The 57671-nt window shown below is 31.0% G+C and carries 48 protein-coding genes (2 of these 48 running past the window's edge); 9 read left to right on the top strand and 39 right to left on the bottom strand.

Annotated features, from left to right (window positions below):
- Both Q0776_RS06645 and Q0776_RS06640 read right to left on the bottom strand, forming a co-directional pair.
- Window positions 1–509, bottom strand: the 5' portion of a protein-coding gene (locus tag Q0776_RS06645) for a YitT family protein (RefSeq protein WP_298366250.1). Its footprint begins 457 nt before the window's first position; only the first 509 of its 966 coding nucleotides appear in the window; its start codon is at window positions 507–509; its stop codon lies beyond the left edge, outside the window.
- A gap of 26 nt (window positions 510–535) precedes the next feature.
- A complete protein-coding gene (locus Q0776_RS06640) occupies window positions 536–1333 on the bottom strand; it encodes a DUF2797 domain-containing protein (RefSeq protein ID WP_298366248.1) in 798 nt (265 codons plus the stop codon).
- A 46-nt stretch (window positions 1334–1379) separates the two neighbouring features.
- Here Q0776_RS06640 and Q0776_RS06635 point away from each other — a divergent pair, with 46 nt between their 5' ends.
- A complete protein-coding gene (locus tag Q0776_RS06635; RefSeq protein WP_298366246.1) occupies window positions 1380–2909 on the top strand; it encodes a GH3 auxin-responsive promoter family protein in 1530 nt (509 codons plus the stop codon).
- A 45-nt stretch (window positions 2910–2954) separates the two neighbouring features.
- Entirely contained in the window at window positions 2955–4136 is a 1182-nt protein-coding gene (locus Q0776_RS06630) for a carboxypeptidase-like regulatory domain-containing protein (protein ID WP_298366244.1), read from the top strand.
- Between the two features lie 18 nt (window positions 4137–4154).
- On the opposite strand, the gene Q0776_RS06625 is transcribed toward Q0776_RS06630, so the two are convergent.
- The 5 genes from Q0776_RS06625 to Q0776_RS06605 all read right to left on the bottom strand — a co-directional run bounded on the left by Q0776_RS06625 (window position 4155) and on the right by Q0776_RS06605 (window position 9309).
- Window positions 4155–5132, bottom strand: a complete 978-nt coding sequence (locus tag Q0776_RS06625; protein ID WP_298366242.1) for a polyprenyl synthetase family protein — start codon at window positions 5130–5132, stop codon at window positions 4155–4157.
- 248 nt (window positions 5133–5380) lie between these two features.
- Entirely contained in the window at window positions 5381–6457 is a 1077-nt protein-coding gene (locus Q0776_RS06620; RefSeq protein ID WP_298366240.1) for a bifunctional 3-deoxy-7-phosphoheptulonate synthase/chorismate mutase type II, read from the bottom strand.
- Window positions 6458–6474: 17 nt separating this feature from the next.
- Window positions 6475–7332 (bottom strand): prephenate dehydrogenase, encoded by an 858-nt coding sequence (locus Q0776_RS06615; RefSeq protein WP_298366238.1) that lies wholly within the window; start codon window positions 7330–7332, stop codon window positions 6475–6477.
- Window positions 7333–7336: 4 nt separating this feature from the next.
- Window positions 7337–8491 (bottom strand): aminotransferase class I/II-fold pyridoxal phosphate-dependent enzyme, encoded by a 1155-nt coding sequence (locus Q0776_RS06610; protein WP_298366236.1) that lies wholly within the window; start codon window positions 8489–8491, stop codon window positions 7337–7339.
- Window positions 8491–9309 carry a prephenate dehydratase gene (locus Q0776_RS06605; protein WP_298366234.1) on the bottom strand — a complete coding sequence of 273 codons (819 nt, stop codon included), beginning with the start codon at window positions 9307–9309 and terminating at the stop codon, window positions 8491–8493. Before Q0776_RS06605 ends, Q0776_RS06610 begins: the two co-directional genes overlap by 1 nt.
- A gap of 396 nt (window positions 9310–9705) precedes the next feature.
- Between Q0776_RS06605 and Q0776_RS06600 the strand changes: the two genes are divergently transcribed.
- Together Q0776_RS06600 and Q0776_RS06595 are read left to right on the top strand one after the other, a co-directional pair.
- Window positions 9706–11073, top strand: a complete 1368-nt coding sequence (locus Q0776_RS06600) for a capsule assembly Wzi family protein (RefSeq protein ID WP_298366232.1) — start codon at window positions 9706–9708, stop codon at window positions 11071–11073.
- 4 nt (window positions 11074–11077) lie between these two features.
- Window positions 11078–11818: a CpsB/CapC family capsule biosynthesis tyrosine phosphatase gene (locus tag Q0776_RS06595; protein ID WP_298366230.1), complete on the top strand. Its 741-nt coding sequence runs from the start codon at window positions 11078–11080 to the stop codon at window positions 11816–11818.
- Between the two features lie 375 nt (window positions 11819–12193).
- On the opposite strand, the gene Q0776_RS06590 is transcribed toward Q0776_RS06595, so the two are convergent.
- The 18 genes from Q0776_RS06590 to Q0776_RS06505 form a co-directional block, all read right to left on the bottom strand.
- A complete protein-coding gene (locus Q0776_RS06590) occupies window positions 12194–14539 on the bottom strand; it encodes a polysaccharide biosynthesis tyrosine autokinase (protein ID WP_298366227.1) in 2346 nt (781 codons plus the stop codon).
- Between the two features lie 4 nt (window positions 14540–14543).
- Window positions 14544–15296, bottom strand: a complete 753-nt coding sequence (locus Q0776_RS06585) for a polysaccharide biosynthesis/export family protein (RefSeq protein WP_298366225.1) — start codon at window positions 15294–15296, stop codon at window positions 14544–14546.
- Between the two features lie 22 nt (window positions 15297–15318).
- Window positions 15319–17220 (bottom strand): nucleoside-diphosphate sugar epimerase/dehydratase, encoded by a 1902-nt coding sequence (locus Q0776_RS06580; protein WP_298366223.1) that lies wholly within the window; start codon window positions 17218–17220, stop codon window positions 15319–15321.
- Window position 17221: 1 nt separating this feature from the next.
- Window positions 17222–18334, bottom strand: coding sequence for a DegT/DnrJ/EryC1/StrS family aminotransferase (locus Q0776_RS06575; RefSeq protein WP_298366221.1), 1113 nt, complete (start codon window positions 18332–18334; stop codon window positions 17222–17224).
- Between the two features lie 551 nt (window positions 18335–18885).
- Window positions 18886–19482, bottom strand: a complete 597-nt coding sequence (locus Q0776_RS06570; RefSeq protein WP_298366218.1) for an acetyltransferase — start codon at window positions 19480–19482, stop codon at window positions 18886–18888.
- Window positions 19483–19485: 3 nt separating this feature from the next.
- On the bottom strand, window positions 19486–20091 hold the full coding sequence (locus Q0776_RS06565) for a sugar transferase (RefSeq protein WP_298366216.1): 606 nt from the start codon (window positions 20089–20091) through the stop codon (window positions 19486–19488).
- 742 nt (window positions 20092–20833) lie between these two features.
- Window positions 20834–21988, bottom strand: a complete 1155-nt coding sequence (locus Q0776_RS06560) for a glycosyltransferase family 4 protein (RefSeq protein WP_298366214.1) — start codon at window positions 21986–21988, stop codon at window positions 20834–20836.
- Window positions 21989–22067: 79 nt separating this feature from the next.
- A complete protein-coding gene (locus tag Q0776_RS06555; RefSeq protein ID WP_298366212.1) occupies window positions 22068–23441 on the bottom strand; it encodes a phenylacetate--CoA ligase family protein in 1374 nt (457 codons plus the stop codon).
- Window positions 23442–23447: 6 nt separating this feature from the next.
- Window positions 23448–24551 (bottom strand): glycosyltransferase family 1 protein, encoded by a 1104-nt coding sequence (locus Q0776_RS06550; protein WP_298366210.1) that lies wholly within the window; start codon window positions 24549–24551, stop codon window positions 23448–23450.
- Between the two features lie 4 nt (window positions 24552–24555).
- The gene (locus Q0776_RS06545) at window positions 24556–25458 is read right to left on the bottom strand and encodes a glycosyltransferase family 2 protein (RefSeq protein ID WP_298366209.1); all 903 of its coding nucleotides are present in this window, start codon (window positions 25456–25458) and stop codon (window positions 24556–24558) included.
- A gap of 3 nt (window positions 25459–25461) precedes the next feature.
- Complete coding sequence (locus tag Q0776_RS06540; protein WP_298366207.1) at window positions 25462–26511, bottom strand: EpsG family protein; 1050 nt, start codon at window positions 26509–26511, stop codon at window positions 25462–25464.
- A gap of 38 nt (window positions 26512–26549) precedes the next feature.
- Window positions 26550–27686 (bottom strand): glycosyltransferase family 4 protein, encoded by a 1137-nt coding sequence (locus Q0776_RS06535; RefSeq protein WP_298366204.1) that lies wholly within the window; start codon window positions 27684–27686, stop codon window positions 26550–26552.
- A 3-nt stretch (window positions 27687–27689) separates the two neighbouring features.
- Window positions 27690–28412, bottom strand: a complete 723-nt coding sequence (locus tag Q0776_RS06530; protein WP_298366202.1) for a glycosyltransferase — start codon at window positions 28410–28412, stop codon at window positions 27690–27692.
- A complete protein-coding gene (wecB, locus tag Q0776_RS06525) occupies window positions 28409–29533 on the bottom strand; it encodes a UDP-N-acetylglucosamine 2-epimerase (non-hydrolyzing) (protein ID WP_298366200.1) in 1125 nt (374 codons plus the stop codon). Before wecB ends, Q0776_RS06530 begins: the two co-directional genes overlap by 4 nt.
- Window positions 29534–29647: 114 nt before the next feature.
- A complete protein-coding gene (locus Q0776_RS06520; protein WP_298366199.1) occupies window positions 29648–30622 on the bottom strand; it encodes a polysaccharide pyruvyl transferase family protein in 975 nt (324 codons plus the stop codon).
- Window positions 30619–31899, bottom strand: coding sequence for a hypothetical protein (locus Q0776_RS06515; protein ID WP_298366197.1), 1281 nt, complete (start codon window positions 31897–31899; stop codon window positions 30619–30621). Before Q0776_RS06515 ends, Q0776_RS06520 begins: the two co-directional genes overlap by 4 nt.
- Entirely contained in the window at window positions 31886–33403 is a 1518-nt protein-coding gene (locus tag Q0776_RS06510; RefSeq protein ID WP_298366195.1) for an oligosaccharide flippase family protein, read from the bottom strand. Before Q0776_RS06510 ends, Q0776_RS06515 begins: the two co-directional genes overlap by 14 nt.
- A gap of 68 nt (window positions 33404–33471) precedes the next feature.
- A complete protein-coding gene (locus Q0776_RS06505) occupies window positions 33472–34479 on the bottom strand; it encodes an SDR family oxidoreductase (protein WP_298366193.1) in 1008 nt (335 codons plus the stop codon).
- Window positions 34480–35720: 1241 nt separating this feature from the next.
- Between Q0776_RS06505 and Q0776_RS06500 the strand changes: the two genes are divergently transcribed.
- Together Q0776_RS06500 and Q0776_RS06495 are read left to right on the top strand one after the other, a co-directional pair.
- A complete protein-coding gene (locus Q0776_RS06500) occupies window positions 35721–36101 on the top strand; it encodes an HU family DNA-binding protein (RefSeq protein WP_298366191.1) in 381 nt (126 codons plus the stop codon).
- Between the two features lie 487 nt (window positions 36102–36588).
- Complete coding sequence (locus Q0776_RS06495; RefSeq protein WP_298366189.1) at window positions 36589–36873, top strand: GIY-YIG nuclease family protein; 285 nt, start codon at window positions 36589–36591, stop codon at window positions 36871–36873.
- A 181-nt stretch (window positions 36874–37054) separates the two neighbouring features.
- On the opposite strand, the gene Q0776_RS06490 is transcribed toward Q0776_RS06495, so the two are convergent.
- The 8 genes from Q0776_RS06490 to rfbA all read right to left on the bottom strand — a co-directional run bounded on the left by Q0776_RS06490 (window position 37055) and on the right by rfbA (window position 45716).
- Window positions 37055–38023, bottom strand: coding sequence for a Gfo/Idh/MocA family oxidoreductase (locus Q0776_RS06490; protein WP_298366187.1), 969 nt, complete (start codon window positions 38021–38023; stop codon window positions 37055–37057).
- 65 nt (window positions 38024–38088) lie between these two features.
- The gene (locus Q0776_RS06485) at window positions 38089–38436 is read right to left on the bottom strand and encodes a four helix bundle protein (protein ID WP_298366185.1); all 348 of its coding nucleotides are present in this window, start codon (window positions 38434–38436) and stop codon (window positions 38089–38091) included.
- 211 nt (window positions 38437–38647) lie between these two features.
- Window positions 38648–39973, bottom strand: coding sequence for a UDP-glucose/GDP-mannose dehydrogenase family protein (locus Q0776_RS06480; RefSeq protein WP_298366183.1), 1326 nt, complete (start codon window positions 39971–39973; stop codon window positions 38648–38650).
- A gap of 1059 nt (window positions 39974–41032) precedes the next feature.
- Complete coding sequence (locus Q0776_RS06475; protein ID WP_298366180.1) at window positions 41033–42316, bottom strand: nucleotide sugar dehydrogenase; 1284 nt, start codon at window positions 42314–42316, stop codon at window positions 41033–41035.
- Between the two features lie 83 nt (window positions 42317–42399).
- Window positions 42400–43410, bottom strand: a complete 1011-nt coding sequence (gene rfbB / locus Q0776_RS06470) for a dTDP-glucose 4,6-dehydratase (RefSeq protein ID WP_298366178.1) — start codon at window positions 43408–43410, stop codon at window positions 42400–42402.
- The gene (gene rfbD / locus Q0776_RS06465) at window positions 43407–44273 is read right to left on the bottom strand and encodes a dTDP-4-dehydrorhamnose reductase (protein ID WP_298366176.1); all 867 of its coding nucleotides are present in this window, start codon (window positions 44271–44273) and stop codon (window positions 43407–43409) included. The genes rfbB and rfbD overlap by 4 nt, the downstream gene beginning before the upstream one ends.
- Window positions 44270–44836 (bottom strand): dTDP-4-dehydrorhamnose 3,5-epimerase, encoded by a 567-nt coding sequence (gene rfbC, locus Q0776_RS06460; RefSeq protein ID WP_298366174.1) that lies wholly within the window; start codon window positions 44834–44836, stop codon window positions 44270–44272. Before rfbC ends, rfbD begins: the two co-directional genes overlap by 4 nt.
- A gap of 1 nt (window position 44837) precedes the next feature.
- Window positions 44838–45716 (bottom strand): glucose-1-phosphate thymidylyltransferase RfbA, encoded by an 879-nt coding sequence (rfbA, locus tag Q0776_RS06455; protein ID WP_298366172.1) that lies wholly within the window; start codon window positions 45714–45716, stop codon window positions 44838–44840.
- 272 nt (window positions 45717–45988) lie between these two features.
- On the opposite strand from rfbA, the gene Q0776_RS06450 reads away from it, so the two are divergent.
- On the top strand, window positions 45989–46138 hold the full coding sequence (locus Q0776_RS06450) for a hypothetical protein (RefSeq protein ID WP_298366170.1): 150 nt from the start codon (window positions 45989–45991) through the stop codon (window positions 46136–46138).
- Window positions 46139–46233: 95 nt separating this feature from the next.
- Here Q0776_RS06450 and Q0776_RS06445 read toward each other — a convergent pair whose 3' ends face one another.
- From Q0776_RS06445 to Q0776_RS06425, 5 genes are all read right to left on the bottom strand, one after another.
- A complete protein-coding gene (locus Q0776_RS06445; protein ID WP_298366168.1) occupies window positions 46234–47208 on the bottom strand; it encodes a type I phosphomannose isomerase catalytic subunit in 975 nt (324 codons plus the stop codon).
- Window positions 47209–47211: 3 nt separating this feature from the next.
- Window positions 47212–48348 carry a glycerate kinase gene (locus tag Q0776_RS06440; RefSeq protein WP_298366166.1) on the bottom strand — a complete coding sequence of 379 codons (1137 nt, stop codon included), beginning with the start codon at window positions 48346–48348 and terminating at the stop codon, window positions 47212–47214.
- A gap of 18 nt (window positions 48349–48366) precedes the next feature.
- A complete protein-coding gene (locus Q0776_RS06435; RefSeq protein WP_298366164.1) occupies window positions 48367–49986 on the bottom strand; it encodes a sodium/solute symporter in 1620 nt (539 codons plus the stop codon).
- Window positions 49987–50008: 22 nt separating this feature from the next.
- Window positions 50009–51319 (bottom strand): trehalase family glycosidase, encoded by a 1311-nt coding sequence (locus Q0776_RS06430; RefSeq protein ID WP_298366161.1) that lies wholly within the window; start codon window positions 51317–51319, stop codon window positions 50009–50011.
- Window positions 51320–51400: 81 nt separating this feature from the next.
- Entirely contained in the window at window positions 51401–53989 is a 2589-nt protein-coding gene (locus tag Q0776_RS06425) for a TonB-dependent receptor (protein ID WP_298366158.1), read from the bottom strand.
- Window positions 53990–54119: 130 nt separating this feature from the next.
- Between Q0776_RS06425 and Q0776_RS06420 the strand changes: the two genes are divergently transcribed.
- Together Q0776_RS06420 and Q0776_RS06415 are read left to right on the top strand one after the other, a co-directional pair.
- On the top strand, window positions 54120–55181 hold the full coding sequence (locus tag Q0776_RS06420; protein ID WP_366138963.1) for a LacI family DNA-binding transcriptional regulator: 1062 nt from the start codon (window positions 54120–54122) through the stop codon (window positions 55179–55181).
- Between the two features lie 109 nt (window positions 55182–55290).
- Window positions 55291–57483, top strand: coding sequence for an amino acid permease (locus Q0776_RS06415; protein WP_298366156.1), 2193 nt, complete (start codon window positions 55291–55293; stop codon window positions 57481–57483).
- A 25-nt stretch (window positions 57484–57508) separates the two neighbouring features.
- On the opposite strand, the gene Q0776_RS06410 is transcribed toward Q0776_RS06415, so the two are convergent.
- Window positions 57509–57671 carry the end of an alpha/beta hydrolase-fold protein gene (locus tag Q0776_RS06410; protein WP_298366153.1) on the bottom strand. It continues 566 nt past the right edge of the window, so the window shows 163 of its 729 coding nt (coding positions 567–729); its start codon lies beyond the right edge, outside the window; it ends in the stop codon at window positions 57509–57511.

Below are 57671 nucleotides of genomic sequence, written 5' to 3'. Positions count from 1 at the left end.
AACACTTCAGTTCCATCAATAACTGCACCACCTCTAATAGCTAATCCAATTCCTCCTCCCAAGAAAAAACCACCAAAAACAGCAATTAATAACTTATCAGAAGTTATTAAAGGATATGGTATAAAATGAACTGATAATGCCAATGCAATTATTGCTAAAACACTCTTTAAAGCAAACCCCTTTCCTAAACTTGAATAACCTAAAATTATAAAGGGTAAATTAACAATTATTATAAGTAAAGAAAGGGAAAAACCGGAGATTTCCGAAATTAACAAGGAAATTCCCATTGCACCACCATCAATAAATGAATTTGGTAATAAAAATCCTTTAAGCCCAAAACCTGCTGAAACAACTCCAATAAAAATAAAAAATAATTCACTTAAGGTATGTGATATTCCAACTTCTAAAATTTTAACCTCTTCAGCTAATTCTTTTTGATGTTTAGACTCCTCATTCCTCAGTCTTTTTTTAACCGTATTAACAATAATGTTATGGATAAATGTTATCATTTATATTTTTATTTTATTAAAATTAATTAGTTAATAGTAATTATCACTTTATAACCTTCATTATTACGCACATTAAAAACCGTGTTATCTTCAAATAATAAATATTGCCCTTTTACTCCAACTAATTTTCCAGAGTAAACATGAGACTTTTCTAAATTTAAGGTTTTAATTTTAGAAGGGTATTTTAAAACCGGATAATTAATTTCTACAACCTTTCCATTATTTTCTAAAAAATATTCTTTAGCTTCATTTGGTATAAATTGTTTGAGTTTTTCTTTTTCTTCAAATAAATCATCTTCAGAAATTTGATTTTTTAACATTTTTTGCCAGCTTGTTTTATCGGCAACATGGTTTTTTAGTGCTACCTCTGTAATTCCGGCTAAATACCTATTAGGAACCTCAACAATTTCAACTGCTTTTGTAGCACCTTGATCAATCCAACGAGTTGGGACTTGTGTTTTTCTAGTTACCCCAACTTTTACATTACTGGATAATGCTAAATAAACAACATGTGGTTGTAGCTGCACCTTTTTTTCGTATTCTAAATCTCTATCTTCAATACCTTTATGTGCGGTACTTAATTCTGGTCGCATTATCCAATCTCCAACCGAAGCACTCTCATAAAAGCATTCATAACAAAACCCTTGTCTAAATATTTTTTTTTCTTTTCCACAACATAAACATTGATAACCTTCAAAACTAATTTCTATTTCGCGGTTTAAAAGCTGATTTAAATTTAGAAAATCTCCTTTCACATCTAAATAGTATTGAACCTCGTCATTTAATTCGGTCATCATTTTTTTTAAAACTGTTTGATATTGCATAAAGAATTTTTATTAAATTTAACTCGCTAAATATACTTAATATAATATGCCCTTTCAAATAGTTAATTCAATAATTTCTTGGTTCTTAAAAAAAAGAAAACATCAAATGGAATTGTTCCTAAAATACCCAATTGATGTTCAAAAAGAACTGTTATTCAAATTATTAGTTAAGGCACAACATACTGAAGTTGGCAAAAAATACGATTTTAAAAACATAAAATCGTACAAAGAATTTGCTTCAAAAATTCCAATTCAACAATATGAATCTATTGAACCACTTATTGAACGCACCCGAAAAGGCGAGCAAAATGTTTTTTGGCCAACTCCAATAAAATGGTTTGCAAAATCTAGCGGAACCACTAATTCAAAAAGCAAATTCATTCCTGTTAGTGATGAAGCCTTAGAAGATTGCCATTTTAAAGCTGGAAAAGATATGTTGTGTTTATATTTTAATAATAACGAGGAGGCTCAACTTTTTACAGGAAAAGGTTTACGCTTGGGTGGAAGTAGCGCTGTTTATGAAGACAACGACACCTATTTTGGAGATTTATCGGCTATTATAATTGAAAACATGCCATTTTGGGCGGATTTTAGCAGTGCGCCAAAGCAAGAGACAGCTCTTATGGGCGAATGGGAAACCAAAATGCATGCTATTGTTGAAGAAACAATAAAAGAGGATATTACTAGTTTGGTTGGCGTTCCATCTTGGATGTTAGTTTTACTTCACAAAGTTTTAGAACGTACTGGCAAGAAGCATATTTTAGAAGTTTGGCCAAACCTTGAAGTTTATTTTCACGGCGGAGTTAATTTTAACCCATACAGAGAACAATTCAAGAAATTAATTCCAAAAAAGGATTTTAAATACTACGAAACTTATAATGCTTCCGAAGGTTTTTTTGCAATTCAGGATGTAAATAATTCTACAGAAATGCTCCTTATGCTAGACTATGGAATTTTTTATGAATTTATTCCAATGGATACTTTTGATGGAGAACATTCTATTGCCATTTCTCTTGAAGATGTAAAACTTCATACAAATTACGCTTTGGTAATTACAACCAACGGCGGGCTGTGGCGTTATTTAATTGGCGACACAATAAAATTTACTTCATTAAACCCTCACCGAATTAAAATTACCGGTAGAACTAAACATTTTATAAATGTTTTTGGAGAAGAACTAATTATTGAAAATGCAGAAGAAGCTTTAAAACAGGCTTGTTTAAAAACAAATGCTGAAATTATTGAATATTCAGCAGCTCCTATTTTTATGAACAAAAATAAAAGCGGTGGACATGAATGGATGATTGAATTTAAAAAACAACCCGAAAATATTAATTACTTTTCTGAATTATTAGACAATGCTCTAAAATCTATAAACTCTGATTATGAAGCCAAACGTTATAATAACATGACTTTAGCAATGCCAATAATTCATATAGCTCCAAAAGGTTTATTTTATGAATGGTTAAAAAAGAACGGTAAATTAGGAGGGCAACATAAAGTACCTCGACTTTCCAATGGAAGAAACATAATGGACGAATTATTAATTTTAAGCAAAAAAGAAACTGTAGTTTAACCAACCAGACAAAATTATTATATTTAAAAAAAAATATTTTTCTGAATGAATCTTACGTTTATAAGCCGCAAAAAGTACATTTTAATTTCCTTATTAGGAATATTTATTTCCTTATTTCAATTAACCGCACAAACTAAAAAAATAGAACTGAAAGGAGTTATTATCGATGAAGGTGGAATTACAATTCCTTATGCATCAGTTAGTATTGTTTCTAAAAGTAGAGGAACTTCTAGTACAGAAGAAGGTGAGTTTTCACTCCACGTTTCAAATGATGAATTAAAAGACACTTTAACTATTTCATCATTAGGATTTAATTCGGCAAAAATTCAAATAGAAAAATTTCTAAATCTAAAAGAGAAGAAAATTATTCTAAAAGAAAGTGCTATAATGATGGATGAAGTTCAATTATTAAGCGCTAAAACCTATGTTATAAACGCACTAAAACTGCTAAAAGACAACACCTTAAGTAGTCCTCATGTTTTGGAAATGCTTTACAGAAGAGCAACAACTGAAGGTGGAACTTCGAAATTTTTTGTAGAAAATTATTTAAAATATTTAGATAAAGGCCCTGCTTATGGTTTGGGCAGATTACAAGTTACTGAAGCCAGAAAATCAGCCGATTATAGAGTTTGGAAATCAAAGGATTGGGTTCACTGGGTAAATTATATGGCACAATTAAACCCGCTAAGACCAGTTGATTCTCAACATAGAAGAAATTTAAAAAAGTTTAGTTGGAAAAGAACTGGAAACTCTTCGTATGAAGGTGAAGACGTTTTAATTGTAACAGGTCAAAATCCTAAAATTGATTGGGAAAGAATTACTTTTTATATTGGAATAGATACACATAAAATATACAAAATAGAAAGAGGAAGAACTTTATATTTATATAAGAATCATAAAAGTGGAAAATTAGTATTGAATTACTTTAAACATGAATGGGTGTTACAAGATGAAAGAATCCCTAAAGAGTATAGAAATACAATTGCCAAAAGAACTTCATACAAAGTAGAAGGTTCGGTATATAATGTACACACTGAAAAAGATAAAAGAAGAATTAAGGATTACGGTTTAGATTTAGATATGGGACTTTTAGATTTACCATACAATGCCGAGTTTTGGAATAATTTAAGTTTGCCACCCGACACAAAATTTTATAAGAAAATTAAGTCTGAAATTGAAGGGCTTTATGGAGTTCCACTAGAAACTCAGTTTAAATTGGTTAATTAAAAAACGGTAGATAGTTTTTTATATTTTACGATCAACAACATAGTTAACCATAGTCACTAAGGATTCTTTGTATTTAGAATCTGGGTAACTATTTAATATCTCAAATGCTTGTGATTGATAGTTTTTCATTTGTTCTGTGGTATATTCAATTCCTCCACTTGCTTTAACAAATTCAATAACTTCTTTTACCCTTTGTTTATTTTTATTATGATTCTTAACCGAGTTAATCAACCATTTTTTTTCTTTATCCGAGCAATTATTTAGAGCGTAAATTAAAGGTAACGTCATTTTTTGCTCTTTAATATCTATACCTGTAGGTTTTCCTATGTGCGCATCTGTATAATCAAACAAATCATCTTTTATTTGAAAAGCCAAACCTATCAACTCTCCAAATTTACGCATCTTTTCAATTTCTTCGGCAGAGCTCTCCACTGATGCAGCACCAATTCCACAACAAGCAGCAATGAGCGTAGCTGTTTTTTGACGTATAATTTCAAAATAAATATCCTCAGTAATATCTAAACGCCTGGCTTTTTCAATTTGTAACAATTCGCCTTCGCTCATCTCGCGTACCGCAACCGAAATCAATTTTAAAATATCAAAATCATTATTATCAATAGATAATAATAAGCCTTTCGAAAGTAAAAAATCACCAACAAGCACTGCAATTTTATTTTTCCATAAAGCATTAACCGAGAAAAAACCTCTTCTTCTGTTGCTATCATCCACTACATCATCATGAACTAAAGTTGCAGTATGAATTAATTCTATTATTGAAGCCCCTCTATAAGTGCGTTCCTCAAACCTTCCGCCAGAAACCATTTTTGCAACCAAAAACACAAACATTGGTCGCATTTGTTTTCCTTTTCTTCTAACAATATAATGTGTAATCCTATTTAATAAAGGAACCTTAGTTATCATGGATTCTTTGAATTTACTTTCAAAGAGTTCCATTTCTTTAAGTATCGGTTGTTTAATTAATTCTACAGGTTTCATTCAATAACAAAAATAGCAGATTATTTTAAATGACATTACTTTTATTATAGATTTCTTAATCTAAAAAACCTCGAAATTAACTTTGATTTTAGATATAAGAAAACTGTCTAAAAAGTTTGAAAGTTGTCATTCTAAATTTATTCCAAAATCTCAACGAATTATTACTAATAACAATGAGAGCCTTAAAATAGGTTTAGGTTGCTGTAAACTTTACTTTTTAGACAGTTTCTTTTCTTTAAGTGCTAAATTTATTTAGCTCTGTGTTGAATATTTATTGATTCTACATGAATTGCTTTAAATACTTCTTCCACAAATTCTTTACTTAAACCTCTTTCTATTCCTAATTCTATCATATGCGATAAAATATCAGACCAACGTCCACTTTGTAAAATAGCTACGTTTTCTTGGTGTTTTAGTTTTCCAATATTCTCTGCAATGGTCATTCTATCGCTTAAAATATCAATAATATTATTGTCAATTAAATCTAATTCTTTACGGTATAAATTTAATTTACTTTGGAAGCTTTCCTTTGAACTACTTTTTTGACGAATTTTTAAATCCTGAGTAATTTGATCTAATTGAGCTGGTGTAATTTGCTGAGCAGCATCACTCCACGCATTATCTGGATCAATATGAGTTTCAATCATAAATCCATCAAAGTTTAAATCCAAAGCTGTTTGAGAAACATCTAAAATTGTATCTCTACGACCACAAATATGTGATGGATCTAAAATTAATGGTAAATCTGGAAATTCTTTCTTTAATTCAATAGCAATATGCCATTTTGGTTTATTTCTGTAATGACCTGTATTGTATGCAGAAAATCCACGGTGAATAACACCTAATTGAGAAATTCCGTTCGCTTGAAAACGCTCAACACCACCTAACCATAAAGGTAAATCTGGATTTACTGGGTTTTTAACTAACACCGGTTTATCAACACCTTTTAATGCATCTGCAATTTCTTGAACTGCAAATGGATTTACTGTTGTACGAGCACCAATCCATAAAATATCTACATCAGCTTTTAATGCTAACTCAACGTGATTTGCATTACCTACTTCTGTAGTAATTTTCATTCCAGTTTCTTCACGTACTCTTTGTAACCAAGGTAAACCAACAGCTCCAACACCTTCAAAACCACCTGGTCTTGTTCTTGGTTTCCAAATCCCTGCTCTAAATACATTCGTATCTGTATCTTTTAATAAATGTGCTGTCTTTAATACTTGCTCTTCAGTTTCCGCACTACATGGTCCTGCAATTACAATTGGGTGAGATAAACCCATATTGTCTAACCATTTTCTGTTTTCTTTAGTAATTTCCATCTTCGTTTAATTCTTATTTAGTTGCTTTCTTTAATTCCGTTTAATATACTTTTAATATAATTTGTACCATTCATTGATTCGTTCAATGCTTCGGCATTATTGTTTTTTATCAATTCTTTAAATTCGTTCAAGTTTTTGATATACTCGTCTAACGACTTTATAATGTTTTCTTTATTTTCTAAAAAAATAGGTGTCCAAGTATTTGCTGAACTTTTAGCCAAACGAACTGTTGAAGCAAAACCAGTGCTTGCCATATCAAAAATAGCTTGTTCATTTTTTTCAATTTCCAACACCGTTTTTCCTAACATAAAAGAACTTACGTGCGATAAATGTGAAACATATGCAATGTGCCTATCGTGCTCCACAGGATTCATCATTTTTATACGCATATTCAATAGTTTAAATAAACTAATAGCATTATCTAAAATCCTCCAATCCGTTTTATCTGCTTCACAAATGATGTTTACTTTTTCATCAAATAAATCATAAATAGCCGCTTCGGGTCCCGAAAATTCAGTTCCAGCTAAAGGATGTGCAGCCACAAAATTCTTTCTTTTTGAATGACTTGAAATTTCTTTACATATTTCATTTTTTACTGAACCAACATCAAAAACCAACGTTGTATCTGAAATAATATCCAGTACTTTCAAGGTTAAACCTGCTACTACATTAACCGGCACAGCAATTATAATTACATCTGCATTTGTTATATCGGCAAATGAAATTTCTTCATCAATTACACCAAGTTCAATAGATTTTTTAATATGAGCTGGATTTTGATCCATACCATACACTTTAAAATTGCCTCGTTTTTTCAAGTCCAACGCCAACGATCCACCAATTAATCCTAAACCTATTACAACTAATTTTTTCATAACCTTAATTTTCAGTTGTTAATCTGTCTAAAACTTCGTTCAAAACCGTTTCTTCAACACATAATGAAGCCCTTATATATCCTGCTCCATTTGAGCCAAATATGGTTCCAGGTGTAATAAATACATTTTTAGTGTACAATAATTCGTCTGTAATTTCTTCAGAAGTTATTCCTTCAGGTAACTTAGCCCAAACAAATAATCCTCCAATAGTTTTATCATAGGTGCAATTTAACGCATCAAATATTTTCCAAACTATTGCTCTTCTATTTCTGTATATCTCATTCTGACTTTCAAACCAATCATTATTCAATTTAAAAGCTTCCACTGCTCCTTTTTGAATTCCTAAAAACATTCCAGAATCCATATTGCTTTTTACTTGTAATATGGTTTTAATTATTGAAGCATCTCCAACTACCATTCCAACACGCCAACCAGCCATATTAAAGGTTTTGCTTAAAGAATTTAATTCAATAGCCACTTCTTTACCTCCTTCAACTTCTAAAATACTAATTGGATTTTTATGCAATATAAAACTGTAAGGGTTGTCGTTTACAATTAAAATATCGTGTTTTTTTGCAAATGCAATTAATTGTTTAAAATTTTCTTTGCTTGCAACGGCTCCTGTAGGCATATGAGGGTAATTAACCCACATAATTTTAACATTGGTTAAATCTTCTTTTTCTAACTCCTCAAAATTTGGTAACCAATTAGAAGCTTCATTTAAATCATAATTGATTGCTTCAGCTTGCACTAAATTTGTTACTGAAGCATAGGTAGGATAACCCGGATTTGGAATTAAAACCTTATCTCCTTTATTTAAAAATGCCATTGAAATATGCATAATACCTTCCTTGGACCCCATTAGTGGAAGCACCTCGGTATTCATATTTAATGAAACATTGTATTTTTCTTTGTAAAAATTGCAAATTCCTTCGCGCAATTCAGGTATTCCCTGGTAACTTTGATATTGGTGCGCGTTTGGTAGTTCAACCGCATTTTGGAGCGCTTGAATTACACTTGCAGGTGGTTGTAAATCTGGACTTCCAATAGCTATATTAATTATTGGTTTCCCTTCATTTCTTAAAGCTGCCACTTCTCTTAATTTTTTAGAAAAGTAGTATTCTTTAACATCACTTAGTCTGTCAGCTTTTTGTATCATTATCTTTTTCCTTTGTTGTATTCTCCTAAAATTTCCAATGCTTCAACTTTATCTTTTACTTCTTCAATTGCATTAAAATAATCGGCATAACTTTTAAATATAAAATCCGCAAAAAATGCATATTTCCAAGGAGTTTCAATAACTGGCATCGATTGTATTTTAGATAAATTTAAATCGTGTTTTGCTAAAATAGTTAATACTTCTGCCAAACTTCCCGAACTATGACTTGTAGTAAACTTAATTGAAGCCTTATTAGCCGAAACACTACTTTTATCTTTATTATTAGTAATAATAAAAAATCGAGTTTGATTCTCTTTTATTGTTTGAATTTCTGCAGCCAAAATAGTTAAATCATAGGTCTCGGCCGCCAAAACACTTGCAATTGCTCCAACACCTTTTAAGTTATTATCGCGAATTCTTTTAGCTACCGATGCAGTATCTTTGTCTTCAATTAATTTAATATGCGGATAGTCTTTAAAAAATTTATGGCACTGTAATAGTGCCATAGGATGTGAATATACTTCTTTAATATCTTCTATCGATTGCCCATTTAAAGCCATTAAATTATGCTGAATAGGTAAATGAAATTCACCACAAATTGTTAATTGATGATCATCAATAAGTGCATAATTAGGTAAAATTGCACCAGCAATAGAGTTTTCTATTGCCATAATAAGTACATCTGCCTCTTTATTTTTTAACAGATCGGGCATTTCAGAAAAAGACAAACACTCTAACAAGTCTATATTTTTTCCAAAATATTTCTCCGCCACAATATGGTGAAAAGATCCTTTTATTCCTTGAATTGCTACTTTCATTAGTTGGTATATTGTCAAAAAAAAATCCCGAAATAATTTCGAGACTTTATAATTTATATTTTGTAACTAACACATACAAAGCCTCATCTCTTATTGTTAAAATAAAAGTAAAAATAGAAGCTATTCCAAGTGTTGTTTGTTAACATAATTCCTTAAATATGAGCACAAATCTATACATAAAAATTAAAACACCAATCATTTTTATAAAAAATATTCACCCCACATATAAAATTTAGAAAAAAAACACTTAAATCGGTTTTTCATAATGAAAACTATAAATTTAAACCATAAATTTTAAACAATATACATTTATAAATGTCGTTTGAAACAATAAAAAGCCCCAAAAATCATTGATTTAAATTAATTAACTTTGTTTTTATTTGGTAATTTATATTTATGAAAATATCACTGTTTAAAAGGCTATTTAATCTAAGTATTATTTTATGCGTTATATCTCAATTACAAGCACAAAATTATTCGATTGAACTAAATTCGAACGTCTCAGCTAAAGAGTCTTTACCTTTTTTTTTAAGAGCCAATAAATTTGGAGCTATTCCTAATAGCAATAACATTTTATTAAATACCGCTATTTTCTCAGATTTTAAAAACTCGGGACAATTGATTGATTTCTCCTATAAAGCTTCTATTACTGGTTATGTTGCCGACAAAAATGATGTATTTATTAATGAATTATATGGTAGTTTCTTAATCAACAACATTCAAGTAGATTTGGGAAGCAAAAACGACAACATTCAATTTGAAGGTTTATCAGTTTCCAACGGAAACATTATTAAATCTATAAATGCCAGAACTTACCCAGGAATAAACATCAAAACTAAGAATTATATAACACTCCCATTCGCAAAAAAATGGCTGAGTGCCAAAGTAAATTATGCTGAATATTTTTTAAACGACAAACGGGTTGTTGATAATGCTGGGCTACATCATAAAAGTTTGTATTTAAAATCCGTCTTAAATTCTAAATTAGAGTTGATTATAGGTTTAGATCATTATGTGCAATGGCGAGGAACTTCGGAAGAATTTGGCAAACAACCTTCTAGCTTTAAAGATTATCTAAAAATTATTTCGGGAAGTGAGGGAGGCGAATCTTCAAATTCTGGAGAGCAAGTGAATGCTTTAGGAAATCATGTGGGTAATTATTTGGTGCAATTAAATCATATGGGAAAACAACTAAATTGGAACTTTTACTTGTCGCATCCTTTTGAAGACGCAAGCGGTAGAGAATTATCTAATTATCCGGATGCCTTGTATGGTTTGTTTTTTGATTTAAAAAAACCAAATAGTATTATTTCCCATGTACTTTTTGAATATCAACATACGAAGCATCAAGGAAGAGCGACTTCACCCAATAAGCTCTCTGATAATTATTTTAACAATACTATTTATCAAAGTGGTTGGACTTATTTTGGAAATACAATAGGCTCACCTTTTTTTGTTCCTAAAGATCCCGTTAATGGAATTACAAATGGAATTGCCCAAAGTAGATTTAGTTCATTTAATTTGGGATTAAAGGGAGTTCTTACTACAAACATACAGTACAAAACATCTATTACTTTTACGAATTACGTAGGTTGGTTTAATGAAGATTTTAGTGAAAATCAGTTTTCGCCATATCTCGAACTGTTTTACAAAAACAATAAAATTCCTTTCGATATTTCAGTTGGTACTGCTGCAGACTTTGGCGACTTTCTACCTACTAACGTTGGTGGATTTATTAAATTAACTAAAACAGGCGCTTTTTAAAACTATGCTTTCTCTTTTCAAAAAAAATAAAACACCTTTAATTGCATTGTTTAACAATTCATTTATTGATATACATTCCCATTTACTGCCTGCTATTGATGATGGATCAAAAAGCTTTGAACAATCTCTTGCTCTTATAAAAAGAATGCAGCAATTTGGAATCAATAATTTTGTAGCAACACCACATATTATGGATGGTGTTTGGAATAACACTTCAGCCAGTATCAACCAAAAATTATATGAATTAAAAGATTACTTAAGTAAACACAGTGCTCATCCCCTACAATTGAGAGCCGCTGCCGAATATTTACTAGATTCTAATTTTGAAAAATTACTAGAAACCGAAAAGTTACTTTGCATAAAAGATGATTATATTTTAGTGGAATTGTCTTATTTAAATCCACCTATTAACCTTAAAGAGATATTATTTAAAATTCAAATTGCGGGATACAAACCCATATTAGCACATCCTGAACGGTATTTGTTTTATCACACAAATTTTTCCGAATATTTAAAATTAAAAGAAGCTGGGTGCTCGTTTCAACTAAACTTATTATCCTTATCGACCTATTATGGAAAAGGTGTTCAAAATATTGCTAAAAAATTATTGAAAGATGGACTAGTAGATTTCGTTGGCACTGACACCCATAGCAACAGGCATTTGGACTTTTTAGAGTCAATAAATGATCAAAAATTAGTAAAACTTGTACAGCCGGTTATTGAGAATAATTCATTGTTATTGTAAATTGAAAAATAAACAATCTATCATTAAATGGTTATGAAAGTATTTTATACTGAACCTTGTTTCAGTAGCTACTAATTAGGAGTTACAAATAAAATGGGTAGTTACAAGCATGAGATCCTGAACCAAGTTCAGGATGACGGTTTTTTTAGGATGACGATGATATACTTGTTCTATACGTCCTGCTGAACTATATTACTCAATGCACGTCATGCTGAATTTAGTTCAGCATCTTTTGATTAAAAGTTAGCAACAAAATACATAGTACCAAACATGAGATCACGAACCAAGTTCAGGATAACGAACCAACAAGAAATAATTCCTTTTAACACAAAGCTAATCCTTCGTATCTCCTAAGTCTCACCTTAACCCTATAAATTAAAAAGGCATAAGTTTACGCCACCATTTCTTTGGTTTTAGCTCTTGAGTATAACCGTAACCATAACCGTAGCCATATCCATAACCACGTTCTACATCGGTATCATTTATTAAAATGGCCATATTTGGAAGGCGTTTTTCTTTATATAATTTACTTGGAACATCTAACAAACGCTTATCTAAATAATTAGCTCGTATTACATAAATTAATAAATCTGCCTGATGTCCGTATAACAACGTATCCGTAACTACACTTACTGGGGCCGTATCAACAATCACATAATCATATTGTTCCTGCCCATATTTTAAAACTTCTTCGAACCTACCATTCATTAATAATTCAGAAGGATTTGGCGCAACAATTCCTGACTCTAGAAGATCAAACTGTGTTCCTTCTACTCGCTGTATTACATCTGAAGGTTGCAATGAGGTATCCATAAGGTAATGTGAAAGTCCTTTCTTAGTAGATTTAAAATTTAAATAAGTAGCCAACTTTGGCTTTCGAATATCCCCTCCAATTAGCAATACTTTTTTATTGGTAAGCGCTAAAACAGATGCTAAATTAATAGCGATAAAGGTTTTTCCTTCTCCTCCAATGGTAGACGTTATAAAAATGGTTTTTGCATTTTTTTGTACACCCGAAAGCATAAAATTAACATTGGTTCTAAGCAATCGGAAAGACTCTGCCTTCCCATCACGATCACTATCTGATATGACCACTTTCTCTTGTGACATTGTTTTTGGTACATCCCCTAAAATAGGAACATTTAAAACTTCTTCCACATCTTTTCGTGTATGTACTTTATTATCTAATAAAAACACAACATACAATATCAAAAAAGGCAACAATGAACCTACCAATAAAGCAGCTAAGTAATAAACTTTCCTGTTTGGAGACACGGGAAAATCATTTCCAAATGCCTTATCAACAATTTTAGCGTTTGGTAAAGTTACCGCTAATGAAATGGCATTTTCTTCTCTTTTTTGCAATAAATACAAATATAATGCTTCAATAATTTCTTGCTGTCTCTTAATATCTCTAAACTCTCGTTCTTGTTTAGGAACTCTTGAAATTTTCGCATTAAACCTACCTTCCTGAGTTTTTGCATCCTTCAACCCAATGGCTAATGACGATTTTAAATTACCTAAACTAAGCGCTATATTTCTTTTAAATTGGTCTATTTGCGCATTTAAATTTACAATAGTAGGGTTTAATTCACTAGAACTATTCAATATTCTATTTCGTTCTAAAATTAATTCATTGTACTTCGCTGTACTCGTATTTATGGTAGGATCATCAACTCCAATATTGGCAGGTATAAGCTCCTCTCCATTCGATTTTATATAAGTATCCACATACTCTACAAGTTTCATCTGAGTGCTTAGATTAATAATTTTCTTGTCCAATTCCGTTCTCGACTGCAATACAATTCCAGCTTCTGATGAAATATCGGTAACTCTATTATTGGTTTTAAAATTTTCTACACCCGCCTCTACCAACGACAAATCTTTATTTATAATTTCTATACGCTCATTTATGAATTCATTGGTTCTTTTAGCTATTAAACTTTTATCATTTACAGCATCTTCATTATACTGTTTTATTAAATTGTCTATTACTTCCTGTGCTTTTTCCTTAACTCTATCTTTTAAACTTATTCTAATAACACTTGAAGAATTCACTACATTCACTTGTATTCTGTTTCTGTAACTTTCTACAACCCACTTTAAAGGACTTATTTTAACTGTTAACTCTTCTCCAATTATAATTGATTTACGTTCTTTGGGTGTAATTATAAACTCCCCAAACGACATTGCTACTTTTTCTCCAAAAGCATATGTGGTTTCTTCTAATGCTGTTTTTAAAATAAACTCCTCTTCTGAAATAATTTCAATTGTAAAACTCGCCGTTGTATTTTCCAACAACGCATCATCCATTAAAAAATTAACATTTATCGGTGACTTCGTATGAAAAAACTCCGCTTCTATAACTCTACCTTGTCTAAAATAAGTAACATTTAAGTTTAATTCTTCAGCAACTCTTTTTACTAAACTTCGAGATTTTAGCAATTCTATTTCATTTTCTAAAGGAGCTTTTGTTGTTCCAATAATCCCTAAATCTTTAAATGCCGATAATTCACTATTTTCAGCATCCTCGATTAAAATGGTGGCAGCCGCTTCATATTCATTGGGTACATAACGTAAATAAATAAATACTACCGCTAGCGTTAAAACTATGCTTAAAACAAACCATTTCCAATGATATGCATATTTCTCTATTTCTTCGCGAATATTAATTGTTCCTTCATTAAAATTGATAGGACTTAATTGCTGATTGTCTTGCATTTTTTTAACGTGTTAATATAAGTACTAACGAAAGTACTGCAGTTGCAATTGAAATTAATGATGAAGTTGTTCCAATTGCCGATGAATTTACTTTAGCTCTATTCGGCTCAACATATAAAATATCATTTTGAGCTAAATAATAGTAAGGAGATTTAAATATAGATTTATCTGTTAAATCCAAACGAATACTTTCCATTTGATCTCCATTCTTTCGCAGTAATAAAATATTTTTTCTTTTTCCTTGGATTGTTAAATCTCCTGCCAATGCCAATGCTTCTGGAATCGACACTTGTTCATTTAAAATACTAAATGCCCCAGGCGATTTTACTTCTCCTAAAACCGAAATTCTAAAATTTTCTAAACGTATGGTAACAATAGGTTTTTTAATATATAAAGTCAGTTTTGATATTAACAAGGCTTTCAATTCATTTGTTGTAAATCCAGCTACTTTAATTTCACCTAAAACCGGAAATGTAATCATCCCATTTGGAGTAACCAAATAATTGATTGGCCTTTGTGCAGCACCTTGCCCACCTTCATACAAATTAAATGGGTTGGAAGATTCAACATCTTCTGCACTTACAAAAATACTTAACAAGTCATCTGTTTGAATTTTTGGAGCATATTCATTTAATAAGGCGTTTTTAACAGCTTCTTCATTTTGAAAATAAATCATATCCTTTTTAGAAACACAGGCTGACGTTACCATCAACACCATTATAAGCATATAAGTTACTTTAATATAATTATTTTTCATCTACTCTTTTTTGCAAATATATTTATTCTAATTTTGTTACCGTATCCATTACCTCATATTTTGAGTTATTTGAAATAAACTCAGGTACAATCTGTTTCATTTTTAGAACGGTTTTCTCTAAACTACATGGTGTATTCAATATACATAACTCTTCTATTTCGTTCAATGTTTTTTTAACATTAAGCGGTGCTACCTCAGCTATCATAATTTTTTTATGATGTGTTTCTTTTGTATTTTCTGAAGTTGCTAACAACTCTTCATATATTTTTTCTCCTGGACGCAGGCCCGTAATTTTAATGGCTATATCATCTGGGTATTTCAAACCAGAAAGGCGAATCATATTTAAGGCTAAATCAAATATCTTTATAGATTTCCCCATATCAAACACAAATATTTCTCCTCCTTTACCCATACAACCTGCTTCAAGAACCAATTGACAAGCTTCTGGTATGGTCATAAAATAACGTGTAATCTCTTTGTGCGTAACAGTTACGGGGCCTCCATTTTTTATTTGCTGCGTAAATAGTGGAATTACCGATCCGTTAGATCCCAACACATTCCCAAAACGCGTTGTAATAAACTTGGTATTACTGTTCGCATTTAAACAATTGATATATTTCTCTGCAATGCGTTTTGAAGCTCCCATAATATTAGTAGGGTTTACTGCCTTATCCGTAGATACCATCACAAATTTTTCCACATTATTAAGTGCTGCAATAGAGGCAATATTTTTACTTCCCATTACATTTGTTCTAACTGCCTCGTATGGATTTTCCTCCATAAACGGCACATGCTTATATGCAGCGGCATGAAAAACAATGTGTGGCTGATGCTTTTTAAACAGCAACTCCATTCGGTCTTTATTTTGAATATCGGCTACAACGCATACCACATTATTCACTTGCTGATTTACAAAATACTGTTGTAAATTGTACAACTCAGATTCAGCCTGATCAATTAACACAATTTTTTTATAATTAAAATTAATAAGTTGCCGTGCAATTTCACTACCGATAGATCCGGCTGCACCCGTTACTAAAATAACTTTATTAAAAAACTCTTCTTTTAAAATGGGATTGTCTATTTCAATGGGAGTTCTCCCCAATAAATCCTCAATGTTAACCGATTTTATTTGTCTAAGTTTTAAACCGCCATCAATCCATGATTTTATTGGAGGTACAATTTTAACCTCAACTGGAAGTTTCGAAATTTCGTCCACAATTTCTAGCAAACGTGAAGGTTTTATATTTTGAATTGAAATAATTATTTCATCTATTTTCTTTCTAACAATATAATCTTCACTAATATTAGACGAACCTAGCACAGTTACCCCATTTAATTTACTCTTCCATTTTCTCTTATCATCATCAATAAAAGCAATTGTTTGAATATTATTTGCCTTGTCTTCATGTAACATAGAGTACACCAATAGGCCTGCCTCACCAGCACCATAAATTAATACTCGCTTATCAATTTCATTCCCCACCATAAACACTCTATACAATTCTTTGTAAAAGTATCTGCTAAAAATTAAGAATACCACATTCAATAAAAAATGGATGGCAATAATAGATCGTGGTATCGTAAATTTTGAAACAACTTGATAATGTAAATTCAACATTACAACACCAATTAACAATGCAGAAATCAATATACTCGCATTAATTACATTTAGCGAGTCTTTTAAACCTGTATGTCTAATAATTCCTTTATAGGAACCTACCAATAAAAATGAGACAAGCGATGCCGCAATTACCACAGGTAATTGTAACATAAGTTTTGAAGTATCAAAACTTAAACTAAAATTAAAACGTATTAAATAAGAAAAAACAAACGTATTTACAACAATGTATAAATCGATTAACAGTACCAGCCATCTTGGTGTATTTCTTTTTAATAGCTCTTTAAAAACACTACTTAACATATTAAAAACTGTTTAGAACCCCAACAATTCTTTCCAATTCATTTTCAGTTAGATTAGATCCACTAGGCAAACACAATCCAATATTAAACAAGTTTTCAGAATTTCCGTTCTTAAAACTATCACAACCTTTAAATATTGGTTGCATATGCATTGGCTTCCACAGTGGTCTCGATTCAATATTTTTCTTTTCTAAAGATAGCCTAATTTTTTCTCTTATTTCAAATGAAGGCGTTAAAATACAAGTTAACCATCTATTTGAAAAATAATTATCAGGTTCACTTAAAAATAAAAAATCGTTATTTTCAACCTGATCTTTGTAATAATTGTAGTTGTTACGTCTTGCCAAAACCCTATCTTCTAACACCTCTAATTGCCCTCTTCCAACCCCTGCAACAATATTAGACATCCTATAATTGTAACCAATGGCTGAGTGTTCATAATGTGGTGCATTATCCCTTGCTTGTGTTGCTAAAAAAATTGCTTTTTCTTTTTCCACTGAACCGTTTGTTACCAAAGCTCCTCCTCCAGAAGAAGTAATAATTTTATTCCCATTAAAAGAAAGAATTGAATAATCACCAAATGCTCCGCATTTTTTAGTTCCAACCTTACTTCCTAAAGCCTCTGCGCTATCCTCAATAATGGGGATTTCATATTTTAGACCCAATTCATGAATTTTTGTCACATTATACGGCATTCCATACAAATGCACTGCAATAATAGCTTTTGGTTTTTTACCTTTTTTTAGCCTATCTAAAATAGCTATTTCTAATTGCTCAGGACATAAATTCCAAGTTTCGAGCTCGCTATCGATAAAAACAGGTGTTGCCCCTTGGTATACTATTGGGTTTGCAGAAGCTGAAAATGTAAAGCTTTGACACAATACTTCATCTCCCTGTGAAACACCTAATAAAACCAACGCTAAATGTATGGCTGCTGTTCCTGAACTGAGTGCAGCAACATAAGTATCCTCTCCTAAATAATTTTCGAGTCCCTGTTCAAATGCATTTACATTAGGGCCTAAAGGAGCAACCCAATTAGTGTCAAATGCTTCTTGTACATATTTCTGCTCAGTACCACCCATATGGGGAGAGGAAAGCCATATTTTTTTACTCATGAGGTTGCAATTTTATTTAAAACGCAAAATTAAGGTAATTTATTTTGATTGCGAAAAGATTGTATTTTTTGTTAAATAATAAGGTTAATATAGCATCATTAAATGAATTAGGTAAAGTTTATGCAAATGTCATACTGAGCTTGTCGAAGTATGTTTTAGTATCTATTAAATTACTGTTGCTGTCATGAGATCCTGAAATCGAAGATTCAGGATGACGTTGGGGTTTAGGATGACGTTGCTTCTTGTTAGTTATGCAAATGTCATACTGAGCTTGTCGAAGTATAGTCAGCAGCTACTAATACACGTCATGCCGGACTTGATTACTCACTATTATTTTTTATTTAATGTTTTTGAGTTCGTGAATCTGCGATTTCGGTATCTGTCGATTAAATGAAACAAACAAAATGCGTAGTTCAAATAATGAGATCCTGAAATCGAAGATTCAGCGGAGCTAAACAAGTTCAGGATGACGGATTGTTCAGGATGACGGTGGGGTTCAGGATGACGGTGGGTTCAGGATGTTGTAAGTATTAAAATATCGAATATGCCAATTACTTTTTAACCTCTCGTGCTGGGTTCCCTACAAACAACGTGCTATCAGGTACATCTCTAATTACAACAGTTCCTGCTCCAATGGTTACCCACTTACCAATTTTTATTCCTTGTATTACCTGCGCTCCAATACCTATATGGGTACCTTCTCCAATTTTCACATTTCCAGCCAATGAGGCATTTGGAGATATATGAACATAATCTTCCAACTGAACATCGTGCTCTACAATTGCTCCTGAGTTTATTATGCAATGCTTCCCTATTTTTGCCCCTGCATTTACAACTGCATTTGGCAATACACAAGTACCTTCGTCTATGGTGGCATATTTGGAAATAACAGCACTTTTATGAAACACCGATTTATATGTTGCTGGTATGGCTTCAACAATAGATTTTCTAATTTTATTATTTCCAACACTTACAAATAATTCCCGAACCTTACTTTTATCAAAAGTATCAAATCTATAGACCGGAATATCTAAAATTTCCTTTAGCGTTTCATTATCATCAAAAACACCTTCAATTTCAACATTCGAAGATGATTGAATGCTATCAATAATCACTTTACAATGTCCGCTTGCTCCGTATAAATACATTTCCTAATTATTTCCTTTAAATCGATTCATAGTAATAGTAGCTCCCGCATACACGCCTTCCGACTTTATTACTTTTTTAATTGTTTTAATGATAATTTGAACATCTAATTTAAAACTTAAATGCTTTACATACCATACATCATACTCAAATTTTTGCTGCCAACTAATGGCGTTTCTACCATTTACTTGTGCCCATCCTGTTATACCTGGCCTAACCAAGTGTCGTTTTTTTTGTTCAGCATTGTACAACGGTAAATATTGAGGTAACAAAGGTCTAGGCCCTATCAAACTCATATCTCCTTTTAACACGTTTAACAACTGTGGAATTTCATCTAAGGATGTTTTCCTAACAAAATGACCAATTTTGGTTAGTCTAATAGTATCATCTAATAAGTTTCCTTCGGCATCCTTTTTATCATTCATCGTTTTAAATTTAATTATTTTAAACAATTGTTCATTTTTACCAGGACGCACTTGAAAAAAGAAGGGTTTTCCTTGATTAGCAATTGCTAACAATAGGGTAATTATCAATAATACTGGCGATAAAAACAGTAACCCTAATAGAGACAATACAAAATCTAAACAACGCTTAACAATGGCTTTATACACTTTTTTTAGGGTAAATTTAAACTTTATTTCACTAGGTTGCAATTATGTTTAAAAAGTACAACTCCAAATGGCTTTAAATCCGTTAATATTCGTCATGCCTGACTTGATCCGGTATCTTTTTGTTTTGAGTTTCAATCATGAGATACTGAAATCGAAGATTCAGCGGAGCTAAACAAGTTCAGGATGACGGTGGGATTTAGGATGAGGTTGCTTCTTGTTAGTTATGCTAATGTCATACTGAGCTTGTCGAAGTATAGCCAACAGTTACTAATATGCGTCATGCCGGACTCGATTCGATATCTGCAGATTAAATGAAATAAACAAAATGCGCAGTTCAAATCATGAGATCCTGAAACAAGTTCAGGATGACGGTGGAGTTTAGGATGACGGTAGGTTCGGGATGCGGGCATTCTTTAACTCGTCATGCCTGACTTGATCCGGTATCTTTTTGTTTTGAGTTCAAATCATGAGATCCTGAAATCGAAGATTCAGCGGAGCTAAACAAGTTCAGGATGACGGTGGGGTTCAGGATGACGTTGCTTCTTGTTAGTTATGCTAATGTCATACTGAGCTTGTCGAAGTATCATTCAGCAGCTACTAATATGCGTCATGCCGGACTCGATCCGGTATCTTTTTGTTTTGAGTTTCAATCATGAGATCCTGAATCAAGTTCAGGATGACGGGATGGTTCAGGATGACGGTAGGTTCGGGATGACGGTGGAGTTTAGGATGACGTTCTATTTCATTTCTCAAAGTGCCAATTCTCCAACCTCTGATATTCTTCCAACAACGCCTCCCAAACAACCTTTTGCTCGAAACGATCTTGAATCATTTTTCTACAATGCATTTTTACCTCATTAAAACTAGCTACATCTGACACACTTTTTTCCATAGCATTTGCAATGGCCTCTGTATCTTTTACAGGAATAATCCATCCATTTTTACCTTGCTCAATAATTTCATTACAACCATTAATATTACTTACAATACTTGGCAAACCCATTGCTCCAGCTTGTAGCACTACATTGGGAAAACCTTCTCGGTAACTTGGAAAAACTAAACAATTACTAACAGCAAAATATGGGCGAACATCTGCTTGCCATCCTACAGATATAATATTCGAATTCTCTTCAATTTCTTTTATTGTTTCAGATTTCAAGGGATCTAACTCTGTTTCTAAAGGACCTACTAATAGTAGTTTGAAGTTTAGAGATTTAGTTGTTGCCTGCTGCCTGTCCATTGACGACTCATCACTCTTAACTGACAACTTATCACTCCTGTCTGACAACTCCTTAAACCCTGCTACCAATTCATTAATCCCTTTATCGCCCACCAATCTACCAACAAAAATAAAAACAAAATCATTTGCCGAAATCCCTAGTTGATTTTTTAAATTATCATTTTGTGTACTTGTAAATAATTGTGGATCGAAATGTGAGGTGTTAATACCATTGGAACTACCATTTGCCAACACTTTTAATTTATCTGTTTTAGTAAACTTATGTTTTTTAATAATGCTTTCTAAACCTTTTGAATTTGGATATACCCTAGTCGCGCAACCATAGGTTAGCTTCTCTACTGCATTTAATATGGTTCTTTTTATTCCTGTTGTTTCTAATAATGGCATTCCAGCTACGGTATGTAATCTTATAGGAACCTGCGCTAATTTCGCTGCCAACATACCAGCAATACCTGCTTTTGGGGTATGCGTATGCACTATTAAAGGTTGTTCTTTTTTAAATAATTTGTACAATTGCCAAACGGCCTTAACATCTTTAAACGGAGTAATGGCACGCGACATTTCAATTGGTACAACTCGAACACCCTCTTTTTTGCCAACCTGCATTAATATTTCACCACTAGAACTAACCGCTAACACCTCATAATTACTTTTCATAAAAGACAGTTGGCCTTCAATAAGCTTATCTAAAGAGATGGGAACTGTAGTTATTCTAATTAGGATAGGCTTTATCACTTTAAATTAAATGTTTAATATTATTTTTTACCATCCTATATTTACCACTTTTCTCTATATCAATTACTTTTACATAATTTAGGTTAATGTTCATTTTTATACCAACACGATCTCTCCAATTTTTAATAAAAATCTTTTCAATTTCTTTGGTAAATAATTGTTCATCTATAATAATTTCAATATCTAAAGTATCCAATGCATTTTGATGTACTTGAAATATTACAATGCCTTTTGTATCCTTCAGGGTATTAGAAATATTGCCTAAATTAATTTTACCAGCTTCTGGGGAATACACATAATCATCAATTCTTCCTAAAATTTTCTTTACTAATGGGTTGTTATTACCACAGGTACAATTTGCATCGCTCAGTTCAATAGAATCACCTATATCATATCTAATTAAAGGAGTACCATAGGTTGTAAAAGAAGTAACAACGAGCCTACCTTTTTTACAAGGGGCATTATTATCGTCTAAAACTTCAAAAACACCACTTTGTAATTCTAAATGAAGATTACCCTTAGTACATTCCAAAATAAATGGAGCTCCTTCAGAAGATGCGTATTGGTCATACATTTTTGATTTAAAAAACAACTCAATACAATTTCTCATTTCACTTGTAACGGTTTCTGCTGTTGGAAAAATAGCCTTCACAGTATTTTCTGGAAACGCATACTTATTTTTTAAACCAAACTTAGCTATTTCTAATATTGACGATGGAAAACCAACTAAATACTCAGGCTCAAATTTTATTAAATTTTCAATATAATAGTGTAAATATGCTTCTTTAATATGAAATGTCGAATAGTACCTTACATTATACCAATGATCTATTTTCCAGAATCTATTTTTCTTAACATCTTTTATTGTTAATAAATTCTTACCTGAAAACCAAGCTGTTTTTCTCCCTAATTTATAACCAAAACGTAATCGAAAATCATCTAACATTGCAAATCTTTCCTGCATATTTTCAAATGTGAAAAGTACTTCTAAGGATTTACCTGTTGTTCCTCCTGTTTTTGATAAAATACCATTCTTTTTTCCAACTGTATAAACTTGGTTAATATTTTTCCTAAACATTTCCTTATTAACAATAGGTAATGATTGAATATTATTTAAATCAGTAACATTTTGAATATTTGCATATAATTTTCTATAAAATAGAGATTTATCAATGGCATGTTGAACAAGTTTCCTAAATTCTTTTTGTTGAATTATCTTCAAATCAACAAATAAAAGGTTTCTATTCTGTTTAAATAATTCTAAATAATTTTTATAACATCCACCATAACGTTTTCTATAAGCCAACATATTAAAGATACTTATTAAAATATTCTGAAAAATATTAGGTAAAAAGATGTAAAATTTTTCTTTCATAAAAAGTTAAGAATTTCGCAAATAAAATTTTTGCAACTTAATTACATTTGATTTTATATCATACCCTTCATTGGCAACTATTTTATATTGGTCTTCTCTTTCAAGTTTATTTTGGTTATTGTAAATTATATTAGCCCATTGTTTGGCTGTTTTATTTAAAGAAATTTTAAAAATATTATTTGTGATAAATATTTCCTTAGGTAGGGAGTCTGACACAAATGTTTTTAAACCCGATGCCTGAGCTTCAATAGCTACAATACCAAAACCCTCAAAAAAAGAAGGGAAAATAAAAATATCTACCATCTGCAAAATATCTGATATGTCTTCGCGAGACCCCATTAATTCAACACAATCATCTAATTTTAATTTTATTATTTTACTATAAATCTCTTCACGTAACTTACCATCTCCAATTAACAACAATTTTGAGTTTGAATCAATTTTCATTATTTCACTAAAAATTTCTAATAAGAAAAAATGATTTTTCTCTAAATTAAAATTACCAATGTGACCATATACTGTTTTACTATTAATATTATAAAGACTTCTTAAATCATCTCTTCTTTTTTTATCAAATTTAAAATTATCTGTAACAATTGCATTTTTAAATAACTTAACTTTAGGTAATTGTTTTTCACTAAAAAGCCATTTAGCAGCATCTTCACTACACGCAAAAAAATGAGTTGGTTGCCTAATCAGTAATATTTTAAGCAATATTTTTAATATTCTTTTTGGACCTATAGCTGCATTACTATGACTATGGGCAATCCTACATTTTATTTTAAACCTCTTAGCTGTGTTTAAAACAAAAAAGCTATTGGAACTTATATGCGAATGAATAATACTATATTCAGTATGATTTTTAAAGAATTTATTTAATTTTATATTATATGTAATAATGTTATTTAAACTGATACTATTAAATCTATAAATTACCCCACCTAGTTTTTCAATTTCATCATCAAAATGCCCCCTAATTTTTCTATGTACAATGAAATCAAACTGGATTTTACTCCTATCTATATTCCTATAAAAATTCATTATAAAGGCCTCAATACCTCCTAAATTCATAATTGTAACTACATGTAAAACTCTAATTGGTTTAGACATAATACTATTTACTTTTAAAATTTAGCAATTTAACTTTAATCATTATATACATATAAAGTAGTAATCCAAAAGGAATAACTAACACGGTTATTAATTTACTTTCTGATTTTTTAATAAAATTACTTTTACCAATAATCAAATTACTTGAAACATAATGTATTGCATTTTTAATTAAATCTTTCAAATTATATGCATATTTCATACGTATATTTCTTGAAAAAGCAAACCCTTTTGGATTATTTATATATTGTTTTAACATATTCAAACTTGAACCATCCTCTAAATATTCTACCACACACAAGGGTTCTGGAATACATACTAATTCATATTTTTGATCGATCATTAAATATAAAATCCCCAGTGGCACAAAACGCTCTCCTTTGAAAATGGGATATTTAGGAAATTTATTTACAACTTCTGTTCTAAATACCAATTTTTTATCTCCAGGTATTTGGTGCTTTTTGTACAAATCTGTTAAAGTGGTTTGTTTTATTGTTTTCGGGATTGCTTTACCAATTGGTGTAGCATCTTTAAAAATATCATAACCAATTAAACCTGCAATTGCCTCTTTATTTTGGATACTTTCCCATGTATTTTCTATCAATTCAATGGCATTATCTGGCATAAAATCGTCGGAATCGATACACACATTTAATTCGGTTTTTATTAAACTGTAAGCTGTATTATGCGCTCCATGCATCCCTTGATTTTCTTGGAAGATATACTGAATTTCTACTTTATCTTCTTTTATCCAAGATGCTACCAATTCTTCGGTGTTATCTATAGATCCATCATCAATTATTAACCAATAAAAATTTGTTGATGTTTGTTGTACCAAACTATCGTACAATTGATGTAAACAATATGCTCTATTATAGGTAGGTGTAAAAACAGTTACTAATTTCATAAACTAGGTAATTAAAAACATAAAATAGGTAAATCCAAAATAAACTAACAGTGTATATGCCAACACTTTTTGTTGCTTCTTAAAAAATTGTTCTTTAAAAAAAGGATAAAATATAATAACCGCCATTAAAAACCAAGACAAATAAGCAAACCTGTTTGAAAAAGTAGCTCTAATCATTAAAATCCAAAAAGCATTGGTAGTAACATAAATATTAAATAATTGAATATATATAGCGTCTTTAAATTTTCTTTTAATAATAAAATAGTATCCCGAAAATACAGCTGCCATACTATACAAAAGAAAATCCCATCGGAAACCCGTAGAAGAGAATTGTTCTTCAAATCCTTCCATATTTATATAGCCTATTCTATCCCCTCCTATTCCAAGTGATAAAAACAGCGTTTCAAAAACTCCCCCAAAAGCTAAGGATACAGGAATGCACAATCCCCAACCCAATAAATAATATTTAGGATTTTTATAAAAAATTGATAAAACAAAAGCAGATATTGGTATTAACATGCTACCATGTACTCCATAAGCTATTATCATTAATCCGTATTTTAAAAAGTTATTTTTATTATATGAGAGTGCTAAAATAAAAAGTGAAGATGCAACACCGTTTCTAATTCCATTGGTACCATATGCCCAAAAAGAAAAAGAGGCTATTAACATTAAAAATAAAAAGTAGCGATCTTTAGCTAACCATTTTTTCGCAGCCATATACAACGGTAAAATGTACAATGTAGCACAAACCAAAAAGAACATTTTAGCTGACATAATACCACTGGAAAATTTCATGAATACTTGCCATAAAATATCATTTAAACGTCTAATTTCTAAACCTGAAGCATATTGTTTAAAATAATTATTATATGTACCCATATCACCAAAGTAACGACCACTAATAGGTCTCAAGCCTATATATAAAGTAACCACTATCAATAAAAATAAAGATGCAAATTCCTTTTTGCTAGGATAATAAATCACATATCCTTTGGTAAATAGCTGTAATGCTGCTAAAACAACCACCACCAATACTGTATTATAAAACATTGGAGTGTAATAAGGTAAGGGCAAGATTGCATTAATTATCACTTGTAATATGACTTTAAATTTGATTTAATCAAAAGATCCCATTGTTTCATTATTTTTTCGGCATTAAATCTTTTTACATTAATTAGGGCTCTTTCTGACATTTTATCTCTTAATTCTTTATCATTCATTAAGCAAATGATTTTACTTGCAAGTTGGTTTATGTTATATGGATCTATTAAAAAACCATCCTCCATATCAGTTATAATATTTCTTGCACCTGTAGGACTATCAAAAGAAATAACAGGTAACTTATTTGAAAATGCTTCTAGAAGCACCATAGGGAAAGTTTCGAATCTTGAACTCATTACATAAAAAGATGATTCCATTAGCTTCTCATTTACGTTATTAATTGCTAACCTTAAGTTAATAGGGTTATTAAATTCTATCTTTTTAATTTTTTTATTTAAAATTTCAAAATCATCACCATCCCCATATATATTTAACTCCCAATCTATAACTTCTTTATCAACAATCTCCCATGCATCTATCAACATATCAAATCCTTTCTGATTACATAATCTCCCTAAAGATATAACACTCTTCTTTTTTTTAATAGATTTATTCGACAAGTTGGCATCAAAAAAATTTGGAATTACTACAGCATTTTTTAGATTATAATAGTTATACTCCTCTTCATTTAGAAATATAATTTTAGTATATAAAGTTTCAATTAATGAATTAATATAACCAATTGCTTTTGTTTTTGTTTTTTGAAAAAACGAACATGTTTCTAACTTTAGTTTTGTTGCATAATATGATGTATGATATTCGTTAAAAATTGCAATATCTTTAGATAAAAATGGAGTAATTATTCTTACGAATGATTTAGAAATCACAAATATTGCATCTGGTTTTAAACTTGTTAATTCTCTTTTGAGTTTTAATATATGAATAGGTAATTTTAAAAAATTAGTAGGACCAAAAAAACTTAAACCTTCAACGTAATTAATCTCTAGATCAATAAGTTTTGCAGCCTTGTTTAATTTATAAAAAGGTGAATGTCCCTTTTGATTTGTTGTTATTAAAGTAACGTCATAATTAAAAACTTCAATCCAATAATTCATTTTTTGAATTAATATTTTCTCAGCACCTCCAGCTAAATAAATTTGATCAGTTAAATAAAGTATCTTCATAATTTATTTTTTAATAAAATCAATTATTTTTTGAACCCTTTTATATCCAAAAATATTCATAGCTTTCATCTTAATAATATTTTTCCATTTCTTTCTAAATGGAATCCATGATTTTGCAAAATGATGAATACAATAAGAATTCTCTGTCAGTTCAATATTTCCTGTCTTGTAACTCTTTGGGCAAAAATAATCATTAGGATAAAAAGTTACATAGTTTTCAATTTCTTGAAAGGTATTGTTCATTTTAAAGCCTTTCTTTTTCATTAACTGTGTAATTATATACGTATTTGAAGTAGTATCCAACTCTCCATTTTCCCTTATAAATGAACGATTATTATAATAAGCTAACATTTCAGTTGCCCAGGCGCTTCCTTTTTCACTTGCCATGATACCAGTAGGTACAAAATCATCATTTTCAAAACCCGAAAAAGCAGTTTTATTTAAAAAATCATCTAACGAACGTAGTACTTCAACATCCGTATCCATGTATATACCTCCTTCTTCTTTTAATGCATGTAATCTACAAACATCTGAAATAAATGCGAATTTTTTATGTTCCAATGCTTCCATTGCAAATGGATATTGTTCTACGTTGAAATTATCTTCATTCCATTCTTTTATTTCGTATTCTGGCAAGTATTTTTTCCAAGAAGCAATGCATTTTAAAGCCAAAGGAGGTAACGGGTTACCACCAAACCAACAATAGTGAATTATTTTAGGGATCATCCTAGTTTTTGTTTTATAAATTCAACAATTTTTTTAGTTGCTTGTCCATCTCCATAAGGATTGTGTGCTTTTGTCATTTTTTCATACAAGGCGGTTTTTTCTAATAACTCTTTTGTATTTTGAGTAATAGCTTGAAAATTCGTCCCTACTAATTTAACGGTACCCGTAGTTACAGCTTCGGGGCGTTCTGTAGTATCTCTCATAACCAACACAGGCTTCCCTAATGATGGTGCTTCTTCTTGTACCCCACCTGAATCGGTTATAATTAAATACGCTTGCATCATCATCCAAACAAATGATGGGTAATCTAAGGGCGTTATTAAATGAATATTTGAATATCCCGACAATAACTCAATTACAGGTTTCTGTACATTTGGATTTAAATGAACAGGATACACAATTTCTACGGATGTGTCTTTTGCAATTTGTTTTAATGCTTTACAAATATTTAAAAACCCTTCTCCAAAGTTTTCTCGTCTATGACCAGTTACTAAAATTATTTTTTTAGTAAAATCTAAAGTTGCTTCTAAATCAACAATTGTTTCATTTTTATAATTGTTTTTCAATTTATCTACTGCCCAATATAATGAATCTATTACAGTATTTCCAGTAACCTTAATATCAGATTCCAACACGTTTTCTCCAATCAAATTATTTCTTGAAATTATAGTTGGCGCAAAATGATAATCGGAAATACGACCTGTTATTTGCCTATTTAATTCTTCAGGAAAAGGAGAAGTTTTGTCAAAAGTTCTTAAACCAGCCTCTACATGTCCAACTTTAACACCTTTATTAAAGGCAGCCCAAGCGCATACGCTAGAAGTAGTTGTATCGCCATGTACTAGCACCAAATCCGGATGAAAATCGCTTAATACTGCATCCATCTTTATAAAAATCCTACCACTTAGCTCATTTAGAGATTGATTTGCTTTCATAATATCTAAATCAAAATCAGGAGTTATTTCAAAAAATTCTAACACTTGATCTAACATTTCTCTATGTTGCGCCGTAACACATACTTTTATTAAATAAGTAGCATCCTTCTTCAATTCATGTATTAAGGAACACATTTTTATGGCTTCTGGTCTTGTACCAAAACAAATCAGTATTTTTTTTGACATAATTATTTTAATTTTTGAGTTGTAGAGTATGAATATAAATAAGTCAAATAGCAAGTCTTAAATGAAAATAAACACCCAAAACCATTTATTATTTTATAATATTTAATAGTTTTATTAAGTTTCTAAAACAAAATTATTACACTTGTTTTTTAATAATTCTGCTAATAAATGATGTTTTTCTAAATTTTTAACAATCGTATTCTCATCAATTTTTCCTTTCAATTTAAAATTAGCTTTCCATTCTCCCGTTTTACCATAAATATCTATTCTATTAAACAAATCTAAAATACCTTCAAATCTACACGAATCCACAAAATTATCAAATCCGTTAATAAAAATTACAGGAGTTCCCAGTGCTAAACAAGGTAAAGCACAATGAATTCTGGATGTAATTACTAATTTAGCCCTGGCATATTTATTTAGTAATTCTTCTGCCATTTCAAATTTTTCTTCAGTTGTATATTGACCAGAAGATGGCTCTTGCTCAATGTAAATTGCTTGTTTAATTAGATTCGCATCAAGAATTTTTTTTAAATGTTTCTTTCTCTTGCCAATATCAAATATAGTTCTTCTTTGAATACTCCTTAAAAATCTTTTATAATCATATGTGACTTTTTTATAAGTTGTATATCCATACAATGGGTCAACAATATAAATATCATCCGTCCTTTCAATGTCTTCTACCTTATATGAATTTAAAGTTAAGGTTAAACAACCAGTAAAATAAGCTTCAATACCTTTTTCTTGTAGTATTTCAACAGTGAATTGATCTCTACACCCAATAGGTTCATGTTTTTTCAAATAGTTAACACCTTCTTTCGTTAACATATGTGGTGCTGCAGTATTGTTCATGTGAAAAGAAACAAACAAAGGGATGATGTCATCTGAAGGTATCCAATCATGAATATTATGTGTAAACCAACCATTCATAATTAGCTTAATTTTATCGCCCTTATAATTTGCTAATTTTTCTCTACTTAGATATTTATCAACTTTTGGTATAAATTGCTTAGCTGCCAAACTTTGAATATTATCCCCTACATTAAAGAATTTTTTATTTTCTTCGTATTTTAATAATCCATAAATCATAAATTTCTTTGTCTTATTTTTAAATATAATTTAAATAAATTAGGAAATGTATTTTGAATTTTAAACTTTAACATCCTAATTTTTGATTTCTTCTTTAATCCATTTTTAAGATTCTTATTAATTAAATATTGGAGTTCTAATATTTTATTATATTCAACTTCTTCATCTTTAAACACAAAAAACTTCTTTACTTGTATTATTTTCTCATGTATTTCCCACCAAAAATATTGAACTCCTTTAGATGAAAAACCTGCACTAAACCCTAATAAAATATCATCATAAACATTTTGATTAATATCAAAACCATACTTATTTGGATCATCATTATTCAAAATGATTGCAATTATAGTTCTATAACATTTTTCACATTTTGAACAATTTACACTTCTATTTAATATTGAATAACAAACTCTAAGATTAATATACTTATCTAGTTCTCGAGTAGATTTTACAATTAAGTCAATTTTAGACTGCCGTTTTAAATCATATCCATCATGATTAATATTGGTACACCCCCACTTAATACTATTATCTAAAGATGGCGTAGACCCCCAAGAAATATCAATATTATCAGTATAAGAAGAGGCAATATAATTTATTTTATAATTGTTTACCACAGAAATTGGTGCTATTAACCCATTTAATGCTAACCCATGTTGTACTTTCCCCCACCATCCTAAATCTGGCAATAATAAATCCACTTTATGTGAATAAAAATCTCTTAAATTGGATTTAATATAATGCTTTATATTTTTCTTTAAAAGCTCCTCATTTTCATTAAGCTGAACTACTCTATTCCATTGTTTTACATCTTCTATCTCTACATCTGCACCGTGAACAGTAATTAAATCTGGATTTTCTTTATAATGCCTAAAATAAGTCGCGTACGCATCTACCCCTCCACTAAATAGCATGGCTGATTCTGTTGCAACATAATTGTTTTTAACCAACTTTTTAGCTTGTATTTTACTACAACTAAAATCTATGTTAGGGTAATCATTACTAAATTCATTTTTAATAATTTCTAATGCTTCAATAAAATCTTTATCCACCTCATTTAATTCAATAGAAAAACCCGCAAACCAAGCTATTGGAGCTATATTTGCTAAAAAAGGAATTATAGCTATACTCTCAGAAATTTCAGAAACATCAATATCATAATGACAATAAAATGATTCTTTTGAATTAAAATATTTTGAAATCCCTTTACTATATCTATACAAATAGTTGATTTTCTTTCCTGAATCACTATATTTTACTTTATCAATCTTTAACATTATTATTATTTAAAACTGGAATAATATTTCTAATCATTTCTTTCTCACTATTATTCACTCCAAAGAAATAAATAACTAACCCATAAGCTATCATAAAAAAAATTATTTTAACCCCTAGATTTAACCAATTTGACCCTGGAAGCATGTTTATAAAATATCCCAAAATCAAAACTACTAAAAATGAAGGTAATATTCTTGCTGCTACATTTTTAAAGAAAACCAACATTTCTAATTTAAGAATTTTCCAATAATAAAAATTCATAATAACAATACTAATCATCCAACCAGTAGCCGTTCCAACAACCATTCCCTTTATACCTTTACTCGATATTAAAAATGCGCCAAACAAAGTCCCTAAACTTATAAAAACTATATAAATTATCGCTTTAAATCTAAATAAAGATTTTGCCTCCAAAATTAAATTTGCAAAAGCTTGAAGAAGTGGAATTGTATAAGCGATCATAATAGTCAAAGCAACAAACCAAGCTTCTATATAATTAACACCTACCCATAAAAGTATAAATTGTTTTCCAAATAAAATAAAACCTCCCAATATCATCAATAACACCATTAACGAAATTCTCCCAATTTTAACCATCACTAATGTCAATTCAATTCCTGTTGCCTTTTCAACTGTCATTTTTGTGGCCCGTGGTAGAAACACTCCAGATATAGCCGTTGAAAAAGCGCCATAATAGGTTCCTAACATTATTCCTACAGTATATATTGCAACTATGGTAGTATTGGTTAAAGTACCTAGTATAATTTGACCGGCCTTCCATTGAAATTGACCAACTAAAGCAAAAACAAAAACCCAAACTGAATATGAAAATATTTCTTTTACCAACGGTGTTTTAAACTCATATAATTTAAACGTTACATTTAATTTTTTTAAAACATAATAGCCATTAAATGCAATAACTAATAAATTCATAATTGTATCTAACAAAACTAAACCAATAGCATCACCTCCAGCCAATAACAAACCTACTACCATAAAAGAACGAACAATGTAACGCACAATATTAATAGTTCTTGGGAAAACAAAATGTTCGTAACCAGAACAAATAGCCGTAAAAGCACCTCCAGGTAAGGTTATTGCTAAGTTAAATATTAGAATCATAAACATCACCTTTGCCTTGGCTAGTTCACCTGTGGTTAAAGAGGTAGAAAAAACGGTATCTAAATTAAAATAAAGTACAATTCCTATAATTGCTATTACAATTGATATTGCAGCATATATTAACATAGTAATTGCCAAAAAATTTTCTTCTCCCTTTTTATCTTTTTCAGCACGATATTTTGCTACAAATCGAACAATGGTATTGTTTAGTCCAAAATCTAACACACTGATATACCCTACAAATGCACCAATTAATGTATATAGCCCATATTCAGCATCTCCCAAACTCTTTATTATAAAAGGTGTTAAAACCAAGCCAACAATATTGGTTAGAAAAATAGTTATATATGAAAGTATTGCTCCTTTTTTAAGCTGACTCAAAATAAATGGTTTTTTGATTATTAAATTAGCATATTTTTTATCTAAAAACTACTCAAACTAAATTTCTATTATTGATTAGCTTTGATTACTCTCAAATGTTCCCAATACCAAGCAACCGCTTCTTCCAACCCTTTTTCGATGCAATAATGGGGAGTATACCCTAACAAGCTTTTTGCTTTTTCTATAGAAGCCAATGAATGTGGTATATCTCCTACTCTATTAGGTCCATATTCAATTGCAACATCAGCAATCTTGGAATCAAATTTAGCCAACTCATTTTGTAAAGCTAACACCAATTGATTTAAGGTGGTTCTTTCCCCAAAAGCAACATTATACACTTGGTTTAATGCATTGGAATTCTCTGTACTTATAGCTAACAAATTCATTTGAACCACATTATCTATATAGGTGAAATCTCTTGAATATTCACCATCACCATTTATTTTGGGAGATTCGTGATTCATAAATTGCATTACAAACTTCGGAATTACAGCTGCATAGGCTCCATTGGGATCCTGTTTTCTTCCAAACACATTAAAATAACGCAATCCTATTGTATCTAATCCGTAAGTGGTATGAAAAATATCTGCATATAATTCATTTACATACTTGGTAATTGCATAAGGAGATAATGGTTTTCCTATAATTTCTTCTTTTTTAGGCAGTCCTTTGGAATCGCCATAGGTAGAAGAACTCGCCGCATACACAAAGCGTTTAACTTTTGCATCACGGGCAGCTGTTAACATATTTAAAAACCCTGAAACATTTACATCGTTGGTGGTTATAGGATCTTCAATTGAGCGAGGTACCGAACCTAAAGCCGCTTCGTGCAACACAAAATCAACACCATTACAAGCTTTATGGCAATCATCAATATTTCTAATATCACCAACTACCAATTTAAAATTTGAATTACTAAGTAGATGTTGAATATTTTCAGATTTACCAGTTGCAAAATTATCTAAACAAACTACTGTATTGTCTAATGCCAACAATGCTTCACACAAGTTAGAACCTATAAAACCTGCTCCACCTGTTACAAGGATTTTATGATTTTTAATATAATTGTTTTTCATTCTTTAAATTAAGTGAGACAGAACGTCTATTCGTTTGCAATTTTTTTTACGCAAATATAAGTCTTCTTTTCATTTAAGTCTTTTAATTTGTAAATAATTCAACGTGATTATTTTAGATAATATTTAAACACCAAGAACATAACGATCTGTTTTTCTTAATATTACATGATACAATAAAATGAGTCTATAACCATCACCCAGAATTTTTTTCAAGGTCTCATGATACTAAATACATATTGCCCTTGAAACTCATTTTGATGAGATGCTGAAATAAATTCAGCATGACGAATGTGAACAGCAACGTCATCCCAAATGCTCTGCTGAGCGTAGCCGAAGTATTGATTCGGGATCTCATGATATAGAACTATGCATTAGGTTCCTAACTCTTAATCGAAAGATGCTGAAATAAATTCAGCATGACGAAAAAGAAGAAACATCATCCCGAACTCGTTTAGCTCCGCTGAATCTTCGATTTCGGGATCTCATGACGCAGAACTCCAAAACCTTCCGTCATCCTGAACTTGATTCAGGATCTCATGAAATAAAACTCCAATTCAAAAGATGCTGAACTAAATTCAGCATGACGGTTGGAAGACGCACGTCATCCCGAATGCTCTGCTGAGCGTAGCCGAAGTATTGATTCAGGATCTCATGACATAGAACCATACCTGCTATTTTCCATCCAAAATTTTAATTAAAAAATTGTCCTACTTTGGTGGATTTATTTATGCACTTTTCAACAATAAAATGTAGATAACTAACTTTCATTATAAGTCATATAATTATATAATTCTTCTTAATTTAGCATCGTAGAATTACAGCAATAAGGTTGTAATGAGTTGACCTCGGGAATAGTAGCTAGCCTATTTCCTTAATAGCACAGAATAATAAAACGTGCTATAGAACCAAAAAAGTCCTAAAGCAGCAACTTTAGAACTTTGTGTTTTGGTAATGCTAAAAGAAGCATTATTTGTTTTTTCAATACTACAAATTTAATACACTTCTTTTAGCTTACCTAATTTTTTAACAAAAATCAATAAATGGTATAATATACTGTTTATTAGCAAGTAAGCTTATGTTCTAATATGAAACCACACATTGTATAATACCATACAATTGAATACCATTAAAAACGTAATGAATTCACTTCAAGCAGAAGGTGTGCTTAAGAAAACGTACATAATTAGGAGGTGTCAGTATAACTGCCTCTACAAAAGTTATACAGTATAAATTTATTATATATGATAAATTATAAATTAAAAGAGCAAGTTGATCCAAGAGATGTTACGGCTCCAAAAACTTTTTTACCTGTAAAACAAAAACAAGAAACATTAACATTACGTGATTTTGCTCGTAGAATTAGCAGAGAAAGTACTGTTAGTAGTATGGATGCTATGGCCGTTTTAGAAGGTTTATTGCAAATAATACCTGATGAAATTGCAAATGGTAAAATTATTAAATTAGGTGATTTTGGAACTTTTAGAAGTACTATTTCTAGTGAACCTGCTATTACAAAAGAAGAATTTCATGTTTCTAAAATAAAAGGTTTAAATGTGCGATTTAGACCTGCAAAAGAGTTTACCAAACAAATTTCAAATATTGATTTTCAAATGGTTTCTTAGTAGTAACAATTAATTTTTAATTTTATAAAGAGGTGTCTAAATGGGCGCCTCTTTTTTTGTTTGATTATTAAAAAAAGGTACACAAGAAATATTAAAAGGTGTACAACTAATTTTAAAAGTTGTGCAACTATTGAAATTTGTTGTACAACTATTGAGAAAAAGAGCCTTATCCAGAAAACCACCATCATCCCAAACCCAAAAAGCGCTCGTCATCCCGAACTCAAAAACCTCCCGTCATCCCGAACTTGGTTCGGGATCTCATGATATAGCACTAAGCATATTGTTACTAACTATTAATCGAAAGATGCTGAAATAAATTCAGCATGACGGTTGGAACATATACGTCATCCCGAATTTAGTTCGGGATCTCATGATATAGTACTAAGCATTATGTTCCAGACTCAATTTCAAAAGATGCTGAAATAAATTCAGCATGACGGATTAGGAGTCTAAATATTTAGGTTAAATACTGTATCTTCGAGAAGTTATGAAAGAAAGCTTCATTTATATCACTTCAAATAAAAACCGAACTGTTTTATATATAGGTATAACCTCAAATCTTAAAAGGAGAATTGAAGAACATAAAAATGGAAACGGCTCTTATTTCTCTAAAAAATATAATTGCAATGAATTGATTTATTTTGAAAAGTTCACTGATATCAGCTTGGCAATTAAAAGAGAGAAACAGTTGAAAAATTGGCATTCAGATTGGAAATGGAATCTTATTAAAGAATTTAACCCTCAGCTAATAGATTTATATTTTAAAATTTGACTCCTTAATATAACATGATATGCTGAACCATACTTCGACAAGCTCAGTATGACGGTTGGAACAATTAAGTCACTCTGAACCTGTTTCAGAGTCTCACTTAACAGTACTCCAAATATCATAAACATAAGATTATAGTTGCTGGTCCACCATGTCGTGAAAAATGAAACTCTAAAACTACTAGTTATTTCTCAAAAGGATGCTTTGCCAATGGCTTTTTAACAAAAGGGTGAAATTCTCCTTTAGCGCCTATGGGTGCTGCGTGACGAATATTATGTACAATCTCAATTGCTTGTCGTGGTGCTTCCAATCCGTAACCGTTGCCTTTGATAATTTCTTCATAAGAAACCGTGTGTAAATCGGTAAAACCACCACTAAATTCTAATTCTTCTCCTTCAATAGTTATGGATCTATAAGTTCTTTGTCCCTTGGCTTTTATTTCCTCTGGGAGCACATCATAATTGATAGATAAAAACCAACGGACTCTAGCTTTCTCAAATTCCAAATATCCAGCCGAGCGATCGTGTGTATTTACATGTACCACGTTTTGTTTTAAATCTCCAAAAATCCAAGAAAGCATATCGAAAAAATGAACGCCTATATTACTTGCTATTCCGCCTGATTTAGAAACATCTCCTTTCCAGGAAGTATAGTACCAATGTCCTCTAGATGTTAAGTAAGTAAGGTCAACATCGTATATTTTATCTTTTGGGCCGTTTGCAATTTTTTCCTTTAAAGCTATAATACTTGGATGCACTCTTAATTGCAAAATATTATAAATCTTTTTTCCTGACTCCTTTTCAATTTGAGCCAAAGCATCAATATTCCAAGGATTTAACACCAATGGTTTTTCGCAAATAGCATCCGCTCCTTGACGTAAAGCAAATCGGATATGTGCATCGTGTAAATAATTAGGGGTGCAAATACTCACGTAGTCTAATGTTGTATTTTTATCGTGCACCAATTTTGAAATATGACGATCAAAACGCTCAAACTCCGTAAAAAAATCGGCATTTGGAAAATAACTATCTATAATACCAACACTATCAAATTTATCTAATGCTGCCAGTAAATTATTCCCAGTTTCTTTAATAGCTTTCATATGACGTGGCGCTATATAACCACTTGCTCCTATTAATGCGAAGTTTTTCATTCTTTTCAGTTATCAGTTATCAGGTTTGAGTTAAAAGTTACCATATTCTAGAATCCCATATTGAGTTAAATAAATTCCCTTAGTTTTTTTATTAACGAAAGTAACATTTTTCTTATTTCAACAATAATTTCATCATTAAAATTATTCAAATACCCTAATCTGGTTGAGATTAATATTTGAGTTTCTAATTCAGATAGGGAACCAAGGGCAATGTACAAAAAACGTATATATTCTTTTGTCGAATTTCTTGCTGCACCTTCAGCAATATTTGAAGGTACCGATACGGCAGCTCTTCTCATTTGAGAAATCAATCCAAACTTTTCACTATCAGGATAATTAGTACTAAATTCATAAGTTATTTGAACCAAATCCATGGACTTCTTCCAAACGATTAAATCTTTATGACTTTTCATTTTTAAACAATTTTTTCTTTTTCACAACTTTAAAACAACTCAAACTCATCCCTCATAACTCATCCCTCAAAACTCAAACTCATCCCTCAAACCTCAAACCTCATAACTCAAACCTCATCCCTCATAACTCATCCCTCAAACCTCAAACCTCAAACTCATCCCTCAAAACTCATAACTCAAAACTCATAACTCATAACTCACAACTCAGGACTTACTTCTTCCCTATCTGAAAATACTCAAATCCTTTTTCTTCTAAATTAAAAATATTGTATTGGTTTCTACCATCAAAAATCACGGGCGCTTTTAATTGTTTCTTTATTTCATCAAAATCTGGTGAACGAAACTCTTTCCACTCTGTTAATAACAACAAGGCATCGGCATTATTTAAGGCTTCGTATTTAAAATTCACATACTCAATAGCTGTAACATCTTTTAAATAGCACTCTTTTGCTTCTACCATTGCTTTTGGATCATATGCCTGAATTTTAGCTCCTCGTTTAACCAACTCATTAACAATATAAATAGCTGGTGCTTCACGCATATCATCGGTTCCTGGCTTAAAAGCCAATCCCCAAATAGCAAACATTTTACCAGTTAAATCCGCGCCATATTTAGCAACTATTTTGGTGGCAATTACTAATTTTTGTGCATCGTTTACCTCTTCTACAGAAGTTATTAATTTAGCATTGTAATTATGATCTTCGGCAATGCGTTTCAATGCTTTTACATCTTTTGGAAAACAAGAACCACCATAACCACAACCCGGATAAATAAATCCGTATCCAATTCTATTATCTGAACCAATTCCTATACGAACCTGATTGGCATCTGCTCCAACTTTTTCACAAATATTTGCAATTTCATTCATGAACGAAATTTTTGTTGCCAACATAGCATTTGCCGCGTACTTTGTCATTTCAGCAGAACGAATATCCATTGAAATAAAACGTTCGCGAGACATACAAAACGGTGCATATAGTTGTTTCATCTTCTCTAAGGCTGAATCATTTTCAACACCTATAACAACTCTATCTGGCTTCATAAAATCGTTTATTGCAGCACCTTCTTTTAAAAACTCTGGATTTGAAACAATATCAAACTCTAATTTCGAATTTCTTTTATCAAGCTCTTTTTGGATTGTAGCTTTTACTTTATCTGCAGTTCCAACAGGTACGGTAGATTTATCAACTACAATAAGTTTATTCTGCATTAAAGAACCAATGCTTTTAGCTACGCTTAACACATACTGTAAATCGGCCGAACCATCATCTCCCATTGGAGTTCCAACAGCTATAAAAACAATTTCTGCACCAATTAAAGCCTCTTCTAAATTGGTAGTAAATTGCAAAGTGTTACGTTCCATATTTTTTAAAACCATGGTTTCTAATCCTGGTTCAAATATTGGAAGTACTCCTTTTTTTAAATTTTCAATTTTATCCAAATTAGTATCAACGCACGTTACTTTGTTTCCCATTTCAGAAAAACAAGTTCCTGAAACCAATCCTACGTATCCACTTCCAATAACTACTATATTCATATGTTTAAATCTTTATCATAAACCTAACAATACAATTAGGTATTTATTATATTTTGTAATCAGCACTCAAAATTAGTAAAGTTAATTTGAATAGGTAATTTTTAGGGAGAGTTTTTAGTAAATCAAAATATAATTAATGATGGCGTATTAAATTCAAGTTATGCTGATGTCATACTGAGCTTGTCGAAGTATCGTTCTAAAGTTATTCTAATTCGTCATGCTGAATTTATTTCAGCATCTGTCTAATAAGAGTTAGTAATATAATGCTTAGTGCTACATCATGAGATCCCGAACTAAATTCGGGATGACGAGCGATTTTTGAGTTCGTGATGACGTTCGTCTTCCAACCGTCATACTGAGCTTGTCGAAGTATCGTTTTGCAGCTATTCTAATTCGTCATGCTGAAGTTGATCCAATCTAATACGTCTTGCTGAATTTATTTCAGCATCTTTTGATTTTGAGTCCAGAACATAATGCTTAGTGCTATATCATGAGATCCTGAACCAAGTTCAGGATGACGTGCGGTTTTTGAGTTCGTGATGACGTTCGTCTTCCAACCGTCATACTGAGCTTGTCGAAGTATCGTTTTGCAGCTATTCTAATTCGTCATGCTGAAGTTGATCCAATCTAATTCGTCATGGGGAACTTGGTTCCGAATCAATTCTAATTCGTCATGCTGAATTTATTTCAGCATCTTTTATTAAATAGTTGCGAGCAAAATGCTTTGTTCTATATCATAAGATCCCGAACTAAATTCGGGATGACGAGCGATTTTTGAGTTCGTGATGACGTTCGTCTTCCAACCGTCATACTGAGCTTGTCGAAGTATCGTTTTGTCGTTATTCTAATTCGTCATGCTGAAGTTGATCCAATCTAATACGTCATGCTGAATTTATTTCAGCATCTTTCGATTAATAGTTAGTAGCATAATGCTTAGTGCTATATCATGAGATCCTGAACCAAGTTCAGGATGACGTACAGTTTTTGAGTTCGCGATGACGTACAGTTTTTAAATTTGGGATGACGTGCGGTTTTTAAGTTCGGGATAACATAGGCTCTTTAAAGCTTCCCTTGAACCTCACATTTTAAGAAACCTTTTACATCATAAATAATTCCTTTCGGATTTACATGTTTGCTAAAATCAATTTCTAAAAATTCTTTATGAGACACCGCCAGTACAATTCCATCGTATTTATTTTGAGGCATATTTCTAACCGTTTCAATTCCATACTCTTCTTTCACTTCAGCAATAGTAGCCCAAGGATCAAAAACAGTAACCTCTGTTCCAAACTCTTTTAAATTTTGAATGACATCTACAACTTTTGTATTTCTAACATCGGGACAATTCTCTTTAAATGTAATTCCTAACACCAAAATACGAGCGCCTTTTACTTTTACATCCTGTTGCACCAATAGCTTCACTACTTCAGCAGCTACATAATTACCCATACTATCATTCATTCTTCTACCAGCTAAAATTATCTCGGGATGATAACCAACTTCTTGCGCTTTTTGAGCTAAATAATAAGGATCAACACCAATACAATGACCTCCTACAAGTCCTGGTTTAAATGGTAAAAAATTCCATTTTGTTCCTGCTGCTTCCAATACCGCATTGGTATCGATATTTAATAAATTGAAAATTTTTGCCAATTCATTAACAAACGCAATATTGATATCTCGTTGCGAATTTTCAATTACTTTCGCAGCTTCAGCAACTTTAATTGAAGGTGCTAAATGCGTTCCTGCTATAATTACAGATTGATATAAGTTGTTTACTTTTTGACCTACTTCGGGAGTAGAACCTGCAGTTACTTTTAATATTTTTTCAACTGTATGCTCTTTGTCTCCTGGATTTATTCTTTCTGGAGAATAACCTGCAAAAAAATCTTTGTTGTAAACTAATCCGGAAACTTTTTCTAAAATGGGTATGCACACCTCTTCGGTTGCGCCTGGATAAACTGTTGACTCATAAATTACAATATCACCTTTTTTTAAAACACTTCCAACAGTTTCACTCGACTTTATTAAAGGTGTTAAATCGGGCTTATTATTTTTATCTACCGGAGTAGGAACCGTAACTATATAATAATTGCAATCATTAATTGACTCTAATGATGCAGTACAATACAAGCCAACCTTTTTATCTGAACTTTCTTTTAATACAACTTGTAATACATCACTTTCAACTTCAAGGGTAGAATCAATTCCTTTTTGAAGTTGAGCAACACGTTCTTGATTTATATCAAATCCAACCACATTATATTTAGTTGCAAATAACCGTGCTAATGGCAATCCAACATACCCTAAACCAATTATTGCTATTTTTGTTTCTTCTGTCATTCTGTTTATTCCTTGAATTGATTTTCTATTTTAATCTTGGTTCTTAGTCCTAGTTCCTAGTTCTTAGTTTTTAGTTCTTAGTTTTAACCTTTATACTTTTCTATATACCACTTAACAGTTTTTAAAATTCCAGTCTCAAAATTTTCAGCTGCCTTCCAACCTAAATCATTTTCAATTTTACTGGCATCAATAGCGTATCTGTAATCGTGTCCTGCACGGTCTTCAACAAATGTAATTTGCTCTTTATAACTTGTTTCTTTTGGCACTAACTCATCTAAAAGTTCGCATATTTTTGCTGCTATATAATTATTGGTACGCTCATTTTTTCCTCCAATATTATAAACGCCTCCTTTTTCACCATTGTCATAAACCAAATCAATTCCCTTGCAATGATCTAATACATATAACCAATCTCTTATATTTTTACCATCTCCATAAATTGGAATTTGGGCTCCGGAAAGCGCTTTTCTTATAACTGTTGGAATCAACTTTTCATCGTGCTGCTTTGGTCCATAATTGTTAGAACAATTGGTTATCACAGTATTTAATCCATATGTATGAAAATAACTTCGTACAATTAAATCACTACTTGCTTTTGAAGCACTGTAAGGCGAATTTGGCGCGTACGGCGTACTTTCAGTAAACAAACCTGTTTCTCCTAAAGTACCATAAACCTCATCGGTTGAAACATGTAAAAATCGTGCGTCCTCAAATCCGTTTTTATATACAAATGGTTTTTCCATCCAATATTTATAAGCTACATCCAATAGTGTAAATGTTCCTTTTACATTGGTTTTTATAAAAATATCTGGTTCGCTAATAGAATTATCCACATGCGATTCGGCGGCTAAATGAATAACACCATGAATGATGTAATGTTGAAAAACACGCTCCATTAAATCACGATCACAAATATTTCCATTTACAAAAGTGAAATTCTTGGCATCTTTTACGGCATCTAAATTTTCAATATTCCCTGCGTATGTTAAAGAATCAACTACTACAATTTTAAATTTCGGATATTTATTTACTAAATACTCAACTAAGTTCGATCCTATAAAACCTGCTCCTCCTGTTACTAATATTGAATTCATTTTGTATTGATTTTAATTAAACAATTATGTAAAGATTCTTCCCAACTTGGAATTTGAATGTTAAACACTTTTTGAATTTTATGCGTATCTAAAATACTAAATTTAGGTCGTTTTGCCTTCGTTTTAAATTCTTTTGATGAAACCGGTTTAATATCGCAAGTTTCGTTTGAAAATGCTAAAATTTCTTTGGCAAATTGAAACCAACTGCAAGTTCCTATATTAGAATAATGAAAAATTTCTACTCTGTCATTATTTAAATTTGGAATTATATTAAAAATAGCACTTGCCAAATCTTTTGCATTTGTTGGCGACCCTACTTGATCTGAAACCACATTTAATAGATCTTTCTCTTTAAATAACCTCAACATCGTTTTTACAAAATTTGATCCAAAGACAGAATACAACCAAGATGTTCTAATGATTATTGAATTTTTTGGATTGATTTTTAACAATGCCTCTTCTCCTTTTAATTTACTCAATCCATAATTATTTATAGGATTGGTAGTCGCTGTTTCTAAATAAGGAGTTTTAGACTCGCCATCAAAAACATAATCGGTAGAAATGTGAATTAATTTAATGGATTTCTCTTTTGAAATTGTTGCTAAATTTTCTACCGCCTTATGATTGATACTGTTCGACAATTCCCATTCATCTTCTGCTTTATCCACATTTGTATAAGCGGCACAATTGATTATTATATGAATAGCATGTTTGTTTACAAAATTTTCAACTGCTGTTTTGTTGGTAATATCCAACTCATTATAATCTGTAAAATAAAACTTATAAATAGATGTTTCCTCTGATATAAGCTTAATTTCTGAGCCTAATTGCCCGTTTGCACCAGTTACTAAAACCTGTATCATTTGTTAAAATTTGGTTCAAACAAATCGGCCTCCTTAAATGTTGGTTGCAGCTTATCTTTTTCTGAAATTATTAAGGAATCGGTTGGCAATTTCCAATCAATACATAAATCTGTATCATTAAATAAAATTCCTCGTTCAGATTCTTTATTGTAGTAATTATCAACTTTATAGCAGAATATGGTATCATCGGCTAAAGTTATATAACCATGAGCAAATCCCTTTGGTATAAATAACTGGTATTTATTTTCTTCATTCAGTTCAACTACAACTTTTTTACCAAAAGTTTTTGAACCTTTTCTAATATCAACAATCACATCTAACACGGCTCCTTTTATTACTCTAACCAACTTTGATTGTGCAAATGGAGGTAATTGATAATGAAGACCTCTTAACACATTTGCCGATGACTTGGCTTCATTATCTTGACAAAAATCGATTGATTTTCCAATAAACTTTTCAAAATTTTCTTTTTTGAAGGCCTCGTAAAAATAACCACGATCATCTTCAAATACTCTTGGTTTACATAGAATTACTTCTGGTATTGCTGTTTTAATATATTCCAACCTATTTCGAATTAGCGATTCTTAATAAATAGTTTCCGTAGCTATTGTTTTTATACTCATCGGCCAAAACCAAAAGTTGCTGCTTATTAATATAGCCCATTTCATAGGCAATTTCTTCAATACAAGCAATTTTAAGTCCTTGACGTTTTTCTATTGTTTGAATAAAATTTGAAGCCTCTAATAAGGAGTCTTCAGTTCCAGTATCTAACCAAGCATAACCCCTTCCTAACAATTCCATTTTTAATTTATTTTGCTCCAAATACGTTTGATTTACAGTAGTAATTTCGAGCTCTCCACGCTTACTTGGTTTAATATTTTTGGCAATTTTAATCACACTATTTGGGTAAAAATACAATCCAACAACGGCATAATTACTTTTAGGAATTTCGGGTTTTTCTTCTATACTTAGAACATTTTTATCTTTATCGAATTCGGCAACTCCATAACGTGCAGGATCCTGAACATAATATCCAAAAATTGCCGCCTTTTTCTCATTTGCAACCACCGAAAGTGCATCTTTCAATCGTTTCTCAATACCAGCTCCATAAAAAATATTATCTCCTAAAATTAAACTAACATCGTCATCACCAATAAAATCTTCACCTAAAATAAAAGCTTGCGCCAAACCATCTGGCGAAGGCTGTTCTATATAGGAAAACTTCATTCCAATGGATGCTCCATCTCCTAATAATTTTTTAAAATTTGGTAAATCTTGTGGTGTAGAAATAATCAACACTTCTCGTATACCCGAAAGCATTAATATTGATAGCGGGTAATAAATCATGGGCTTATCGTAAATTGCCAATAATTGTTTGGATGTTCCTTTTGTAATTGGATATAAACGAGTGCCTGATCCGCCAGCTAAAATAATTCCTTTCATAGTAAGGTTTGAGTTCTAGATTTAAGCAAAAATAACTATTTAATATTGAATAACAATTGAATTGACATAAGTATCATTTTATACAAAACTCGCGATTGATAGCATTGTATAAAAAATAAGGAATTCACCTACAAATTTATTGAATACACACACTAAATGGATGGTTTTAACATATAAAATACACGATTTATCTAATAAATGGTAATTTTCTTGTTTTACTAAAACATTTTTTATAGTTTTAGATTATAATATGAACCCCAAATTCTTTTATTATGAATTCGATATCAAAAATTATTTCATTTTCAACTGAAGGAGTAAACCAAACTGCTTTAAGAGATTACAAAACTTATTTAGATCATTATTCATTAAAAAATTTAGACCCCATGTCTTTTGATGAGTTTTTAGAAAATTATATAGGCTAACAATTTACCCAATTATAAAAGTGGAAAAAATATTTGATTCAAAAAAAAAGCATCTTTTCAGATGCTTTTTTTAATTACAATTAACTTAACTAACTCTATAAAAAAACTTCTAGCACATGGGCCTCTTCACCTGCGCTAATTTTTACTTGTTCTGTTACCGCAGGAAACAACAAACATTGCCCTTTTTGTAACGTTTCTTTATTGCTATTACTACTAATTTCCATAGATCCTTTTACGCATATATAAATTACAAAAGAATCAACCGAAGCATAATCGAGCTCGGTATTTCCATTGAATTTTATAAAATTGGTTTTAAAGTATGGACTATGCACCAATTTATTTGAAACATTTTCTTTCTTAGTATAAAGACTTTTATATTCTTCTTGTACACTAAAATCAATTACATCCAATGCCATATCAACATGTAAATCTCTCTTTTTACCTGTTTTAGAATCCACACGATTGTAATCGTATATTCTATAAGTAATATCTGATGTTTGCTGTATTTCGGCTAACAAAACTCCTGCTCCAATTGCGTGTACTCTTCCAGTTGGAATGTAATATGTATCTCCTTCAGCAACCTTTTCATGATGTAATACATCTAACAAAGTATTATTTTCAATGTGTGTTTGATAGGCGCTTTTTTCAATTTCTTTTTCAAAACCAACAATTAACTCAGCATCTTTATCGGCATCCATTACATACCACATTTCATTTTTACCAAATGAATTATGACGTTGTTTTGAAGTTTCATTATCTGGATGTACTTGAATGGATAATGGCGTTTTAGCATCTATAAACTTAATTAATAAGGGAAAATCATTCCCAAAAGATGCATATACTTTTTTACCAACAAATTCACCCTTAAACTTCTCAATTAATTGTTTTAAACTCAACCCTTTCAGCGCTCCATTTTGCACTAAAGTTTCATTATTTTCCACATCAGAAATCTCCCAAGATTCGCCAATTGAATCGTCATTATAATCTTTATTTAAAACAGTTTTTAATTTATCACCACCCCAAATACGATAGTTAAACTGTGGCGAAAATTTTAAAGGATATAGTTCCATAAATTATTTAATTTTTAAATGGTTCTGAAAATTTGTAACAACCTCGGTAGCAATATTCTTAACAAATGTTGCTGCATTTTTAATTGCATCTTCAAAAGTAACATTTAAATCCATAATTGAATTAATTGAAACTGGATTTATAGATTTTTCAATAACATTTTTATCTTTTACAATACCCGCAATTATAGCAAATGGAATATTTTTTTCTTTTGCAACATCACTTACACCTTTAATTACTTTTCCTTCTAAAGTTTGTTTGTCTGCACTTCCCTCTCCTGTAATAATTAAATCTGCATTTTTTAAAACATCTCTAAATTTTGTTTGCTCCAACACAAAATCAATTCCCGATTGCATTTTTGCATTTAAAAAACAAACTGCTCCAGCACCTAAACCACCAGCTGCACCACCTCCTTCAATACTTTCTACAGATCTAAACAAATGTTCATGAACCTTAGAACCAAAATTCATTAATCCTAAATCTAAATTGTAAATTTCATCATCCGATGCTCCTTTTTGCTTTCCATATACATAGGCAGCTCCATTTGGTCCAAATAATAAGTTTTTAACATCACAAACTACCGTAAATTTAACTTTCTTAAAGTTTATCTTAACTTCACTATCATCAATTTTTGCAATTCGTATCAATTCACTTCCAATAGGATTTATAGGTTCGTTATCTACATCTAAAAACTGATATCCTAAAGCAGATGCCATTCCAATTCCTGCATCATTTGTTGCGCTTCCTCCAATAAATAAAATAATTTCATTTGCTCCTTTGTCTATAGCGTCTGCTATCAGCTCGCCAGTTCCAAAGGTGCTTGTATGATAACAATTCTGGTCTTCTTTTTTTAATAACTGCAATCCAGAAGCATTTGCCATTTCAATAAAAGCTGTGTTGCCTGAAATCATATAAGCAGCATCAATACTTCTAAATAAAGGGTCTTTTACTTTTATTGTAATTATTTCTAAAGGAAAATAATTTTGAAGAATATCGAGCGTACCTTCACCTCCATCTGCCAAAGGGTGTTTAACAGTTTCAATAGTTGAATCGAATTGTTTTATTCCTTTTTCAATAGCATCACATACTTGAGAAGCCGACAAGGATCCTTTAAATTTATCTGGTGCAATTACTACTTTCATATTCTAAACTTTTTAAAATTATGCCATTTGTAAAATAGATGGTAAGAAATAACTAAAAACCAAAATTGCTATAAAAAACAGACTTAAAATTAATACTTCTTTAGATAAAAAATCTTCTTTTTTAAGTGAAAACTCTATAATTAATCGATCTTTCGTTTTGGCTTTATAAATTTCACTAACTACTAAGGCAATTACTGTTGTAATTAAAAAACCAGTTAGGTTAAACCAAATCCAAAAAATATTATCAAAATTTATTTTTATCAGCACATTTATTAATACACCTCCAATAATACCAGCATTCATTCCAATATGGTTTACTCTTTTAACTAGAATTGCCAAAACAAACGTGGCTAAAATAGGCCCGTAAAATTGTGATGATATTATATTAATCAATTCAATTACAGTTCCTTTACTCCCACCAAATAAATATGCTGCGGCAATACAAACTACACCCCAAAAAATTACTGAAATTTTTGAATACTGCATGTATTTAGCAATAGTTAATTTTTTTGTTCCTCTGTTAAAAATATCTTCAACACTTACCGCACCTAACGAATTTATAGTAGAACTTAATGAAGACATTGCTGCAGATAAAATACCCACAATTAATATTCCTATTAAGCCATGTGGTAAGTATTTGGTAATAAATACAGGAATCATTAAATCTGGTTTAATTCCGTTAGTTAAATATTGTTCTGGGTAATGCACTTTGGTCATTTCTGTAATATCGGCTAAAAAATCGGGTGTTAAAGTTACCAAGGCACCAATAATTAAGCCCATTACCGAATACACCAACACTACAGGAAAACGCAACAATCCATTTGCTAATAATAATTTTTTAATAGTTCCTTCATTCTTGGCAGACATTAATCGTTGTGCTTGTGTTTGATCGGTTCCATAATATGAAAGGTATAAAAACAACCCTCCTAAAACCATAGGCCAAAAACCAAATTCACCACCATCCAAACCATAATTTGAAAATTCTATTACGTTTAACCTTTCAGGTGCAAAACCTGTAAATTCAGGATTATCTTGCAACATATTCCAGCCGTAAACCATACAAATAATTAAACCAAAAAACAGAATAATCATTTGAATAGCATCACCCCAAACAACTGCCTTCATTCCGCCTTGGTAGGAATAAATTAATGTAATAACACTTATTATTAAGATAGTCCAATGAAAACTAATATTTAAAACAGCTTGTAAAATCATAGCAATGGTATACACCATTACACCAGTTGCCAGCGACCTGCTTATTTGAAAAACAATACTTAAAATAATTCTTGTTGAAGTTGAAAAACGTTTTTCAACGTATTCATAAATACTTACAATATTTGCTCTATATAATGGAGGAATAATAATTAGCATGATTCCAATCATTGCCAAAGGAACGGCAAATTCGAAAGTAAGCCATTTCATTCCTCCATTTTGCGCTAAACCAACAAATGCCGGAGCAGAAATAAAACTAATAGCAGATAATTGAGTTGCCATAGTTGAAAGACTTAAAGGGAACCAACCCATATCTTGTCCACCTAAAAAATAATCTTTGGCATTTTTATTTTCTTTAAAAAAATATCCCAATCCCAAAAAACCAATTGAATATGCAATAACTATTAAATAATCTAACCAATTCATACTAGTAGTTTTTTTGTTAAAATTAATTATTTATTAAATCAATAAGTAAGGCAGCACTCCAAGAAAAATTTCCACCACCATAACCTCCTTTTTCAGTTTCATAAACCGATTTTCGAGCGTCGAAATATTCATAAAAACCTGCTTTTTCAATTAATTCAATGCTATCTGATTTTACTCTTTCGGCAATTTCTAAATAGCCATAATCTAATAATCCAAAATACAACATCCAGTTTAAATTAATCCAAACAGGACCTCTCCAATATTTTTTTGGATTAAACCTTTCACTCTCTGGATCGAAAGATGCGCATAAATACATATCATCTGCCCCAAATTTATTCATCATGGTATCCACCAAAGTTTTAGCCTGTTCCTTAGTTGGAATACCCGCAAACAACGGAGAAAAAGAAGAAGAACTTACAAAACGAAGTGGTTTTTCATTTCTTAAATCATAATGCACATAAGCGCCCAATTCTTTATCATATAATTTTGAATTAAATGAGGAAATACTTTTTGTTTGCCATTGCTGAAGTTGCTCAATTTTATCTTCATTATTTCCAATAATCTTATACAATGCAATTAACGATTCATTCGATTTAATTAACATTGAATTAAATAAAGGATCTTGAACTAAAAAAGGTGACAATTCAGCGATCTTCTCATCTGAATAATTATGTTGTTTTGCAATTTCAATAATATGTAAATAGTGATCGTATTCTCTTTTTGATGGTCTTTGAGAAGGATCCACTAAATTAGTATCGCGTCGCGTAAACTCATATTCAGGAGGATTCATTGTTGCCCAAATATCATCCCAAATTGGAGAGTTATCTGTTCCAGATTCCCAGTTATGATAAATATATACCAACCCTTCATTTTGGGGGTCTCTATTTTCGTAAAAATATTTATGATTTAAATATACTTTATCAATATTATTCTCTATAAATGCTTTAACATCTTTTTTATTTTCAGCTATATCGTAAATCATCTCCATTGCAAATCCGGTAACAGGCGGCTGTGTCATTCCTGTTGAAGGATAGTCTTTATTTGATAATGGATGTAATTTCGAAAGGTGAAAATCTTTACCAGGAAAATAGGTATCACTCTCCACATGGAATACAATATGTGGAATAAAACCATTACCCCATTGAGCGTTTAAAAGAGTTTCTATTTCTTGTTTTGCTTTGTCTAAATCATAATGAGCAAAACCTATTGCTATAAATCCTGAATCCCATTTCCACTGAAAGGGATACAGTCCTTTACACGGAATTGAATATCCTTTCTCTTGAAAATTATTATTTAAAACAATTTTAGCGTCATTTATTAAGTCCTTATTCATAATTGAAAGGTTTTGATATTTAAAAGAATGCATTAACATTAAACTATTAATGCATTCTTATTTATAAATTAGGGTTGAATTTTAAAAATTAAATGTAGCATTTAAAAATACTCTTGTAGGCAACACTGGTCTTCCAACAAAAAAGTCTTCTTCTGTTTGACTATTGTTAAGTCTTGGAGAACCTTCTGTAATTCCCTCATCGTTAAATAAGTTAAAAACTTGCATTCCTAAACGTACTGTTTCATCACCTTCTCCAACAGCAAATGTATATCCAACATTTAAATTTGCGATACCAATTGCATCCAATTCTATGGAGTTAGAATCGTTAGAGAATTTTTTACCAGTATAATTATAAACTAAACTACCATCGAAAACTTGATTATCATAATCTAAACCAAAAGACGATACAACATTAGGTTGTCTTCTTAATTCATTACCTTCAAATTCTGGATTGCTTTCCGATTTGCTAATTTCATGGTCTTGGAACGTAAAAGATCCATTAAAGTTAAATTCATCAGAAATTCTATATTTCCAAGTTGTTTCAAGTCCAATAGTTTTGGTGTCTTGTGTATCAACTTCTTCGGTAACTCCTCCAGACCCATTATTAACAAAACTTACAGATCTTCGATCTTTTAAACTTACTGCATAAAGTGCTGCTGTACCAGAAAACTTATCTTTACCGTACTTAACACCTAATTCTCCTTGAATTATTTTTTCAGTATCGTAACTATTTGGGTTTCCAAAAGAATCAAATTTAGTACCTCTAAGTTCTGGGAAGAAATACCCTCTTGAAAAGTTTCCATATGCACTTAAATTATCGTTTACTTTATAAAGACCAGCCAATGCTACTGCAAAATCATCGGCAGAAACGTGTCCACGAGTCCAAGTTCCATTTCCCCATTTTACATTATCTAAATTTGCAATACCAGTATTGTCAACAGTATAGGTATCTGAACCTTCATTTTCAATATCTCCAGATGCTCTTTCGTAACGAATACCAAAGTCTAAATTCCATCTATCAAGTTTTATTTCATCAGCAATAAAAACAGCTATTTTGTTACTATTTATATTTCTGTTTGTATAAGAAGTTCCTCTGTTAGTAACACCATTTACAGTATATCCCGAAAGATTTACCAACTCTGGTCTGTCATTATATTCTCCTAAATAATTAGTAATAACATTAAAATCTCCTGCTTTAGATCTAGAAATAAAAGAACCTAAAGTAATATTATGTTCACCTGCAGTTTTAGTTATTTTAAAATCTGCCATTAATTCTGTTAAAGGTCTGTTTCTATCTAAAATTCTATTTTCAAATAACAATGCATTTGCTGGCAAAGCTTGTCCGTTTAACAAAGTAAAACTTCCACTAGTTAAACCTCTTGCTGCTAAATACTCTGCTTGTGTTTCAACTGCTTTCGCTCCTCCAACTCCACTTCCATCTAAAAATAGATTGAATTGATGCTTATATCTTGAATATCTTAATTTAGCATCTAATTTTAAATCATCAGAAAAATTATGTTTAAAGTTGGTTAAAAAATAACCACCTTTTGTAACAACACCATCTTCTATTGGAGAATTATAAATTCCGTCTGGTGTTGCATATGATATATCTGAAGCTGCCGCAGTTTGTAATGTAAATATTTCTTCCCCATCATTTCCTATAGGACGGTTACGAGTTCCACCTTCTAAAGGATAAGGTAAAAAGAATTGTACATTGTCATCTATAAATTGACCAGAGAATGTAACAGAACCTTTATCCGTAACATGCTTAATATTACCTCTTAATTGAAAACCTTCTGTTGCCAATCCAGTTTTTAAAGGACCTTCATCATATCTGTAAAAACCAGAAAGTGCATAATAAGTATTCGAATCTTCTCCTCCTAAAGGACCGCTTGTAAGAAAATCGGCTTTGTATCTCGAATTGGAAGCAATTTCTGTTCTTATAACATTTTTAGGAGTATCGCTACCTGTAACACTTGTATAGTTAATAATACCTGCAACCGATCCAACACCATATAAAATTGAAGAACCTCCACGAACAAATTCTAAACTTTTTACTCCAATGTCATTTCTAAAATAAACATCATGCGCCGAAGAGTTTAAACCAAAGGTACTTAAAACAGGCATTCCATCTATTTGCAAAGGGTTAAATTGATATTGTCCTCCAGAAGGTAAACCTCTTACAAAAATGTTAGATGCTACTTCACCTCCACCACCTTCAGCGGTAATTCCCGGTACGCTTCTTAAAACATCGGCCTGACTACTTGTATTGGTTTTGGATAATTCTTTAGCTCCAAATGAAGTAATAGATAAAGGTGTTTCTTTTTGAGAACGTTTTGTAGATGTTCCTGTTAAAACAACGGCATCTAAACTTTGAACACTTTCAACTAAGGTAAAGTTTACTATTACATTTTTTGATAAATCTACTTTTTTAGCTTGCGTAGTAAAACCAATAAATAGTACTTTTAATTCATGCATACCCGATAATTGCGTATTAATTTCAAAATTTCCATCGAAATCAGTTGTTGCTCCTACCTCTGTTCCAGTTACTATAATATTAGCGCCAGGTATTGGGTTATTAAATTGATCAACTACTTTACCAGAAATGGTAGATTGTGAAAATGCATATGCTCCAATTAAACATAAACAAATGGTTAAAATATTTTTCATAAGATTAAAATTAGGTTAATAGTTTTTAATTCTGACGTGAAATTAGAACACAAATGAGGTAATATAGATTAAAAAAGAACCAAAAACTTCCGCAAACGTTTCCGCAAACGTTTGCAATTGAGTTTTTTTTATTATAAATTCCCAAAATATTGTTAATAATTTGGAAATGACGAAAAAAAACGTAATTACATTAAAAGAAATAGCTAAAGAATTAGGTGTTTCAATTTCAACTGTTTCTAGAGCACTAAATGATCATCCCGATATAAGTGTGGAAACAAAAGAAAAAGTTGCTTCGTTAGCTAAAAACTTAAATTATATTCCCAATTTATTTGCAAAAGGATTTAGAGCCCATAAAACCAATATAATTGGAGTAATTGTTCCGGATATTGGACATTATTTTACTTCTACAGTATTAAAAGGAATTATGCGAGAAGCAGAAATACACGGCTATAAAGTTATTGTATCGGAATCTATAAACAACGAAAAAAGACAAGCAGAAATGCTCCAAACAATGATTCAGTTTGGTGTTGATGGCATTTTACTTTCGCTATCCAGAACTACTATAAGTGTAGATAGCGTTTTAAAAACCTTAGAAAATGTACCATTATTATTATTTGATAAAGTATCATTAAAAGTTCCTTGTACTCAAGTAATTATTGATGATGAAGAAGCCGCTTTTAGCGCAGTTGAACATTTAATACAAACCGGAAAAAAAAGAATCGCCATAATAAAAGAAACCGAAGATTCATACAATTCTAAAATGAGGTATTTAGGTTACCTACGAGCTTTGAGAACCTATAATATTGAAATTGACGAAAGCATTATTTTAAGTTCTGAAAACATTTCTATGCAAAATGGAAAAAGACTTACCAATCAATTATTAAGTATGAAAGTTAAACCCGATGCTATTTTCGCTATAACCGATAGTGCCGCCATTGGAGCCATTAAATCTTTAAAAAGAAGTAAGATTAAAATTCCACAACAAATTGCAGTGGTTGGCTTTAGCAATTCGAACAGCTCTATAGTTATAGAACCTAAATTAACAACCATTGATCAACCGGGTAACAAAATTGGTGTAGTTGCTGCTCAATATTTAATAAAGGAAATGAATGCAACTACACAACTGGAGCCCAAAACAATTGTTATTAAAACCAATTTAATAGTTAGAGACTCTTCATTTAATCCAAATTAATAGAGAAATTCAACAATATATTCTATAAAAAAATTTAAACAACTTTTTATGCGTTGCACATAAACAATTAATTAGTAAATTAATACTCAAAATAAACAGTTGTTAATACATGGACAATTCTTCTGAAAAAATAAAAAAATTCGGAACATTCGGAGGTGTTTTTACTCCAACTCTACTTACCATATTAGGTGTTATAATGTATTTACGTTTAGGATGGGTTGTTGGTAATGCCGGACTTTTAGGCGCTTGGTTAATTATTATCATTTCTTTTTTAATAACACTTTGTACCGCTCTTTCAATGTCAGCAATTACAACCAACATTAGAATTGGAGCGGGTGGTGCTTATGCTATTGTTTCTCAAGCTTTAGGATTAGAAGTGGGTGGTAGCTTAGGTATTCCTAGATATATTTCCCAAGGCTTAGCAGTTACCATGTATATTTTTGGTTTTAGAGAAGGTTGGTTGGGTGTTTTTCCCGAACACAACGCTTTTTTGGTAGATATTGTAGTTTTTTTAGTGCTTTTTTCAATAGCTTATATAAGTGCTAATTTGGCTATAAAAACTCAATTTATTATTATGGGAATTATTGCGCTTTCTCTTGTTTCCATTGTAATTGCGGCATATAATGGCTCTATGACCATTCCTTCAAGCGAAGCCTTAAGTTGGGGTTCTTTTAAGGGTTCTTCAGAAAATGGGTTTAAAGGAAGTAATTTTTGGATTGTATTTGCTGTTTTCTTTCCTGCAGCTACCGGAATTATGGCCGGAGCAAATATGTCTGGTGAGCTAAAAAACCCCAAACTTAGTATCCCAACAGGAACATTATGGGCAATTGGTGTTAGTTTTATAATTTATATGCTACTTGCTTTTTGGATCGCCAGAAGTGCTACTGAAGAAGAATTAATAAGTAATTACTATATAATGGTAGAGAAGGCTTATTTTGGTCCATTAATAATTGCGGGTATTCTTGGAGCAACTTTTTCTTCTGCTTTAGCTTCAATAGTAGGTTCATCCAGAATTTTATTTGCTATGGGACAACACAAAGTACTGCCTTACTCAAACTTCTTGCAAGGTCAAAGCAAAAATGGTCAACCAAGAAATGCAATGTTAATAACTGGAATTTTAATTTTTGCTACACTATTATTAAGAAATATAAATGCCATTGCACCATTGGTTACTCTATTTTTCTTAATTACTTACGCTATGATAAACATTGTAGTTATAATAGAACAAAACCTTGGTTTAATTAGTTACCGTCCAGTATTTAAAATACACAAATGGGTGCCATGGGCAGGTTTAATTTCATCAATTTTTGCAATGTTTATTATCAATCCAAGTGTTAGTTTAATTTCATTAATAATTGTTTTAATGGTGTATTGGTATTTATCTCGCCAAAATTTGGAAACACCTTTTGAAGATGTTCGTTCTGGTTTGTTTGTTTCATTTGCAGAATGGGCTGCCAAACATACTTGGGGAATGAAAAAAATGCAGCAACGTGCTTGGAAAGCAAATCTAATGGTTCCTGTAAGAGATGTTAACGGATTAAAAGGAACATTTGAATTTTTAAGAAATATTGCTAAGCCAAAAGGTTCCATAAAATTATTGGGGATTGAACCTTTTACAGAAACTAGTAAACTTGCAGAAGAATTAGAATCCATTTCTTCAGCATTTAGGCAAAAGGAAGTATTTTCATCTTCTACAGTTATTCATACGCAGGAATTTGCAAAAGGAATTAATTATGGAAGTCAGGCTTTAAAAGGAGCATTTTTTAGACCAAATATTTTATTCTTAAATCTTCAAGATCATGACAATTACGAAACCGAATTGAGACCGGTAATGAAAGAAGCCATACGATTAGAAACAGGAATTCTACTTTACTTAGCGCACCCAGCCGCGTTATTAGGGCAACGAAATACCATAAATGTTTGGGTTAGCGATCGAAAAGGAAATTGGAATTTAGGTTGGGATATAGGTAATTTAGACCTTTCCATATTGGTTGCTTACAAGCTAAAAATGAATTGGAATGCACGAATTAGACTAATTACAGTAATTTCAGATCCAAATGAAAAAGAAAATGCTACTGAATTTTTAGCCACTTTAATAAGTCTAGCTCGTTTACCCCAAACTTTAACAGAAGTGCATATTGGAGATTTTAACTCTGTTGTAGAAAAAGCACCGTCTGCCGATCTTAATATTTTTGGAATGGATGAAGATCTTAAATTTGAATTTGTAAAAGAAATGTCCAACAAAACACATAGCACCTGCTTATTTGTAAAAGATTCGGGGCACGAAAGTATATTAGCTTAATATCTTTTTTTAAACTTATCTATTGTTAAAAATAAATAGCAACCATTTTTCTCCAATCTTTTGCTTTATGTGCTAATAAATCCCATTCATATAATTTATGAGGAATTCCTTTTTCATTAAATATGTTAGATAATTTATAATTACTTTCTAAAAATGAATCTTCTTTACCAATTGCCAATACAATATCC

Source organism: uncultured Lutibacter sp. (assembly GCF_947495725.1).
Taxonomy (GTDB): domain Bacteria; phylum Bacteroidota; class Bacteroidia; order Flavobacteriales; family Flavobacteriaceae; genus Lutibacter.
This window is presented reverse-complemented; position numbering and strand designations above follow the sequence as displayed.

Bases quoted from the DNA above. Each gene is read 5' to 3' on its own strand.
- Q0776_RS06475 (WP_298366180.1), bottom strand. From the start codon at position 42,316: ATGACAGAAGAAACAAAAATAGCAATAATTGGTTTAGGGTATGTTGGA.
- Q0776_RS06630 (WP_298366244.1), top strand. From the start codon at position 2,955: ATGAATCTTACGTTTATAAGCCGCAAAAAGTACATTTTAATTTCCTTA.
- Q0776_RS06560 (WP_298366214.1), bottom strand. From the start codon at position 21,988: ATGAAAAGTAATTATGAGGTGTTAGCGGTTAGTTCTAGTGGTGAAATA.
- Q0776_RS06435 (WP_298366164.1), bottom strand. From the start codon at position 49,986: ATGAATTGGTTAGATTATTTAATAGTTATTGCATATTCAATTGGTTTT.
- Q0776_RS06580 (WP_298366223.1), bottom strand. From the start codon at position 17,220: ATGTTAAGTAGTGTTTTTAAAGAGCTATTAAAAAGAAATACACCAAGA.
- Q0776_RS06500 (WP_298366191.1), top strand. From the start codon at position 35,721: ATGATAAATTATAAATTAAAAGAGCAAGTTGATCCAAGAGATGTTACG.
- Q0776_RS06535 (WP_298366204.1), bottom strand. From the start codon at position 27,686: ATGAAGATACTTTATTTAACTGATCAAATTTATTTAGCTGGAGGTGCT.
- Q0776_RS06415 (WP_298366156.1), top strand. From the start codon at position 55,291: ATGGACAATTCTTCTGAAAAAATAAAAAAATTCGGAACATTCGGAGGT.
- Q0776_RS06625 (WP_298366242.1), bottom strand. From the start codon at position 5,132: ATGAAACCTGTAGAATTAATTAAACAACCGATACTTAAAGAAATGGAA.
- Q0776_RS06540 (WP_298366207.1), bottom strand. From the start codon at position 26,511: ATGTTTTATAATACAGTATTGGTGGTGGTTGTTTTAGCAGCATTACAG.
- Q0776_RS06425 (WP_298366158.1), bottom strand. From the start codon at position 53,989: ATGAAAAATATTTTAACCATTTGTTTATGTTTAATTGGAGCATATGCA.
- Q0776_RS06605 (WP_298366234.1), bottom strand. From the start codon at position 9,309: ATGAAAGTAGCAATTCAAGGAATAAAAGGATCTTTTCACCATATTGTG.
- Q0776_RS06640 (WP_298366248.1), bottom strand. From the start codon at position 1,333: ATGCAATATCAAACAGTTTTAAAAAAAATGATGACCGAATTAAATGAC.
- Q0776_RS06530 (WP_298366202.1), bottom strand. From the start codon at position 28,412: ATGATCCCTAAAATAATTCACTATTGTTGGTTTGGTGGTAACCCGTTA.
- Q0776_RS06615 (WP_298366238.1), bottom strand. From the start codon at position 7,332: ATGAAAAAATTAGTTGTAATAGGTTTAGGATTAATTGGTGGATCGTTG.
- Q0776_RS06600 (WP_298366232.1), top strand. From the start codon at position 9,706: ATGAAAATATCACTGTTTAAAAGGCTATTTAATCTAAGTATTATTTTA.
- rfbA (WP_298366172.1), bottom strand. From the start codon at position 45,716: ATGAAAGGAATTATTTTAGCTGGCGGATCAGGCACTCGTTTATATCCA.
- Q0776_RS06505 (WP_298366193.1), bottom strand. From the start codon at position 34,479: ATGAAAAACAATTATATTAAAAATCATAAAATCCTTGTAACAGGTGGA.
- wecB (WP_298366200.1), bottom strand. From the start codon at position 29,533: ATGTCAAAAAAAATACTGATTTGTTTTGGTACAAGACCAGAAGCCATA.
- Q0776_RS06620 (WP_298366240.1), bottom strand. From the start codon at position 6,457: ATGGAAATTACTAAAGAAAACAGAAAATGGTTAGACAATATGGGTTTA.
- Q0776_RS06570 (WP_298366218.1), bottom strand. From the start codon at position 19,482: ATGTATTTATACGGAGCAAGCGGACATTGTAAAGTGATTATTGATAGC.
- Q0776_RS06485 (WP_298366185.1), bottom strand. From the start codon at position 38,436: ATGAAAAGTCATAAAGATTTAATCGTTTGGAAGAAGTCCATGGATTTG.
- Q0776_RS06495 (WP_298366189.1), top strand. From the start codon at position 36,589: ATGAAAGAAAGCTTCATTTATATCACTTCAAATAAAAACCGAACTGTT.
- Q0776_RS06520 (WP_298366199.1), bottom strand. From the start codon at position 30,622: ATGATTTATGGATTATTAAAATACGAAGAAAATAAAAAATTCTTTAAT.
- Q0776_RS06515 (WP_298366197.1), bottom strand. From the start codon at position 31,899: ATGTTAAAGATTGATAAAGTAAAATATAGTGATTCAGGAAAGAAAATC.
- Q0776_RS06440 (WP_298366166.1), bottom strand. From the start codon at position 48,348: ATGAAAGTAGTAATTGCACCAGATAAATTTAAAGGATCCTTGTCGGCT.
- Q0776_RS06450 (WP_298366170.1), top strand. From the start codon at position 45,989: ATGAATTCGATATCAAAAATTATTTCATTTTCAACTGAAGGAGTAAAC.
- Q0776_RS06480 (WP_298366183.1), bottom strand. From the start codon at position 39,973: ATGAATATAGTAGTTATTGGAAGTGGATACGTAGGATTGGTTTCAGGA.
- Q0776_RS06490 (WP_298366187.1), bottom strand. From the start codon at position 38,023: ATGAAAAACTTCGCATTAATAGGAGCAAGTGGTTATATAGCGCCACGT.
- Q0776_RS06635 (WP_298366246.1), top strand. From the start codon at position 1,380: ATGCCCTTTCAAATAGTTAATTCAATAATTTCTTGGTTCTTAAAAAAA.
- Q0776_RS06575 (WP_298366221.1), bottom strand. From the start codon at position 18,334: ATGAGTAAAAAAATATGGCTTTCCTCTCCCCATATGGGTGGTACTGAG.
- Q0776_RS06610 (WP_298366236.1), bottom strand. From the start codon at position 8,491: ATGATACAAAAAGCTGACAGACTAAGTGATGTTAAAGAATACTACTTT.
- rfbD (WP_298366176.1), bottom strand. From the start codon at position 44,273: ATGATACAGGTTTTAGTAACTGGTGCAAACGGGCAATTAGGCTCAGAA.
- rfbB (WP_298366178.1), bottom strand. From the start codon at position 43,410: ATGAATTCAATATTAGTAACAGGAGGAGCAGGTTTTATAGGATCGAAC.
- Q0776_RS06590 (WP_298366227.1), bottom strand. From the start codon at position 14,539: ATGCAAGACAATCAGCAATTAAGTCCTATCAATTTTAATGAAGGAACA.
- Q0776_RS06595 (WP_298366230.1), top strand. From the start codon at position 11,078: ATGCTTTCTCTTTTCAAAAAAAATAAAACACCTTTAATTGCATTGTTT.
- Q0776_RS06550 (WP_298366210.1), bottom strand. From the start codon at position 24,551: ATGTCTAAACCAATTAGAGTTTTACATGTAGTTACAATTATGAATTTA.
- Q0776_RS06545 (WP_298366209.1), bottom strand. From the start codon at position 25,458: ATGAAATTAGTAACTGTTTTTACACCTACCTATAATAGAGCATATTGT.
- Q0776_RS06430 (WP_298366161.1), bottom strand. From the start codon at position 51,319: ATGAATAAGGACTTAATAAATGACGCTAAAATTGTTTTAAATAATAAT.
- Q0776_RS06585 (WP_298366225.1), bottom strand. From the start codon at position 15,296: ATGAAAAATAATTATATTAAAGTAACTTATATGCTTATAATGGTGTTG.
- Q0776_RS06445 (WP_298366168.1), bottom strand. From the start codon at position 47,208: ATGGAACTATATCCTTTAAAATTTTCGCCACAGTTTAACTATCGTATT.
- Q0776_RS06555 (WP_298366212.1), bottom strand. From the start codon at position 23,441: ATGAAAGAAAAATTTTACATCTTTTTACCTAATATTTTTCAGAATATT.